Origin of the sequence: Streptomyces sp. B1866 (assembly GCF_031932565.1) — a bacterium.
In the GTDB taxonomy this organism is placed as follows: domain Bacteria; phylum Actinomycetota; class Actinomycetes; order Streptomycetales; family Streptomycetaceae; genus Streptomyces.
Map to the genome: position 1 here is coordinate 1 of NZ_JAVSCF010000002.1, position 57,671 is coordinate 57,671.

At 73.7% G+C, this 57,671-nt stretch carries 42 protein-coding genes, 2 tRNA genes and 4 pseudogenes; 32 read left to right on the top strand and 16 right to left on the bottom strand.

Going from position 1 to position 57,671, the window contains the following annotated elements:
- Nucleotides 1-76 precede the first annotated feature (76 nt).
- Together RKE29_RS00440 and RKE29_RS30745 are read left to right on the top strand one after the other, a co-directional pair.
- On the top strand, nt 77-436 hold the full coding sequence (locus RKE29_RS00440) for a transposase (RefSeq protein ID WP_312002911.1): 360 nt from the start codon (nt 77-79) through the stop codon (nt 434-436).
- Complete coding sequence (locus RKE29_RS30745; RefSeq protein ID WP_369016012.1) at nt 322-861, top strand: transposase; 540 nt, start codon at nt 322-324, stop codon at nt 859-861. Before RKE29_RS00440 ends, RKE29_RS30745 begins: the two co-directional genes overlap by 115 nt.
- A 410-nt stretch (nt 862-1,271) precedes the next feature.
- On the opposite strand, the gene RKE29_RS00445 is transcribed toward RKE29_RS30745, so the two are convergent.
- Nucleotides 1,272-1,345, bottom strand: a tRNA-Pro gene (locus tag RKE29_RS00445).
- A gap of 104 nt (nt 1,346-1,449) precedes the next feature.
- Nucleotides 1,450-2,379, bottom strand: a complete 930-nt coding sequence (locus tag RKE29_RS00450) for a metallophosphoesterase (protein WP_312002912.1) — start codon at nt 2,377-2,379, stop codon at nt 1,450-1,452.
- Between the two features lie 76 nt (nt 2,380-2,455).
- Between RKE29_RS00450 and RKE29_RS00455 the strand changes: the two genes are divergently transcribed.
- Complete coding sequence (locus tag RKE29_RS00455) at nt 2,456-2,923, top strand: GatB/YqeY domain-containing protein (protein ID WP_312002913.1); 468 nt, start codon at nt 2,456-2,458, stop codon at nt 2,921-2,923.
- A 244-nt stretch (nt 2,924-3,167) separates the two neighbouring features.
- On the opposite strand, the gene RKE29_RS00460 is transcribed toward RKE29_RS00455, so the two are convergent.
- On the bottom strand, nt 3,168-5,489 hold the full coding sequence (locus tag RKE29_RS00460) for a transglycosylase domain-containing protein (protein ID WP_312002914.1): 2,322 nt from the start codon (nt 5,487-5,489) through the stop codon (nt 3,168-3,170).
- A gap of 427 nt (nt 5,490-5,916) precedes the next feature.
- Here RKE29_RS00460 and RKE29_RS00465 point away from each other — a divergent pair, with 427 nt between their 5' ends.
- Nucleotides 5,917-6,252 carry a WhiB family transcriptional regulator gene (locus tag RKE29_RS00465; RefSeq protein WP_312002915.1) on the top strand — a complete coding sequence of 112 codons (336 nt, stop codon included), beginning with the start codon at nt 5,917-5,919 and terminating at the stop codon, nt 6,250-6,252.
- 430 nt (nt 6,253-6,682) lie between these two features.
- Here the strand turns inward: RKE29_RS00465 and RKE29_RS00470 are convergent, their stop codons facing one another.
- On the bottom strand, nt 6,683-8,083 hold the full coding sequence (locus RKE29_RS00470) for an ArsA family ATPase (RefSeq protein ID WP_312002916.1): 1,401 nt from the start codon (nt 8,081-8,083) through the stop codon (nt 6,683-6,685).
- Between the two features lie 304 nt (nt 8,084-8,387).
- Complete coding sequence (locus RKE29_RS00475) at nt 8,388-9,491, bottom strand: ArsA-related P-loop ATPase (RefSeq protein ID WP_312002917.1); 1,104 nt, start codon at nt 9,489-9,491, stop codon at nt 8,388-8,390.
- A 71-nt stretch (nt 9,492-9,562) separates the two neighbouring features.
- Here RKE29_RS00475 and RKE29_RS00480 point away from each other — a divergent pair, with 71 nt between their 5' ends.
- The 4 genes and pseudogenes from RKE29_RS00480 (at nt 9,563) to RKE29_RS00495 (ending at nt 12,352) form a co-directional block, all read left to right on the top strand.
- Nucleotides 9,563-9,724: a DUF4177 domain-containing protein gene (locus RKE29_RS00480; RefSeq protein WP_014178397.1), complete on the top strand. Its 162-nt coding sequence runs from the start codon at nt 9,563-9,565 to the stop codon at nt 9,722-9,724.
- Nucleotides 9,721-10,206, top strand: a complete 486-nt coding sequence (locus tag RKE29_RS00485) for a RidA family protein (RefSeq protein WP_312002918.1) — start codon at nt 9,721-9,723, stop codon at nt 10,204-10,206. Before RKE29_RS00480 ends, RKE29_RS00485 begins: the two co-directional genes overlap by 4 nt.
- Nucleotides 10,207-10,451: 245 nt before the next feature.
- Nucleotides 10,452-11,294 (top strand): annotated as a pseudogene (locus tag RKE29_RS00490) (NUDIX hydrolase); the annotation flags it as partial.
- A gap of 227 nt (nt 11,295-11,521) precedes the next feature.
- Nucleotides 11,522-12,352 carry an MBL fold metallo-hydrolase gene (locus RKE29_RS00495; protein ID WP_312002919.1) on the top strand — a complete coding sequence of 277 codons (831 nt, stop codon included), beginning with the start codon at nt 11,522-11,524 and terminating at the stop codon, nt 12,350-12,352.
- Nucleotides 12,353-12,437: 85 nt separating this feature from the next.
- Here the strand turns inward: RKE29_RS00495 and RKE29_RS00500 are convergent, their stop codons facing one another.
- Entirely contained in the window at nt 12,438-13,112 is a 675-nt protein-coding gene (locus RKE29_RS00500) for a Crp/Fnr family transcriptional regulator (RefSeq protein WP_312002920.1), read from the bottom strand.
- Nucleotides 13,113-13,390: 278 nt separating this feature from the next.
- On the opposite strand from RKE29_RS00500, the gene nth reads away from it, so the two are divergent.
- Genes nth through RKE29_RS00515 form a run of 3 tightly spaced genes read left to right on the top strand, consistent with a single transcriptional unit; the run spans nt 13,391 to nt 16,291 of the window.
- Entirely contained in the window at nt 13,391-14,395 is a 1,005-nt protein-coding gene (gene nth / locus RKE29_RS00505; protein ID WP_312002921.1) for an endonuclease III, read from the top strand.
- Nucleotides 14,396-15,079: a CoA pyrophosphatase gene (locus tag RKE29_RS00510; protein ID WP_312002922.1), complete on the top strand. Its 684-nt coding sequence runs from the start codon at nt 14,396-14,398 to the stop codon at nt 15,077-15,079.
- 12 nt (nt 15,080-15,091) lie between these two features.
- A complete protein-coding gene (locus RKE29_RS00515; protein WP_312002923.1) occupies nt 15,092-16,291 on the top strand; it encodes a MarP family serine protease in 1,200 nt (399 codons plus the stop codon).
- A gap of 309 nt (nt 16,292-16,600) precedes the next feature.
- On the opposite strand, the gene RKE29_RS00520 is transcribed toward RKE29_RS00515, so the two are convergent.
- The 6 genes and pseudogenes from RKE29_RS00520 to RKE29_RS00545 form a co-directional block, all read right to left on the bottom strand.
- Entirely contained in the window at nt 16,601-16,804 is a 204-nt protein-coding gene (locus RKE29_RS00520; RefSeq protein WP_312002924.1) for a hypothetical protein, read from the bottom strand.
- A 119-nt stretch (nt 16,805-16,923) separates the two neighbouring features.
- Entirely contained in the window at nt 16,924-17,850 is a 927-nt protein-coding gene (locus tag RKE29_RS00525; RefSeq protein ID WP_312002925.1) for an alpha/beta hydrolase, read from the bottom strand.
- Nucleotides 17,847-18,308: a phage holin family protein gene (locus tag RKE29_RS00530; protein WP_312002926.1), complete on the bottom strand. Its 462-nt coding sequence runs from the start codon at nt 18,306-18,308 to the stop codon at nt 17,847-17,849. The genes RKE29_RS00525 and RKE29_RS00530 overlap by 4 nt, the downstream gene beginning before the upstream one ends.
- Before the next feature lie 227 nt (nt 18,309-18,535).
- Nucleotides 18,536-20,074 (bottom strand): Na+/H+ antiporter NhaA, encoded by a 1,539-nt coding sequence (gene nhaA / locus RKE29_RS00535; RefSeq protein WP_312002927.1) that lies wholly within the window; start codon nt 20,072-20,074, stop codon nt 18,536-18,538.
- Between the two features lie 287 nt (nt 20,075-20,361).
- Nucleotides 20,362-22,323, bottom strand: a complete 1,962-nt coding sequence (acs, locus tag RKE29_RS00540; RefSeq protein ID WP_312002928.1) for an acetate--CoA ligase — start codon at nt 22,321-22,323, stop codon at nt 20,362-20,364.
- A gap of 119 nt (nt 22,324-22,442) precedes the next feature.
- Nucleotides 22,443-23,354: pseudogene (locus tag RKE29_RS00545) on the bottom strand (carbonic anhydrase); the annotation flags it as partial.
- Nucleotides 23,355-24,070: 716 nt separating this feature from the next.
- Between RKE29_RS00545 and RKE29_RS00550 the strand changes: the two are divergent.
- Nucleotides 24,071-25,300 (top strand): hypothetical protein, encoded by a 1,230-nt coding sequence (locus tag RKE29_RS00550; protein ID WP_312002929.1) that lies wholly within the window; start codon nt 24,071-24,073, stop codon nt 25,298-25,300.
- Here RKE29_RS00550 and RKE29_RS00555 read toward each other — a convergent pair.
- Complete coding sequence (locus tag RKE29_RS00555; protein ID WP_312002930.1) at nt 25,297-26,301, bottom strand: ATP-binding protein; 1,005 nt, start codon at nt 26,299-26,301, stop codon at nt 25,297-25,299. The genes RKE29_RS00550 and RKE29_RS00555 overlap by 4 nt on opposite strands.
- Nucleotides 26,302-26,417: 116 nt before the next feature.
- On the opposite strand from RKE29_RS00555, the gene RKE29_RS00560 reads away from it, so the two are divergent.
- On the top strand, nt 26,418-27,362 hold the full coding sequence (locus RKE29_RS00560) for an oxidoreductase (protein ID WP_312002931.1): 945 nt from the start codon (nt 26,418-26,420) through the stop codon (nt 27,360-27,362).
- Nucleotides 27,363-27,931: 569 nt separating this feature from the next.
- Here the strand turns inward: RKE29_RS00560 and RKE29_RS00565 are convergent.
- Nucleotides 27,932-28,771, bottom strand: a complete 840-nt coding sequence (locus RKE29_RS00565) for an HAD family hydrolase (protein ID WP_312002932.1) — start codon at nt 28,769-28,771, stop codon at nt 27,932-27,934.
- Between the two features lie 466 nt (nt 28,772-29,237).
- On the opposite strand from RKE29_RS00565, the gene ssd reads away from it, so the two are divergent.
- From ssd to RKE29_RS00600, 7 genes and pseudogenes are all read left to right on the top strand, one after another.
- The gene (gene ssd / locus RKE29_RS00570) at nt 29,238-30,347 is read left to right on the top strand and encodes a septum site-determining protein Ssd (protein ID WP_312002933.1); all 1,110 of its coding nucleotides are present in this window, start codon (nt 29,238-29,240) and stop codon (nt 30,345-30,347) included.
- Nucleotides 30,344-31,510, top strand: a complete 1,167-nt coding sequence (locus tag RKE29_RS00575; protein ID WP_312002934.1) for a TadA family conjugal transfer-associated ATPase — start codon at nt 30,344-30,346, stop codon at nt 31,508-31,510. The genes ssd and RKE29_RS00575 overlap by 4 nt, the downstream gene beginning before the upstream one ends.
- A 2-nt stretch (nt 31,511-31,512) precedes the next feature.
- Nucleotides 31,513-32,436 carry a type II secretion system F family protein gene (locus tag RKE29_RS00580; RefSeq protein ID WP_312002935.1) on the top strand — a complete coding sequence of 308 codons (924 nt, stop codon included), beginning with the start codon at nt 31,513-31,515 and terminating at the stop codon, nt 32,434-32,436.
- Nucleotides 32,426-33,238, top strand: a complete 813-nt coding sequence (locus RKE29_RS00585) for a type II secretion system F family protein (RefSeq protein ID WP_312002936.1) — start codon at nt 32,426-32,428, stop codon at nt 33,236-33,238. Before RKE29_RS00580 ends, RKE29_RS00585 begins: the two co-directional genes overlap by 11 nt.
- Before the next feature lie 81 nt (nt 33,239-33,319).
- On the top strand, nt 33,320-33,517 hold the full coding sequence (locus RKE29_RS00590) for a DUF4244 domain-containing protein (protein ID WP_312002937.1): 198 nt from the start codon (nt 33,320-33,322) through the stop codon (nt 33,515-33,517).
- Nucleotides 33,518-33,734: 217 nt separating this feature from the next.
- The gene (locus tag RKE29_RS00595; protein WP_312002938.1) at nt 33,735-34,139 is read left to right on the top strand and encodes a TadE family type IV pilus minor pilin; all 405 of its coding nucleotides are present in this window, start codon (nt 33,735-33,737) and stop codon (nt 34,137-34,139) included.
- A 26-nt stretch (nt 34,140-34,165) separates the two neighbouring features.
- Nucleotides 34,166-34,549, top strand: a pseudogene (locus RKE29_RS00600) (Rv3654c family TadE-like protein); the annotation flags it as partial.
- Between the two features lie 306 nt (nt 34,550-34,855).
- Here RKE29_RS00600 and RKE29_RS00605 read toward each other — a convergent pair.
- Nucleotides 34,856-37,399, bottom strand: a complete 2,544-nt coding sequence (locus RKE29_RS00605; RefSeq protein ID WP_312002939.1) for a DEAD/DEAH box helicase — start codon at nt 37,397-37,399, stop codon at nt 34,856-34,858.
- 134 nt (nt 37,400-37,533) lie between these two features.
- Between RKE29_RS00605 and bldG the strand changes: the two genes are divergently transcribed.
- From bldG to RKE29_RS00665, 12 genes and pseudogenes are all read left to right on the top strand, one after another.
- A complete protein-coding gene (gene bldG, locus RKE29_RS00610) occupies nt 37,534-37,875 on the top strand; it encodes an anti-sigma factor antagonist BldG (protein ID WP_055472740.1) in 342 nt (113 codons plus the stop codon).
- Nucleotides 37,876-37,962: 87 nt separating this feature from the next.
- On the top strand, nt 37,963-38,397 hold the full coding sequence (locus tag RKE29_RS00615; RefSeq protein ID WP_312002940.1) for an ATP-binding protein: 435 nt from the start codon (nt 37,963-37,965) through the stop codon (nt 38,395-38,397).
- An 826-nt stretch (nt 38,398-39,223) separates the two neighbouring features.
- Nucleotides 39,224-41,741, top strand: a pseudogene (locus RKE29_RS00620) (sodium-translocating pyrophosphatase).
- Nucleotides 41,742-41,931: 190 nt separating this feature from the next.
- Nucleotides 41,932-42,495 (top strand): small secreted protein, encoded by a 564-nt coding sequence (locus tag RKE29_RS00625; protein ID WP_312002941.1) that lies wholly within the window; start codon nt 41,932-41,934, stop codon nt 42,493-42,495.
- A 95-nt stretch (nt 42,496-42,590) separates the two neighbouring features.
- Nucleotides 42,591-44,192: a methyltransferase gene (locus tag RKE29_RS00630; protein WP_312002969.1), complete on the top strand. Its 1,602-nt coding sequence runs from the start codon at nt 42,591-42,593 to the stop codon at nt 44,190-44,192.
- 571 nt (nt 44,193-44,763) lie between these two features.
- Nucleotides 44,764-44,961 (top strand): hypothetical protein, encoded by a 198-nt coding sequence (locus RKE29_RS00635; RefSeq protein ID WP_312002942.1) that lies wholly within the window; start codon nt 44,764-44,766, stop codon nt 44,959-44,961.
- Nucleotides 44,962-45,164: 203 nt separating this feature from the next.
- Nucleotides 45,165-48,116 carry a type I DNA topoisomerase gene (topA, locus tag RKE29_RS00640; RefSeq protein ID WP_312002943.1) on the top strand — a complete coding sequence of 984 codons (2,952 nt, stop codon included), beginning with the start codon at nt 45,165-45,167 and terminating at the stop codon, nt 48,114-48,116.
- Nucleotides 48,117-48,342: 226 nt separating this feature from the next.
- Nucleotides 48,343-51,618 carry a dTMP kinase gene (tmk, locus tag RKE29_RS00645; RefSeq protein WP_312002944.1) on the top strand — a complete coding sequence of 1,092 codons (3,276 nt, stop codon included), beginning with the start codon at nt 48,343-48,345 and terminating at the stop codon, nt 51,616-51,618.
- A gap of 123 nt (nt 51,619-51,741) precedes the next feature.
- Complete coding sequence (locus tag RKE29_RS00650) at nt 51,742-52,980, top strand: DNA polymerase III subunit delta' (protein WP_312002945.1); 1,239 nt, start codon at nt 51,742-51,744, stop codon at nt 52,978-52,980.
- A 235-nt stretch (nt 52,981-53,215) separates the two neighbouring features.
- Nucleotides 53,216-54,739 carry an alpha/beta hydrolase gene (locus RKE29_RS00655; protein ID WP_312002946.1) on the top strand — a complete coding sequence of 508 codons (1,524 nt, stop codon included), beginning with the start codon at nt 53,216-53,218 and terminating at the stop codon, nt 54,737-54,739.
- Between the two features lie 138 nt (nt 54,740-54,877).
- Nucleotides 54,878-54,951, top strand: a tRNA-Thr gene (locus RKE29_RS00660).
- Between the two features lie 419 nt (nt 54,952-55,370).
- Nucleotides 55,371-56,336 carry a DMT family transporter gene (locus tag RKE29_RS00665; RefSeq protein ID WP_312002947.1) on the top strand — a complete coding sequence of 322 codons (966 nt, stop codon included), beginning with the start codon at nt 55,371-55,373 and terminating at the stop codon, nt 56,334-56,336.
- A gap of 186 nt (nt 56,337-56,522) precedes the next feature.
- Here RKE29_RS00665 and RKE29_RS00670 read toward each other — a convergent pair whose 3' ends face one another.
- The gene (locus RKE29_RS00670) at nt 56,523-57,272 is read right to left on the bottom strand and encodes a LuxR C-terminal-related transcriptional regulator (protein ID WP_312002948.1); all 750 of its coding nucleotides are present in this window, start codon (nt 57,270-57,272) and stop codon (nt 56,523-56,525) included.
- Nucleotides 57,273-57,671 lie beyond the last annotated feature (399 nt).

Genomic DNA, 57,671 nt, shown 5'->3' on the forward strand with positions numbered 1-57,671 from the left:
GAGGTCAGACCTTAAAGAACAAGCTTAGACGGTGTCTCACATGGTGTTGGAGTGAGCTGCGGCATCATTGCTCTTCGTGGGTGCTGATCTGTGGCAGCGGCTGGTTCCGGACAGGTTGTGGGGCCTGGTCGCGCCGTTGCTGCCGTCTTTCACGCCGCGTCGCCAGGGCGGTGGTACTGCGCCGCTGTATGAGCGGGCGGTGTTCACCGCCGTGGTGTACGTGCTGACCAGCGGGTGTGCCTGGCGGCTTCTGCCGCCGACATTCGGTGTCTCGCCGGCCACCGCACACCGCCGGTTCTCCGCCTGGACGGAGGCGGGCCTGTGGCGTCGGCTGCACAGGGCGGTGCTGGACGAACTCGGCGCGCGGGGCGAGCTGGACTGGAGGTCGGTGATCGTCGATGCCGCCTTGGTGCGGGCGGAAAGGGGGGCACGCTGACCGGGCCGAACCCGGTCGACCGCGGCAAACCCGGCAGCAAGCTGCACGTGCTGTCCGAGGCCCAGGGCATCCCGCTGGTGGTCGGCGTCTCCGGCGCGAACACCCATGACAGCCTGGGCCTCAAGCCCCTGGTGAAGGGGATACCGGCCGTGCGATCCCGGCGCGGCCCCCGCCGCCGGCGCCCCGGCAAGCTCCGCGCCGACAAGGCGTACCACTCCGCCGACACCCTGCCCTGGCTGCGCAAACGCGGCATCACCATAAGAGATCCCTCCTCCCCGGCCCCTGGCGGGGCCGGGCTTAGAGGTGTCCAGCACCCGGGGACGGGTCCCGTGAGCTCGTCTGCACGGTCTTCCTCCAGCCCACCCCCTCCAGCAGGCGCTACACGGTACGGATCACCTACCGGCACCGACACCGACCGCGCGTGATGGTCATCGACCCGCCCCTGGCTCTGCATCCGCGTGCCACCGCCTTGCCGCATGTCCATGCCGACGGCGACCTGTGCCTGCATCTGCCTGGGGAGTGGAGGACATGCTCCTTTCACACACGATCCTGCCGAGGGCCTCGGAGTGGCTCCTGCACTACGAGGTGTGGCGGGTCGTGGGGCGCTGGACTGGCAGCGGCCACGACTATGCCGTGCCGCCGCCCGCTGAGCCCGGCGATGGGGGGTAGCCGACCGTCGGGCGGCGTGTGCCGACCAGCTCCTGATCTCGAAGAGTGGCCGCCAGGGGAGCCGCATCCCGAAGTCGGTTCCCAAATGGCTCCCAAAATGGCCCCAGGAACCACTCAGGGACCCGACCCGCTGAGCGGATCAGGCCCCTGACCTGGTGCTTCTCAGTCGGGGTGGCGGGATTTGAACCCACGACCTCTTCGTCCCGAACGAAGCGCGCTGCCAAGCTGCGCTACACCCCGAAGCAGCGAGGTCTACTCTAGCGGACCCGCGCCGCTGGGCGAAATCCGGTTTTCGTGCCGTGGCCGGCCGCCGCGCCAGAGCTGTCGCAGGTCGGAGCGCCGGGTCAGGCGGGGGGTTCCGTGAGGGTGAGCAGGGTGGCCTCGGGGGGGCAGGCGAAGCGGACCGGGGTGTAGCGGTTGGTGCCGCAGCCTGCGGAGACGTGCAGGTGGGAGGTGTGGCCGCCGGCCTGGTGGGTGGACAGGCCCTTGACCCGGCGGGTGTCGAGGTCGCAGTTGGTGACCAGGGCGCCGTAGAAGGGGAGGCACAGCTGGCCGCCGTGGGTGTGGCCGGCGAGGATCAGGGGATAGCGGTCGGCGGTGAAGGCGTCGAGGACGCGCAGGTACGGGGCGTGGACCACGGCCAGGGAGAGGTCGGCGCCGGTGTCCGGGCCGCCCGCCACCTTGCCGTACCGGTCGCGGCGGATGTGCGGGTCGTCCAGGCCGGTCAGCGCGATCTCGGCGCCGTCGAGCTTCAGGCGGCCGCGGGCGTTGGACAGGCCGACCCAGCCGGCCGCGTCGAAGGCGTCGCGCAGGTCTTCCCACGGGTTGTGGATGGCGCCGACGGTGGGCGGGTTGCCGTTGAGGCCGTGGCGGCCGCTGGCCTTCTCGATGAGGTAGCGGGCGGGATTGCGCAGCTTGGGGCCGTAGTAGTCGTTCGAGCCGAAGACGTACGCGCCGGGGAACTCCAGCAGCGGGCCGAGCGCGTCCAGCACCTCCGGGACGCCCTCGGGGTCCGAGAGGTTGTCGCCCGTGTTGATCACGAAGTCGGGGCGCAGGCCGGCGAGCGACCGCAGCCAGCGCTGCTTTTTTCGCTGGCCGCGGACCATGTGGATGTCGGACACCTGGAGGACCCGCAGGGGTCGCATCCCCGGGGGCAGGACGGGGACGGTCACTCGTCGTAGCCGGAAGGCGCGGACTTCGTAGCAGGCGGCGTAGGCGAGGCCCGCCGCGCACGCCGCCGTGAATCCCAGGGGTCCTGCGTATCGAGCGCGCATGGCCCCATCGTGGCAGAAGCCGGACAGGGGTGAAATCGACGGGTGATTCTCGGCCACGCCTGGCAGACTCGACGCCATGACCACGCTCAAGTCCAGGCTCCAGGACGACCTCACGGCCGCGATCAAGGCCCGTGACGAGCTGCGCTCGTCCACTCTCCGGCTGACTCTCACCGCGATCCAGCGGGAGGAGGTCGCGGGCAAGAGCGCCCGTGAGCTGTCCGACGCCGAGGTGGAGAAGATCATCACGCGTGAGGCGAAGAAGCGGCGGGAGGCGGCCGAGGCGTTCACGCAGGGCGGGCGCGCCGAGTCGGCCGAGCGGGAGCAGGCCGAGGGCGTGGTGCTCGCCGAGTACCTGCCGAAGCAGCTGACGGACGAGGAGCTGGCCGCGCTGGTCGCCGAGGCGGTCGCGGAGGCCGTGGCCGGCGGGGCCGAGGGGCCGCGGGCCATGGGCGCCGTGATGAAGATCGTGAACCCGAAGGTGGCAGGCCGGGCCGAGGGCGGCCGGGTGGCCGCCGCGGTGAAGCGGCGGCTCGCCGAGGGGTGAGCCCGGGCGGCCGGGTGTCATCCCGGGCGTGCTGTGTGCCGTTGTTCGGACGGTGGGGCTGTCGTCTGTGCGGCTCGTGAGGCGGTCGTCTGTCCGGATGGTGGGGCTGTCGTCTGTCCGGATGGTTGGGCCGTCGGTCCTGCCGCTGGCGCCGTCGGCTGCCGGGAGCGGCCGGGTGTTCCGGTGCGCGGCTTCCGCGCACCGGGGCGCCTGCGTGCTGTCCGGCGGGGGCTTAGGCGCGGGGCTACGGCCACCAGCCGCCGTTGTCGCTCTCCCCGGTCCCGTTGCCGTTGTCCCCGCCGTTGCCGTTGCCGCCGTTTCCGGTCCCGCCCGTCAGCCAGCCGTCGTCGCCGCCCACCACGCCGTCGCTGGGCTGGTCGCTGGGCGGCAGGCTCACGTCCGGCCACGGGCCGTCGTCCTGGCCGCCGTCTCCGCCGTCATCCTGCTTGTCGTCGTCCTTGTGGCGGTCGTCGGGGCGTGGGCGGTGCTGGTCCGCGCGCGGGTCCTTGATCGACACGGTCTGGAAGTTCGGCGCCGGCTTGCCCACCAGCGCGCCGGTCATCGCCTCCTTCCAGATCGAGCCCGGGGTGGCGCCGCCGTACATCTTGTCGTGGTAGACGCCGCCGACGGTGATGTCCACCATCTCGACGCTCTTCGCGCCGGGGCCGCCGAGCCAGACCGCGCCCGCCATGTTCGGCGTGTAACCGACGAACCAGGCGGCCTTCCGCTCGTCCGCGGTGCCGGTCTTGCCCGCGTTCGGCCGGGTCTTCAGGCCCGCCTGGCGGCCGGTGCCGTCCTCGACCACGCCGCGCAGCAGGGTGTTGATCGTGTCGGCGGTCTTCTCCGACATCGCGCGCGTGCAGCTGGACCGCGGGACCTTGAGCGCCTTGCCGCCCGGCCCGGTGATCGACTCGATGAAGACCGGCGAGCAGTACACCCCGCGGTTGGCGAAGGTGGCGTACGCGCCCGCCATCGTCAGCGGGGACATGGTCATGGACCCGAGCGTGATGGACGGGACCTGCTTCAGCTTGGTGCCGTCGGCGGGCCGCATGCCCATCTTCGCGGCCAGGTCCGTCACCGGGCAGACCCCGACCTCGCTGATGAGCTGCACGAAATAGGTGTTGACCGACTTCGCGAGCGCGTCCCTCAGGTTGTACGGGCCGACCTCGCTGCGGTTCTCGTTCCTGACGGTCTCGGGGTCGTACTGGTCGTTGCGCCACATGCCCTGGCACGTGGTCACCGGGCTCGGGTACTCCATCTCGTACGGGGACGGGTACCGCTGGTACGGCTTGGTGCCCCGCTCCAGGGCCGCCGCCGCGGTGATCGGCTTGAAGGTCGAGCCGGTCTGGAAGCCGTAGTTCGAGCCGCCCATGGCCTTGTCGGCGGACAGGTTGATCTGCGTCTGGTGGTCCCCGAAGCCGTACGGCCGGGACTGGCCCATGGCCAGCACCTTCCCGGTGCCCGGCTCCACCAGCGTGACCGCCGCGGCGACCGGGTCGGACTGGTAGACGTACCTGTGGATCGCGGCCTGGACCGACCGCTGGGCCTGCGGGTCCAGGGTCGTGCGGATGGTCAGGCCGCCCTCGTTCCACCGGGTGGCGCGCTCCTCGCGCGTGCGGCCGAAGGCCGGGTCGCTGAGGAATATCTCGCGGACGTAGTCGCAGAAGAAGCCCGCGCCGTCGGAGGCGGCGATGCAGCCGTGCTTGGGCTTGCTGACCTTCAGGCCGAGGGGCTTGCGCTTCGCCGCGTCGGCCTGGGCCTGGGAGATGTCGCCCACGTCGGCCATGCGCTGGAGCACGGTGTCGCGGCGGGCCTTGGCCTCCCCGGCGTTGGCCAGGGGGTCGTAGCGGCTGGGGGACTGGACGATGCCGGCCAGCAGCGCGGACTGCTCCAGGTCCAGGTCCCTGGCGTGCGTGCTGAAGTACCGCTGGGAGGCCGCCTCGACGCCGTACGCCTGCTCGCCGAAGAAGGTGATGTTGAGGTAGTTCTCCAGGATGCGGTCCTTGCCGAGCTCCTTCTCGACCTGGATGGCGTACTTCAGCTCCTTCATCTTGCGGCCTATGGTCTGCCGGGTGGCCTCGGCGAACTTGTCCGCGTCGTCGCCCGCCTCCTCCACGAAGACGTTCTTCACGTACTGCTGGGTCAGGGTCGAGGCGCCCTCGGACACGCCGCCGTTCTGCGCGTTCTCGTTCAGGGCGCGCAGGACGCCCTTGAGGTCGATCGCCCCGTGCTCGTAGAAGCGCGCGTCCTCGATGGCCACAATGGCCTTGCGCATGTACGGCGAGACGTCCTTCAGGCTGACGATGGTGCGGTCGCGCGAGTAGACCTGGGCGATCTCGCCGCCCCGGGCGTCGAGGATCGTGGTCCGCTGGCTCAGCGGCGGCCGCTTGAGGTTGGCCGGGATCGAGTCGAACTCCTCCACGGTCTCCTTGGCCGCGAGGCCGAGGGCTCCGACGGCGGGCAGCACGAGCCCCGCCAGCACGGCCCCGGCCAGAACGCTGACGCCGAGGAACCTCGCGGCCTGCTGCGTGACGGACAGGCTCCCGCCCGAGCGCTTCCTACCCATGACACGAAGCCTACTTTCTCCCTCTGACAACGGAGGCTGCGAGGTGATTCACGGGACAGGGGGCGGCTTGTTCGCCTAGGCTGTTTCCCGCCAGTCACATGTGTGCGGCTCCACACCGGCTTGCTTGTCACTCAAGTGAGTGTTGAGTCATGTCGGGATTAACCGGCGCATGTCATGTGATTTTCGACCCGGCGCGGGTGTTGTGCCCTGGTTCGCCCGAGTATTCGGTATATGCCGCCAGCTCACTCCGTTGGGTGATCTGCCGCGTACCCATAGTCCGTTCGGGCCATTCAAGATTGGGCCCGCAGGGGGTGTTGCGCCCTGGCCGCCTTCCGTAACGTCCTCAACTGGCGACGGTGAATATGCCGTTTGTCGCCGTGGGGGAGCCTCGATTCGGGAGCTCGATTCGGGAGAGGACGGCGCCAGCATGGGCTGGGTAAGCGAGTGGAGCGCGCAGGCGGCCTGCCGTTCCACGGATCCGGATGAACTTTTCGTTCAGGGCGCGGCACAGAACAGGGCCAAAGCGGTCTGCACCGGCTGTCCGGTGCGCACCGAATGTCTTGCCGACGCCCTGGACAACCGCGTCGAGTTCGGCGTGTGGGGAGGGATGACCGAGCGCGAGCGCAGGGCGCTGCTGCGCCGGCGCCCGACGGTGTCCTCCTGGCGGAGGCTGCTGGAGACCGCACGCCTCGAATACGAGCGCAGCGCGGGGATACTGCCCACCGACGACGAAGAATACGAGCGGTACGCGGCCGTCGGTTAGCCGAGCCGTCGCGCCACCGCCGGTCGGCGGCCCGCCCGTGGCCCGCCGCGCGCCGATTCGCCATGCGCCGGTCCGCCGTGCGCTGCTTCGCCGCGTGTCGGCTTCGGCTGGCCGGTCGCGTCGCGCGCGGGATGTGTCCTGGGAGTCGGGGGCGTGTGGGCCGGGGAGTACGGGCGGCCTGTCGGCATCCGGCTGATAGCGGTCTGCCGCAAGAGTCCATGTCTGCCTGACTTCGGGGTTTTTGTCGTTCTCGCGTCGCAACTTCTCCGGTCCAGGTGCGGTGCTTTTTGGCGCGCGCTCTTCTCCGTGCGTCCGCTTCTCGATGCCTCCAGTGGTTCGGCGCCGGGCGCTTCGCCGTCCCCAGCCGGCCCTACGCGGCCCGCAGCGCCGTCCTGGCCGTCGCCGCTCCCGCGTGGCGCCTGACGGCGGCTCAGGCGCTGACCGGCTGGGCCGCGAGCCGGTCGCCGACGGCCCGCAGGCCCGCGAGGTCGTGCACGTCGCCCGGGAGTGCGGTCACCTGGACGAGTGGGACCTCGGGGTGCAGCGCCGTGAAGCGGTCATGCGTGCGCTGCTCGCGCGCGAGCACCTGCATGCGCTCCGCGTGCAGCCGCAGCAGGCCCGCCGCGAGCCGCTCTGCCGACGTGGGGGAGCCGTCGGGGTCGCGACCGGAGTCGGGGTCGGGGGCGTGGTCGGGATCGGGAACCGGCGCCGCTTCAATGTTCCGTTTATCAACATTCCCGGAAAAGTGATCGGCCATGCGGGCCCGGCCAAGATTTTCTTGCTCACTTTCGCCGTTCTCGCCGCTGTCATTGCGGTCGGCCGTGTACCCGCCGCCACCTGAGGCATCGTCGGAGGAGCTGGCGGCGCCTGCCCGGTCCGACCCGCCGGACCCCTCCAGCAGGATCTCCGCCGCCGCCAGCGCCCGCTCCGCCGAGAGCTGCGCCGCGCCGCTGCCGTGCACCCGGTTCAGGACGAGCCCGGCCAGCGGCATGCGCTCCGCGGCCAGCCGCTCCACGAAGTACGCCGCCTCGCGCACCGCGTCCCGCTCCGGCGCGGCCACCACCAGGAAGGCCGTACCGGGCGCCTGGAGCAACCGGTAGGTCGCCTCCGCGCGGGTGCGGAAGCCCCCGAACATCGTGTCCATGGCGGCCGCGAAGGTCCGCACATCGCGCAGCAGTTGCCCGCCGAGGACCTTGCTGACCGTGCCGGTCATCATCGACACGCCCACGTTCAGGAACTTCAGCCCCGCCCGGCCGCCCACCTTCGCCGGGGCCATCAGCACCCGGATGAACCTGCCGTCCAGGAAGGACCCCAGGCGCTTGGGCGCGTCCAGGAAGTCCAGCGCCGACCGGCTCGGCGGGGTGTCGACCACGATCAGGTCCCACTCGTCGCGGGCCCGGAGCTGGCCGAGCTTCTCCATGGCCATGTACTCCTGCGTGCCCGCGAAACCGGCCGAAAGCGACTGGTAGAAGGGGTTCGCCAGGATCGCGCGGGCCCGCTCGGCGTCGGCGTGCGCCTCGACGAACTCGTCGAAGGTCCGCTTCATGTCGAGCATCATGGCGTGCAGCTCACCGCCCGCCGCCGCGTCGATGCCCTCGACGCGGCGCGGGGTGTTGTCGAGCGAGCCTATGCCCATGGACTGGGCGAGCCTGCGCGCCGGGTCGATGGTCAGCACCACGACCTTCCGGCCGCGCTCCGCCGCCCGTACGCCCAGGGCGGCGGCCGTCGTGGTCTTGCCCACGCCTCCGGCGCCGCAGCAGACGACGATGCGGGTCGCCGGGTCGTCCAGCAGCGCGTCGACCTCCAGCCGGGGTGCCACGTCCATGGTCATGCCGTCTCCCGCGATGCGCTCGTGCCCTTCGTGCCCCGTACGCCCCTCATGCGGTCATGCTCCCGCCACCGTCCGCGGCACGCGCGTACGGCCGGTTTCCGTGTGGGCACGCGCGGGCCGCCGGTCCGCGCGTGGTCGTCGGCGCGCGCAAGGCGTCGTCGGCACGCGCGGGCGTCGTCGGCACGCGCGTGGTCGTCCGTACTGCCGCGTACGGCGCTCGTCGGCCTTACGGACGTACGACGCACGCGCCCGGGAGCGGCCGCGTGCGGCGGCTCCTGCCGGGCGGTCCCCGCCGCGCCGCCGCTCACGCCGGCCACTGCTTGCGCAGGTCCGCCGCCAGCCGGTACAGCCCGGCCAGGTCGACGCCGTCCGTCAGCTGCTCCAGCTCGTGGGTGGGCAGTCCCAGGCGGGCCAGCTCGGCCCGCTGCGCGCGCTCCAGGGTGACGCGCTCCGCGTGCTCCCTTGCCTGCTCCAGCAGCGGGTCGACCAGGCGTTCGGCCAGCCCGCCGCGGCGCGCGCCGCCCAGGCCCGCCTGCGACAGGGCCTTGGCGAGGGCGGTGCGCTCCTCGGCGGTCCACCGCGCGGCCCCGGCGCCCAAGCCGTCCCCGGTGGTCTTCCCGGAGCCGTTCCCCGCGGTCTTCCCGGAGCCGTTCCCGGCGGCCTTGCCGCGCCCGCGCCGCGTCCCGTTCGCCGCGCTCAGCACGGTCTCTATGGCCGACTGGTCCAGCAGGGCGGGCCGCACCATGTTGATGACGACGGCGCCCGTGGGCAGGCCCTCGGCGCGCAGCTCCGCCACCCCGTCCGCGGTCTCCTGGACCGGCATCTCCTCCAGCAGCGTCACCAGGTGGACCGCCGTCTCGGGAGACTTCAGGACGCGCATGACGGCCTGCGCCTGCTTGTGTATCGGGCCGGTACGGGCCAGGCCCGCCACCTCGTCGTTGACGTTCAGGAAGCGGGTGATCCGGCCGGTGGGCGGGGCGTCCATGACCACCGCGTCGTAGGCGTAGCGGCCGTCCCTGCCGCGGCGGCGCACCGCCTCGCACGCCTTGCCGGTCAGCAGGACGTCCCGCAGGCCGGGCGCGATGGTCGTCGCGAAGTCGATCGCGCCGAGCTTCTTCAGGGCGCGCCCCGCACTGCCCAGCTTGTAGAACATGTGCAGGTAGTCCAGCAGGGCGAACTCGGGGTCGATCGCCAGCGCGTGCACCTCGCCGCCGCCCGGCGCCGTCGCGATCTTCCGCTCCTCGTAGGGCAGCGCCTCGGTCTCGAAGAGCTGGGCGATGCCCTGCCGCCCCTCCACCTCCACCAGAAGGGTGCGCCTGCCGTCTGCGGCGAGGGCCAGCGCGAGGGCGGCGGCGACCGTGGTCTTACCGGTCCCGCCCTTGCCGCTGACGACGTGGAGCCTGCTCACAGCGCGAGCCTAACCAGTTGCCGTACGGGCTACGCAACGGGCCCGCGCGTACAGGCACTACAGTCGGGCCCATGACCAAGTGGGAATACGCGACCGTGCCGCTGCTCGTCCACGCCACGAAGCAGATTCTGGACACCTGGGGAGAGGACGGCTGGGAGCTCGTCCAGGTCGTGCCGGGGCCGAACAACCCCGAGCAGCTGGTGGCCTACCTCAAGCGGGAGAAGGCCGCGTGAGCGGCGGGAGCGCGGTCGAGGCGCGGCTCGCCGGGCTGGGACTCGCCCTGCCGAAGGTTCCGGCGCCCGCCGGCTCGTACGTCCCTGCCGTGCGTACCGGCCGCTACGTCCACACCTCCGGCCAGATTCCGCTGGTCGACGGCGCGCTGGCGGCCAGCGGCAAGGTCGGCGCCGAGGTGACCCCGGAGGAGGGGAACGCGCTGGCGCGCACCTGCGCGCTGAACGCGCTGGCCGCCGTCGGGTCGGTCGTCGGCCTGGACGCCGTCACGCGCGTGGTGAAGATCCTCTGCTTCGTCGCGTCCGCGCCCGGCTTCACCGGCCAGCCCGCGGTCGCCAACGGCGCCAGCGACCTGCTGGTCGCGGCGTTCGGTGACCGGGGCGTGCACGCGCGCAGCGCGGTGGGCGTGGCGGAGCTGCCGCTGGGCGCGCCGGTCGAGGTGGAGATCGTGGTGGAACTGGCGGAGGACGCCGCGGGGGCCTGACGGCCCGAGGAGCCCCGGAGCAGGCGGCCAGGCGTTGTCGCCGTCCCGCGCGTGCCGACGCCTGCCGCTGCCGTCCCGCGCGTGCCGACTGTTCCCGTGCGTGCCGACGCCTGCCCTCGGCCCCGCGCGTGCCGACGCCCGCCTGGAACGCCCACGCGGCATCCGGCCCCCGGACCCGCCCCCGGCCCGGCGCCCCGGCCGGGGGTCCCTGCGGCCACTTCCGCGCGACCGCATACCATCCGGCCATGTCCCCTACGAGCGGCCAGTCGTACCCGCCCGAGTGGTCCGAGCGCGTCAGGCGGCTGTCGTCCGGCGAGCTGACGCCCGTGCCGCCGCACCGGGCGGCCACCGTGCTGCTGCTGCGGGACGGGACCGGCGGGCCCGCCGTGCACATGCTGCGCCGGCGCGCCTCCATGGCCTTCGCCGGAGGCGCGTACGCGTATCCGGGCGGTTCGGTGGACCCCCGCGACGAGCGGGAGGTCGCCTGGGCGGGGCCGTCGCGCCAGGCATGGGCGGACCGGCTCGGTGTCGCGGACCGGACGGCGGCGCAGGCCATCGTGTGCGCGGCGGTCCGCGAGACGTTCGAGGAGGCGGGCGTGCTGCTCGCCGGACCGGCGCCGGACACGGTCGTCGCGGACACCACGGGAGCGGACTGGGAGGCCGACCGGGCCGCGCTCGCCGCGCGTGAGCTGTCCCTGGCCGACCTGCTCCAGCGGCGCGGCCTGGTGCTCCGCTCGGACCTGCTGGGCGGCTGGGCGCGCTGGATCACGCCGGAGTTCGAGCCGCGCCGCTACGACACCTGGTTCTTCGTGGCCGCGCTGCCGGCCGGGCAGCGTACGCGCAACGCCTCGACCGAGGCGGACCGTACCGTCTGGATCCGGCCACGGGACGCGGCCGCCGGCTACGACCGGGGCGAGCTGCTGATGCTGCCGCCGACCATCGCGACGCTGCGCGAGCTGGAGCCGTACGGCACGGTCGCGGCGGCGCTGGCCGCGGCGGGGGAGCGGGACCTGGCGCCGGTGCTGGCCCGCGCGCGGCTCGACGGCGCGGAGATCGTGCTGAGCTGGCCGGGCTACGCGGAGTTCACCGCGCGGTTCGGCGGCGGGGAGGGCGCTTCCGGCGCGCCCGGTGTCGGGGGCGGTGCGGGCGGTGCGGCCGGTGCCGGAGGCATGGACGTTACCGTCGGTACGTCGGAGGCGTGTACCGGGGCCGTCGACCCGGCCCACTCCGACCGCCGACCCGCGGACCAGGACCCGTCCGCCGCGCGCCGGCCCACCGACCCCACGACCACGACCACGACGGGGGACACCACCTCATGACCTACGCAGCCGCTCTGCCCGGGCAGCCGCGCGGGGGCACCGTCAGCGGCCCCGCCACCGACCGCACCATATGCGTGCTCGCCCCGAACCCCTCGATCATGACCCTCGACGGCACCAACACCTGGATCGTCTCCGAGCCGGACTCCGAGCTCGCCGTCGTCATCGACCCCGGACCGCTCGACGAGTCCCACCTCGCCGAGGTCGTCGCCACCGCCGAGCGGGCGGGCAGGCGCGTCGCCCTGACCCTGCTCACCCACGGCCACCCGGACCACGCGGAGGGCGCGGCGCGCTTCGCCGAGCTGACCCGTACGCCCGTACGGGCCCTGGACCCGGCGCTGCGGCTCGGGGACGAGGGCCTGGGCGCGGGCGACGTGGTCACCACCGGCGGCCTGGAGCTGCGGGTGGTCCCCACGCCCGGGCACACCTCCGACTCGCTGTCCTTCCACCTCCCGGCCGACGGCGCGATCCTCACCGGAGACACGGTGCTCGGGCGCGGCACGACGATCGTCGCGCACCCGGACGGCCGGCTGGGCGAGTACCTGGACTCGCTGCGGCGGCTGCGTTCGCTGACAGTGGGCGACGGGGTGAGCACGGTGCTGCCGGGCCACGGGCCCGTACTCGACGACGCGCGCGGGGCGCTGGAGTACTACCTGGCGCACCGCGCCAACCGCCTCGCGCAGGTGGAGACGGCGGTCGAGAACGGCTACCGCACGCCGTCGGAGGTGGTCGCGCACGTCTACGCGGACGTGGACCGGTCGCTGTGGCCGGCCGCCGAGCTGTCCGTACGGGCCCAGCTCGACTACCTGCGCGAGCGTGGCCTGATCTGACCGCGCGGGCGCCCTGCCCCGGTCGGCCGCATGCGGGCTTGCGCCCAGCCGGCCGGGTAGGGGCCGGCCGGAGCGGAAGGGCTGCTCAGCGCGACCGCTTGGCCAGCCGCTCGACGTCCATAAGGATCACGGCCCGCGCCTCCAGGCGCAGCCAGCCGCGGCCCGCGAAGTCGGCGAGCGCCTTGTTGACGGTCTCGCGCGAGGCGCCGACGAGCTGGGCCAGCTCCTCCTGGGTCAGGTCGTGCACCACGTGGATGCCCTCCTCCGACTGCACGCCGAAGCGGCGCGACAGGTCCAGGAGAGCCCTGGCCACCCGGCCGGGAACGTCGGAGAAGACCAGGTCGGACATCTGGTCGTTGGTCTTGCGCAGGCGGCGGGCGACGGCGCGCAGCAGCGCGCTGGCCACCTCGGGGCGCGCGTTGAGCCAGGGCTGGAGGTCGCCGTGGCCGAGGCCGAGCAGCTTGACCTCGGTGAGAGCGGTGGCGGTGGCGGTGCGCGGACCCGGGTCGAACAGCGACAGCTCGCCGATCAGCTCGCCGGGGCCGAGCACGGCCAGCATGTTCTCGCGGCCGTCCGGAGAAGTGCGGTGGAGCTTCACCTTGCCCTCGGTGACCACGTACAGGCGGTCGCCGGGGTCCCCCTCGTGGAAGAGCGCGTCACCCCGGGCCAGGGTGACGTCATTCATCGAGGCGCGCAGCTCAGCGGCCTGCTCGTCATCGAGCGCCGCGAAGAGCGGGGCGCGCCGCAGAACGTCGTCCACAAGAACTCTCCTTGTCGACCTGCACAGGGGACCGTGGATCCCCATCATGCCGGACGGTTATGCAGTGCGATCAATCACAAGTCTGACGCACCCGCCCCCGGGTCCGTACGCCAGGGGTCGGATTGGATCGGCGATTTCCGGCGGCCGGGGCGGATGTCGGTGGCGGGGCTTAGGCTTGCCGGGTGTCCAATAGGCCGGTGAGAGCACAGGGCAAGGGGGCCGGACGGGTGAGCGTACCTCGGGATTCTGCTGTGGGCGAACAGAGCCCCGCGGCTGCCGTGAAAGCGGCAAAGGCGGGTAAAAGGAGCAGTGCTGCCCGGCAGGCCCCAGCGGCTCCACCATGCGGACCGGCCGGGGCCTGCGAGGACGTCGCGGCCGGTGCCGCCGAGGTCCCCGAGGGTGCCGCCGTACGGGCCGCCGCCGCGGACGGCGTCCCCCGCGCGCGTACCGGTGCCTCCCGGGCGCGCGTCGCGGCGGCCCAGGCGGCAGACCGGGTCGCCGTCACCCGGCCCGTCGCGCGGGCCGAGTCGCGGCTGGCCCTGGTCCGCCGCGCCCGGCGGATCAACCGCGAGCTGGCCGAGCTGTACCCGTACGCCCACCCCGAGCTGGACTTCGACAACCCCTTCCAGCTCCTGGTGGCCACCGTCCTGTCCGCCCAGACCACCGACCTGCGCGTCAACCAGACCACCCCCGCCCTCTTCGCCGCCTACCCCACGCCCGAGGACATGGCCGCGGCCGATCCCGAGACGCTGGAGCAGCTGATCCGGCCGACCGGCTTCTTCCGCGCCAAGGCCAGGTCCCTGATCGGCCTGTCCACCGCGCTGCGCGACCGGTTCGGGGGCGAGGTGCCCGGCCGCCTCGCCGACCTGGTGACGCTGCCCGGTGTCGGCCGTAAGACGGCCAATGTTGTGTTGGGGAACGCGTTCGGCGTACCCGGTTTGACCGTTGACACCCATTTCGGGCGGCTGGTGCGGCGCTGGAAGTGGACAGCGCAGGAGGACCCGGACAAGGTCGAGGCGGAGGTGGCCGAGCTGTTCCCCAAGAGCGAGTGGACGATGCTCTCGCACCGGATCATCTTCCACGGCCGCCGCACGTGCCACTCGCGCCGGCCCGCCTGCGGCGCCTGCCCGATCGCGCCGCTGTGCCCGTCGTACGGCGAGGGGGAGACCGACCCGGAGAAGGCCGGGAAGCTGCTGAAGTACGAGCTGGGCGGCCAGCCCGGGCAGCGGCTGCGGCCGCCGGCCGACTACCCGGGTAGGCCCGCCGCCCCGCTGGGGGCCTGAGTGACGAGCACGTTCGGCGAAGAGGCCGCCATCAGCGCACACGGGCTGCCGCAGTGGCTGGAGCCGGTGGCGCGGGCGGTGGAGACGATCGAGGGCCGGCAGCTCAGCCGGTTCCTGCCGCCGGAGGAGGGCGGCCGCCCGTCCGCGGTGCTGGTCCTGTTCGGGCACGGCGCGTACGGGCCTGAGCTGCTGCTGCTGGAGCGGGCCGGCTCGCTGCGCTCCCATGCGGGCCAGCCGTCCTTCCCCGGCGGCGCGCTCGACCCGGAGGACGGCGACCCGGACGGCCCCGGCCCGGTGCGCGCGGCGCTGCGGGAGGCGGCCGAGGAGACCGGCCTGGACCCGGCGGGAGTGCAGGTCTTCGGCGTGCTGCCGCGGCTGTACATCCCGGTGAGCGGCTTCGTCGTCACGCCCGTCCTGGGCTGGTGGCGCGAGCCGAGCCCGGTGGCGCCGGTGGACCCGGGCGAGACGGCCCGGGTGTTCACCGTGCCCGTCGCGGACCTCACCGACCCCGCCAACCGGGCAGTCACCGTGCACCCGAGCGGCTACCAGGGCCCGTCGTTCTCGGTCGGCGGAGCCCTGGTGTGGGGGTTCACGGCCGGTGTCATCGACCGGATCCTGCACTTCGCGGGGTGGGAGCGGCCCTGGGACCGGTCCCGGCGCGTCCCGCTCGGCCGCCGTGCGTGAGACGGTGTGCCGGTGAACGTGCTGGACGTGTTGCTGCTGCTCGCCGCGGTGTGGTTCGCGGTCGTCGGCTACCGCCAGGGGTTCGTCGTCGGCGTGCTGTCGGTGATCGGGTTCCTCGGCGGCGGCCTGCTCGCCGTCTACCTGCTGCCCGTCATCTGGGACGAGGCCTCGGACAACGCCTCGCCGGGCACGGTCGCCTCGATCGTGCTGGTCATGCTGGTGATCGTGTGCGCCTCGATCGGCCAGGCCGCCACCACCCACCTGGGCGGCAAGCTGCGCCGGCACATCACCTGGTCGCCCGCGCGCGCCCTGGACGCCACCGGTGGCGCGCTGGTGAACGTCGTCGCGATGCTGCTGGTCGCCTGGCTGCTGGGCACCGCGCTGTCCTTCTCCACGCTGCCCACCCTGGGCCGCGAGGTGCGCTCCTCGAAGGTGCTGCAGGGCGTGTCCCGGGTGATGCCGCAGGAGGCCGACACCTGGTTCAACGACTTCTCCTCGGCCCTCGCGCAGAACGGCTTCCCGCAGGTCTTCTCCCCCTTCGCCAACGAGCACATCACCGACGTTCCGCCGCCCGACCCGGCGCTCGCGGGCAGCCCGGTGGTCGCCCGCGCGCGGCAGAGCGTGGTGAAGGTGGTCGGCACCGCGCCCGGCTGCGGCAAGGTGCTGGAGGGCAGCGGCTTCGTGTTCGCGCCGGACCGGGTCATGACCAACGCCCACGTGGTCGGCGGCGTGGACGAGCCGACCGTGCAGATAGGCGGTGAGGGCCGGCTCTACGACGGCAGGGTGGTGCTCTACGACTGGAAGCGCGACATCGCCGTCCTGGACGTGCCGTCGCTGCCCGCGCCCGCGCTGCGGTTCGCCCAGGGCGACGCGCGCAGCGGCGACAGCGCCATCGTCGTCGGCTACCCGGAGAACGGCGGCTTCGATGTGCGCTCTGCCCGCGTCCGCGACCGTATCCAGGCCAACGGCCCGGACATCTACCGGCGCGGCACCGTGCACCGCGACGTGTACTCGCTGTACGCGACGGTGCGGCAGGGCAACTCGGGCGGGCCGCTGATCACCCCGCAGGGGCGGGTGTACGGGGTGGTCTTCGCCAAGTCCCTGGACGACGCGAACACCGGCTACGCGCTGACCGCGGACGAGGTGCGCGAAGACGCCGTCGAGGGGCGCGCCGCGCACCGGCGGGTCGACACGCAGGGGTGCGCGATGTAGCGGACCGGCGCGTGCGCGTGCGGGCGCGGCGTACGCACCGGGCGTGTCGAGGCGCGCGGTACGGGGAGGCCGGCGCGTGAGGGCGCGGGGCGGCGCGCGGGCGCCGGTGTGCGCTCCGGCGGCGGGCGGGCCGTACCGTGCCGCGGGCCGGTGGGTCCGGCGTGCCCGTACGTAGGGGCGCACGGGCGCGTACAGGAGCGCGCGCACCGCTTACCGGGCGTGTCCCGGGCGTACGGCGGCGTGCCCCGGACGGCGCGCGGCATGGTCACGCCGCGGGGGTGGCGGCGTGTCGGTCTTGGTCAGATGTGATCAGCGACCGCGAGGGTGGCGCAGCCGCGCCGACACCCAGCGGGCGCGGCGGCGGATGATGCGCGGAATGCCGATGTCGGTGCTGCGGCCTCCGGGACGGTCCGAGGAACGGCCCCGGTCGGACACGCTCAGCGCGGCGTCGGCAGCGGCGGCGTCGGGGCCGCGGTCGCTTGGTGCGTCACGGTAGTCGTGCGTCCAGCCCATACCCCGGACTGTGCCCGGGGTCCGCGATCCGTAATCGCCGGGCCGTGAGGCAATTGGCCTATGCGCGGGGCAAGTGGCAGAGCGGTGAAACGCGTGTTCGGACGGGGCCCCGTACAGGGTCAGCGGTCCGGCTCGGGGTCACGGAGCCAGTTGATCAGCTCGGTGGTGAAGGCGGCCGGGTCCTCCTCGTGGGGGAAGTGCCCGAGGCCGTCGAACAGCCGCCAGCGGTAGGGCGCCTCCACGTACTCCCCGGAGCCCGCGGCGCTGCGCACCCGCATCACCGGATCCAGCGACCCGTGCAGGTGCAGCGTCGGCACCCGCACCGGCCGCTTCATGCGGCGGTTGAACTGGATGCCGTCCGGCCGCGCCAGCGACCGCACCATCCAGCGGTACGGCTCGATCGAGCAGTGCGCCGTCGACGGGATCGTCATCGCCCGCCGGTAGACCTCCACGGCCGCGTCCTCCAGCGCCCGGGGGCCCGACCAGTCCCGGATCAGCCGGCCCACGGCGGCCGCGTCGTCCGCGACCAGCCGCCGCTCGGGCAGCCACGGCCGCTGGAACCCCCAGATGTGCGAGCTCGCCGCGGTCTGCCGCACGTCCGCGAGCATCGCCGACCGCCAGCGCCGCGGGTGGGGCATGGACGACACCGCCAGCCGCCGCACCAGCTTCGGCCGCATCACCGCGGCCGTCCACGCCAGATATCCGCCCAGGTCGTGGCCGACGAGCGCGGCGTCGGGCTCGCCGAGCGAGCGGATCACACCGGTGATGTCGAGGGCGAGGTTGGCCGGGTCGTACCCCCGGGGCGTACGGTCGCTGCCGCCGACTCCGCGCAGGTCCATCGCGACCGCGCGGTAGCCGGCGGCGGCGAGAGCGCCGAGCTGGTGCCGCCAGCACCACCAGAACTGCGGGAACCCGTGCAGCAGCAGCACCAGTGGGCCGTCACCCAGCTCGGCGATGTGGAAGCGGGCGCCGTTGGCCGCCACGTCCCGGTGGGTCCACGGTCCGGGCGGGCGTACGACCGGATCGAAGCTGTCGAGGGCCGTCATGCGGACGAGCGTGTCACATCCCGGGGGGCCGGGCCGCCATTCAGGGCCGCGCGCGGGTGCGGTTTGACGTTTCCGAGCACCGCGGCCGTCTCCTTCGCCTCCCTGATGGACTTCCGCGGCGGCCGCACCTTGCGGATCTTGGCGTACGCGAGGCCGCCCAGCGCTCCGGCCAGCAGCCAGTACAGGACGCCGACGATCAGGAAGCACCAGCCCAGGTGCAGGTCGGTCCAGGCGTGGAAGCCGTACGCGAGCGCGAAGCTCAGCACCGGCAGGGAGAAGAGGACCAGCACCCCGGCCACGATCCCGGCGCTGCTGCCGATGGCGGCGCGCTTGGCGCCGTCCCGCAGCTCGGCCTTGGCCAGGGCGATCTCGTCGTGCACCAGGGCGGACAGTTCGGTGGTCGCCGTGGCCACCAGCTGGCCGAGGGTGCGGTTGCCGCCCTCGTCGGCTGCGCTCATCACCATCTCCTCACGTTCTTGCTGCTCTTGGCTCTGCTGCGTTCGTGCTCTTCTGTTCTCGTGCTCTCGTGCCGAGCTGTCATGCCTGGCTGTCGCGCCGGAGCTACTCCTCTCCGGCGCGGTCCGGTGCCCTGCCGGGTGCCGGGGATGTCCCTCGGGGATATCCCGCCGGGTGTCCGTCGTCAGGCGCCTGCCGGGGTGTCCGTCGGGCGGTCAAGCCTCTCAGATCATGCCGGACCATCCTCACCGGAGTGCCGCGACCCTGCTGCCTCGGCAAGCCGGCGGTGCTCGGCGGCCTTCTCCTCGTAGATGGCGGCCATCCGCAGGTGGTACTCCGGGTTGTGCAGCTCGTAGACGTCCGGGATGCCGTCGTGGTCCTCGTCGCGCTCCTCCTCGTCGCACAGCCTGCGGTACCTGTTGTTACGCAGCTTCAGCAGCACTCCCGCGAGGACGGCCGCGATCAGCGAGCCGAGCAGCACGGCCGTCTTCACCTCGTCGGCCAGCGCCGGCTCGCCGGGGAAGGCCAGCTCGCCGATGAGGAGCGAGACGGTGAAGCCGATCCCGGCGAGGGAGGCGACGGCGAACACGTCGGCCCAGGCCAGGTCCTCGTTCAGCTCGGCCCGGGTGAAGCGGGCCGCCAGCCAGGAGCCGCCGAAGACGCCGACGGTCTTGCCCGCGACGAGGCCGAGGACCACGCCCAGCGTCTCCGGCCGGGAGAACACCTCCGCGACGGAGTCCCCCGAGACCGACACCCCGGCGGCGAACACGGCGAACACCGGCACGGCCAGGCCCGCCGACAGCGGCCGCACCCGGTGCTCGATGCGCTCGGCGGGGGAGCGCTGCTCGCCCTCGCGCACGGTGCAGCGCAGCATCAGGCCCATGGCCACGCCCGCCACGGTGGCGTGCACGCCGCTGGCGTGCATCAGCGACCAGATGACCAGGGCCAGCGGCACGTACACGTACCAGCCGCGCACGCCCCTGCGGTGCAGCAGCCAGAAGACGGCCAGACCCACGGCGGACAGGCCCAGGGCCGCGAAGTCGATGTCCGTCGTGTAGAAGATCGCGATGATCAGGATGGCGAAGAGGTCGTCGACGACGGCCAGGGTGAGCAGGAAGGCGCGCAGGGCGGCGGGCAGCGCCGTGCCCAGGACGGCGAGCACGGCGAGCGCGAAGGCGATGTCGGTGGCGGTGGGCACGGCCCAGCCCTTGAGAGAGCCGCCGCCCGCGGTGTTGACGACCGTATAGACGACGGCCGGCACGGCCATACCGCAGATCGCGGCGATCACCGGCAGGGCGGCCGCCCGCGGGTCGCGCAGCTCTCCCGCGACCAGCTCGCGCTTCAGCTCGATCCCCGCGACGAAGAAGAACAGCGTCAGCAGACCGTCCGTGGCCCAGGCCCCGACCGTCAGCCGCAGGTGCAGCGCCTCCGGGCCGAGCGTGAAGTCCCTGAGGTCGTGGTATCCGCCGGACAGCGGCGTGTTGGCGAAGATCAGCGCGGCGATCGCGGCGACGAGGAGGATCACACCGCCGACCGTCTCCGTGCGCAACGCGTCGGTGACGAACGTCCGCTCGGGCAGCGACTGCCGGGCGAGGAACTTCCGGGCCCCGGAGCGCAGGCCGGAAACCGCTCCGGACGTCTCGGCCGCCTTGGCTGTCCGGGCCGTCTCGGGAGTGTCCGGCCGGGGGCGGTCGGCGCGAGGGCGGTCGGCGCGGGAAGCGGGACGGCCGCCGGACCGGTTTTCGGAGCGGTTCTCGGGCGCGGCCATGGTGAGGCCTCCTGGGGTCGGCGGACGGACGTACGTACGGGTGTACGCACGGTGTGTGCCGACCAGACTTCCCGGCGCGCCAACGAGCTGTTGTCACGGACTCACGCAAGCGCGTCGCGGATTTTTGTCGTGTCCTTGACGCGAGCAGACCCCACTGTAGTCCGGAAGACGTACGGGCGCCTCCGCTGCCCGGCGCCCGTACCCCCTTTCCTGGCCTGGTCCCGGACGGCTGGCCCGCCGGCCGCTACCTCTGCCCGCCCGAGTGGCTGATCAGTCCGGGCGGCTGATCAGTCCTCGCTGGCGGCAGAGGGCAGCTTCTTCTGGATGAGCTCCATGACGGAGGAGTCGGTGAGCGTGGTGACGTCGCCCAGCGCGCGGTTCTCTGCGACATCGCGCAGCAGGCGGCGCATGATCTTGCCGGAGCGGGTCTTGGGCAGCTCGGCCACCGGCAGGATGCGCTTCGGCTTGGCGATCGGGCCGAGCTGCTTGGCGACATGGGCGCGCAGCTCCTCCACCAGCCCGTCGTCCTCGGCCGCCCCGCCGCGCAGGATCACGAAAGCGCAGATGGCCTGGGTGGTCTGCGGATCGGTCGCCCCGACGACCGCCGCCTCGGCGACCTTCGGATGGGACACCAGGGCCGACTCGACCTCGGTCGTAGAGATGTTGTGCCCGGACACCAGCATCACGTCGTCCACCCGGCCGAGCAGCCAGATGTCGCCGTCCTCGTCCTTCTTGGCGCCGTCGCCCGCGAAGTATCGCCCCTCGAACCGGGACCAGTAGGTCTCGACGTAACGCTGGTCGTCGCCCCAGATGGTGCGCAGCATGGAGGGCCACGGCTCGGTGAGGACCAGGTACCCGCCGGAGCCGTTGGGCACCTCCACGCCCTGGTCGTCGACGACCGTCGCGGAGATGCCGGGCAGCGGCACCTGGGCGGAACCCGGCTTGGTCGCGGTGACCCCGGGCAGCGGGGTGATCATCATGCCGCCGGTCTCCGTCTGCCACCAGGTGTCGACCACGGGCGTCCGGTCCGCGCCGATGTGCTTGCGGTACCAGATCCACGCCTCCGGGTTGATCGGCTCCCCCACCGAGCCGAGGATGCGCAGCGAGGACAGGTCGAACTTGGCCGGGATGTCGTCGCCCCACTTCATGCAGGCGCGGATCGCGGTGGGGGCGGCGTAGAAGATCGTCACGCCGTACTTCTGGACGATCTCCCACCAGCGGCCCTGGTGCGGGGAGTCGGGCGTGCCCTCGTAGAGCACCTCGGTCGCCCCGTTCGACAGCGGGCCGTAGACGATGTAGGAGTGGCCGGTCACCCAGCCGATATCCGCCGTGCACCAGTACACGTCGGACTCGGGCTTGAGGTCGAAGACGGCGTGGTGGGTGTAGGAGATCTGCGTCAGGTAGCCGCCGCTGGTGTGCAGGATGCCCTTGGGCTTACCGGTCGTGCCGGAGGTGTAGAGGATGAACAGCGGGTGCTCGGCGTCGAAGGCCTCGGGCGTGTGCTGGTCCGGCTGCCGGCCGACCAGGTCGTGCCACCACACGTCGCGGCCCTCGGCCCAGGCCGTCTCCTGCCCGGTACGGCGGATCACCAGCACGCTGCGCACGTTCTCCGTACCGGGGCGGGTCAGGGCCTCGTCGACCGCGGGCTTCAGGGCGGTCGGCTTGCCGCGGCGGTAGCCGCCGTCCGCGGTGATGACCACTCGGGCGTCGGCGTCCTGGATGCGGGTGGCCAGGGCGTCCGCCGAGAAGCCGCCGAACACCACGGAGTGCGGCGCGCCGATGCGGGCGCAGGCCAGCATCGCGATGACGGCCTCCGGGATCATCGGCAGGTAGAGGGCCACCCGGTCCCCGCTGCGCACGCCCAACTCGGTCAGGGCGTGCGCGGCCCGGGAGACCTCGCGCTGCAACTCGGCGTAGGTCAGGGAGCGGCTGTCGCCCGGCTCTCCCTCGAAGTGCAGGGCAACCCGGTCGCCCAGCCCGTTCTCCACGTGCCGGTCCACGCAGTTGTACGCCACGTTGAGCTTGCCGTCGGCGAACCACTTCGCGAAGGGAGGCTTGGACCAGTCGAGCGTCTGGGCCGGCTCGCTGGACCAGGTCAGCCGACGAGCCTGCGCCGCCCAGAAGCCCAGGCGATCGGTCTTCGCCTGCTCGTACGCCTCCGCGGTGACGTTGGCGTGCGCGGCCAGGTCGGCGGGCGGCGCGAAGCGACGCTCCTCCCGAAGCAGGTTGGCCAGGCTTTGGTTGCTCACGACTTCTCCCATTCGCAGGGTGCCTGATGTGTCCCAGGCGATAGCTCATCAGCCTCCGCGCGGTGTGACAAGGGCGGTGGCCCGAAGGTGGTCTAGACCTGTGGTGGGTGATCGCTATCTCATACCGCATCCAGCACGTCCGGCGTACGGCGCCCGGTGGGGTCGCTGCCGCGCGGGTCCGGCTGGCGGGCGCGGCGGCGCGGTCCTGGGCGCACGGCTGCGAACCGGCCCGAGCCAGGGTCCAGCATGTATGTCTGTGCCTCGCCCACGTGGAAGTACATGCCGTGCAGCTGCAGTCCGCCCTCCGCCAGCCGACGCGCCACGCTCGGGTGCTGCCTGAGGTGGTCGAGCTGCTGGATCACGTTGACCAGCGCCAGCCGCTCGGTCTCGTCGGCCACCGGCCGGTTGGCCAGGGCGACCTCACCGCGGCCCAGCCGCCCGATGCGCTGCATGCGGGCCAGGCTCGGACGGCCGTGGAGCAGCCAGCGCGAGAGCGGCGTCGGCGTGGCGGGCGCGTCCGGAGAGGCGGCGGGAGAGGCAGCGGAAAAGGCAGCGGAAGAGGCGGTCGGCGAGTCCGGAGGAGCGGTGGACCCGGCAGGTGTGCCCGCCGACGCAGGAGACCCGGCGGGCGTCGTGCCGGTGAACGGGACTGCGCCAGGCACGGCCGCCTTCGGCGCCGCTGTCCTCGGGCCGGGCGCGGCGGAGTCGAGCAGCGCCTGCATGGCGCCGCATCCGGAGTGCCCGCACACCGTGATGCCGCTGACCCGCAGCACCTCCACCGCGTATTCGATCGCCGCCCCCACCGAGTCGCACCCTCCTTCAGAGCCGGGCGGCGGGATCAGGTTGCCCACGTTGCGCACGGTGAAGAGGTCTCCCGGACCGCTCGCCGTGATCATGCTGGTGACCAGGCGGGAGTCGGCGCAGGTCAGAAAGAGGTGGGTGGGGCGCTGACCCTCGCGCGCGAGCCGTGCCAGCTCCTCGCGCACGAGCGGAGCGGTGTCCCGCTGGAAGGCGCTCACACCGCCCAGCAGATGGCCCTCGCCGTGCGTGGTCGTCGGTTCGGCCTGGTCCTCCTCTCCCTCCTGGCGCTCGCGCCACGGTGTCCACGGGCGATCTGCCTGCGCGGCTGATGCCGCCTGGCAGCGGGCGCGGGTGCGGCGGCGTCCGAACGCCCCGGCCCGGGCGCGCCGGGAGCCGTCCCCCGCGCCGTCGTCAGCGGTGCTGTCGCCAGGGGTGGTGCGGGGAGTGCCCGCCGTGCGGGCGCGCGGCGCGGCGAGCAGGGCGAGCCAGCACCCTGCCACCGCGACCCCCGTCAGCCCGGCCCAGGCTGCGGTGTCGGTGGCCAGGCCGATGCCGAGGGCCGAGGTCATGGTGATCCCGAGGACGGCGATCGAGACGGAGAGGCGACGGCGGCCTAACGCCTGGCTGGTCCGGTCCAAGAGCTGCGGCATTCCCGTCTCCTCCGGGGCTGCGCGGCCGCGAGCCGACAAGGGTGCGGCCGTGGGTCACGGCGTACTGCGGTAGTTGGCCTTCGAGGCGGTCACCCTCAAGGCTTAGTAAATGAATAGTAATGCCAAGTAAAGTCATGGGGAAGATTTTTTGAGCCAATGAGGGGGGCATTCATTCGATCGAGTGAATAGTCATTTTAAATGGCTTATCATGTTCTGCCTTTTTCCAGAGTCATGTCAGGTTGGCACTGATTCGCTCGGAGCTCCCGGGCTGTGCGCGAGAAGGACGAGGTGCTGGCATGGCGGCGGGAAGAAACGTCACTGCGGGGTTCGTCATCGCGGCGATACTGGCCATGGCGGCCACCTGCACAGGAGGCCAGGGAGCTGACAGCGGACGGGGATGGGGCGGCCCGGGATACCCCGCGGGCCCGGTCCGGCTCATCGGCGACGGCTCCACCGCCTACACCGGTCGGCAGCCGCGGCAGCCCAGAGCCGAGCGGCTGAAACCCGGCGACACGCCACCCCAGTTCGTTGTCTTCTCCTGGGACGGCGCGGGAGAGGACGGTCAGCGGCTGTTCTCCCACTTCCGGGCGGTCGGCAGAGCGTACGGCGCCTCCATGACGTACTTCCTCAGCGGTGTCTACCTGCTGCCCGCGGAGAAGCGTGCCCTGTACGCCCCGCCGCGCCACCAGCGTGGAGCGTCGGAGATCGGTTTCAACGACATCGACGGTATCCGTAACACCCTCGAACAGCTGCGCGGTGCCTGGCTGGAGGGCAGCGAGGTCGGCACCCACTTCAACGGGCACTTCTGCGGGCCCGACGGCGGCGTCGGCACCTGGACCACAGAAGAGTGGATCAGCGAGACCCGGCAGGCCCGGTACTTCGTCCAGCACTGGAAGACCACCACGGGGCTGGCCGACGAGCCTCCGCTGCCCTTCGACTACGCCAGGGAACTCGTCGGAGGCCGGGCCCCCTGCCTGGAGGGACAGCGGAACCTCCTCCTTGCGGCCAAGGCGATGGGCTTCCGCTACGACGCCAGCTCGTCCGGGGGCCTGCAGGTCTGGCCGGACAAGACCGACGGGATCTGGAACTTCCCGCTCCAGCAAGTCCCGATGCCCGGCCACTCCTACGAGACGCTGTCCATGGACTACAACTTTCTCGCCAACCAGTCGGGGACGACCAGGGGCGACCCGGCGCGGCACGCCGCCTGGGGAGAGCAGATGCGCCGAGGCCTGCTCGCCGCCTTCTACCGGGCCTACCAGGGCAATCGCGCCCCGCTGTTCGTCGGCAACCACTTCGAGTCCTGGAACGGCGGTACCTACATGCGCGCCGTCGAGGACACCATCAAGACCGTCTGCCCCATGCCCGACGTCCGCTGCGTCTCCTTCAAACAGCTCGCCGACTGGCTGGACGCGCAGGAGCCGGCGGTCCTGGCCCGGCTGCGCGCGCTGGGGGTGGGCAGGGCGCCGGAGGGCGGCTGGCCGGGCTATCTCGCCGCAGGGCCGCCCTCCGTGCGGCGGGCTGCCTAGGCGGGCTGCGGGGCAGGCACCGGCGGCTCACCGGTGGCGAACTCGCCCAGCACGAAGGCGGGATCGACCTGGGCGGCCAAGTCGGCGCCGGTCCGGGCGTTGCCCCAGCTCTGCGCGTTCTTCAGGTGGAAGTGCACCATCTGGCGGGTGTAGCGCGTCCAGTCCCGTCGCTCGTACGAGATGTCCACGGCTTCGTGAAGCACCTCCAGCGCGCGGCGGTTGTGCTCCTCCAACGACGCGAACGGGTGCGGACGACCCTTCTCCATCGCCCGTACCCAGTCGGAGTGGCCGAAGGTGACGAGCAGGTCGTCGCCCACCTCCTCGCGCAGGAAGTCGAGGTCGTCGGGCCCCTGGACCTTGTTGCCGACGACGTGCAGGGTGACGTCGAAGTCGCGCGCGTACTCCTTGTACTGGCGGTAGACGCTGACGCCCTTGCGCGTCGGCTCGGCGACGAGGAACGTCGTGTCGAAGCGGGTGAACAGCCCCGACGCGAACGAGTCGCTGCCCGCCGTCATGTCGACGACGACGTACTCGTCGCGGCCGTCCACGAGGTGGTTGAGGCACAACTCGATCGCTCCCACCTTGGAGTGGTAGCACGCCACGCCCAGGTCGGACTCGGTGAACGGGCCGGTGGCCATCAGGCGCACGCGTCCGCGCTCGAACTCCACGGTGCGGGCGCAGGCGGCGTAGACCGGATTGTCCTCGTCGATCCTGAGCAGCCGCGATCCCGCGCCGGGCGGGGTCGTCTTGATCATGGTGTCGGCGGACGCGATCCGGGGGTTCGTCCCGCGCAGGTACTCCTTGATGAGAGGCAGATGGGCGCCCATCGCGGGCAGTGCGGCGGCCTCCGCCTCATCCAGACCGAGGGCTGCGCCCAGGTGCTGGTTGATGTCGGCGTCGACGGCGACGGTGGGGGCGTCGGTGGCGGCGAGGTGGCGGATGAACAGAGAGGACAGCGTTGTCTTTCCGCTGCCGCCCTTGCCTACGAAAGCGATCTTCATGTTCACCTAGCCTATGCGAGCGATCCCCTTGCGGCTGACACTTGGGTGAAGAAGACCACTCAAACGTGGGGGTGGGTGGCTGGAGTGCGTAGGGTCGTATCCATGAGGATGTACCCATGAGTAGCGCAGCGGAACCGCTCGCGCCCCTCGCCGAACTGCCTGGCGTGGCGGAGTCCGTCGACGCCGTGCGCACGGCGGTGGACCGCGTCTACGGACACCGGGTGATGCGACGGCGCAGCAACGAGATCACCTCCGAGGCGGCGCTGCGCGGCGCTCGCGGCTCCGCGGCGCTCGCGGGCGCCGACTGGGCGCTGGAGGAGGTCCGACGGCGTACCGACTTCGGGGTGTCGGGAGAGCCGCGCACGGTGGGCGCGGCTCTGCGGCTGACCGCCGAGGCGGGACAGCTGCTGAGCGTCTGGCGGCAGTCGCCTTTGCAGGTGCTGGCCCGGCTGCACCTGCTGGCCGGTGGAGGCGCCGAGCCGCACGAGGCGGTGGGACGGCCCCGGCGCCCGGGTGAGGCGGTCGAGGAACCCCTGGTGCAGCTTGCCGTGCCGCACGCGGACGAGGTGGCGGCCCGGCTCGACGGGCTCGCGCGGATCCTGATCGAGTCGGGTGGGGCGCACGGCACGCGGCAGTCCGGGCCGGGCCGGAGCCTGCTGGGGCCGAGCCAGGGCGCGGACGGAGGCCGGGGGGTGCCGGGCCCGGTCGGCGGCGCCGCGCGGGCGGGGGGCCCGGCTGGAACCCCTGCCCTGGTGACAGCCGCGGTGGTGCACGGCGAACTGCTGGCCCTGCGGCCCTTCCGCACCTACAACGGCCTGGTCGCGCGCACGGCCGAGCGCATCGTGCTGGTCGGCAGCGGTCTGGACCCGAAGGCGGTCTGCCCGGCCGAGGCCGGGCACGCGGAGCTGGGCCGCGACGCGTACCTGGCGGCGCTCGAAGGGTACGTGTCGGGGACGCCGGCGGGTGTGGCGGCGTGGATCGCCCACTGCGGGCGGGCGATCCAACTCGGGGCCCGGGAGAGCACGGCCGTCTGCGAGGCCCTCCAGCGCGGGGCGGCCTGACCGCGTCGGCGCGCCCCCTTTTCCATTTTTCCATGTGGGGCCTTGGCGACTCTGGCCGCCCACGCGTGGATGGCGAGGACGCGCCTGTTGTGCTCGGGCCGTGCGTGCCATGGGGGAGAACCGGTCACGCGCGCCCGACCTGTACGCGCTGGCCCGGTCCCCGGCCAGGTGCCCGTACGGGAGCCGTCAGCGTCGGTGGCTGGGGCGTGGCTTAGGCGGCGCCGGGCTTTCGGGCCCACGCGACGTCGGCAGGATCGCGCCAAGCTCGGCACAGATAGCGGCGGCCCCGGTCTGGGATCGGTGCCGCCGCTGGCACGTGCGCCCGGGTTACCAGTGCGTGCACTCGTTTCGCCCATCAGGTCGGGAGCTTCGCCCGTCACCTGATGCGGCTGGCCCGTAATCGACGGGTCGGCGTCGCGTGGGTGCCCGACGTACGTGTCCGGTCCGTGGGGCCTCGGTTCTTCGAGGAATCCTTTCCAGACGCCTCTGGTCTCCGCGGGCCGTTAACTCCTTTCTACTCCTGCCAGGGGTGAAGTGGAACCCCTCACCATAGATCTTTGTTTTTAGCTTCAAATGTGGACATAGGGAACGCGTCGACGGTTCGTGTACCACACCAGGCCGGCGGTGGCGGCGGCCGCTCCCACCGCCGCCGCTGCCGCGGCGAGCACCGGTCGGGACGGCATGGCCAGCGACGGGAGGCGCTGCTTCAGCCGAACCGGGCGGTGGAAGGAGAGGACCGGCCAGCCGCGGGTGGCGGCCTCGCGGCGCAGCGCGCGGTCGGGGTTCACCGCGTGCGGGTGTCCGACCGCTTGGAGCATCGGCAGGTCCGTCACAGAGTCGCTGTACGCGTAGCAGCGGGCCAGGTCGTACCCCTCCGAGGCGGCCAGCTCGGTGATGGCCTCCGCTTTGGTCGGGCCGTAGGCGTAGTACTCCACCTCGCCGGTGAACACGCCGTCCGCCACCACCATGCGGGTGGCCACTACCCGGTCCGCGCCGAGGAGTTCGCCGATCGGCTCCACCACCTCGGCACCGGACGTGCTGACGATCACCACGTCCCGCCCCGTGGCGTGATGTTCCTCGATGAGCGAGGCGGCCTCGTCGTAGATGATCGGGTCGATGAGGTCGTGCAGGGTCTCCGCGACGATCTCCCGGACCTGCTGGACGTTCCACCCGCGGCAGAGCGCGGAAAGGTACTCTCGCATGCGCTCCATCTGGTCGTGATCGGCTCCGCCGGCGAGGAAGACGAACTGCGCGTAGGCGGTACGCAGTACTGCGCGACGGTTGATCAGTCCGCCGTGGTAGAAGGACTTGCTGAAGGCGAGGGTGCTCGACTTCGCAATGACCGTCTTGTCCAGGTCGAAGAAGGCGGCTGTGCGGGGCAAGGAGTGGTTTTCCACGAGGCTGAGCATAGGGGCCCGCCATTCGGCGTAAGCTCAGGCGCGTGGGTTTGCTTGCGAAGGCTCTCGGGTACACCATGGAAGTCACGGATCGTTCGCGACCGTGCTAACCCGGTCCGACTCCTCCCCCCCCGAGTCGGCCGTGGAGACGACCCCCGCTCTCCCCCCCGGCGGGGGTCGTCGCATGTCCGGGTGCCTTTTCGGTGTGCTCATCGGATCATGATCCCCCCGTCCGGGTCTGGCGCCCGCCTCGTCATCCGAGTGTGGACTGTAACTGTGAGTCACCGCCAGACTGCTCTCTGGAAGTCACCTGTATAGGTGACGGAGTTATTCACAACCTATGGGTTGTCCCCAGTTTCGGACCAAGATCCCCAAGATTTCCCAGATCGCCGCACGGTGATTTCTCCGCGAGGTTCGCGGAACTGCGCGCTTGATGTTCGCGGAAGTGAGAGCGCGTAACAAAGACGGGAGGGGATCCGTGGCTGGACCCATCACACCGGAGCGGTTGACGACAGGTCAGGAGCAGCGGAGCAAGCCGCTGATCGTGACCGAGGACGAGGACCTTCTGGACGACCTGCTGCGGCTGTGCGCCGCGGCCGGCGCCGAGCCTGAGGTGGCCCATGGCGCGGCCGCCCAGCCGGGAAGCTGGGAGAGCGCACCTTTGGTGATCGTCGGTGACGACTGCGCGGCCCGGTTGCAAGGCCGTGGCCGCAGGGCGGGGGTGCTGCTCGTCGGGCGAGACCTCGATGACCACGGCATCTGGCGCCGGGCCATGGCCATCGGCGCGGACAACGTGGCGATCCTGCCCGACGCCGAGACATGGCTGGTGGACCGCATCGCGGACGCCGCGGAGGGCGCGGGAGAACAGGCCCTGACCGTAGGGGTCGTCGGCGGCCGGGGAGGCGCTGGTGCGAGCACGCTGGCCTGCGCGCTCGCGGTCAGCGCGGCCCGGGCGGGCCGTCGCACCATGCTCGTCGACGGCGACCCGCTCGGCGGCGGCCTCGACGTGCTGCTCGGAGGGGAGAGCGCGGACGGACTCAGGTGGCCCGCCTTCGCCGCATCCCGTGGGCGGGTCGCTGGGAGCGCACTGGAGGAGTCCCTGCCGTGGCTGCACTCCCTTCGGGTGCTCAGCTGGGACCGCGGTGACTGCGTCACCATCGCGCCGTCGGCGATGCGGGCGGTGCTGGCCGCGGCGCGGCGCCGCGGCGGCGTCGTGGTCGTGGACCTGCCGCGGCGGGTGGACGACGCGACGGCGGAAGCCCTCGCGCAGACGGACCTCGGCCTGCTCGTCGTGCCCGCCGAGCTGCGCGCCGTCGCGGCCGCCGACCGGGTGGCGTCGACGGTCGGCATGGTCCTGCGTGACCTGCGCGTCGTGGTGCGCGGGCCGTTCGGCGCCGGGCTGGAGGACGAGGAGGTCGCGCGGCTGCTGCGGCTGCCGCTGGCCGGCGAGCTGCCGTACGAGCCGGGCCTGCTGGAAGCCCTCGACAGAGGAGACCCGCCGGGAGCCGGCGCGCGCGGCCCGCTGGCCCGGTTCTGCGCGGAGTTCTGGTCCCGGGTACTGCCCAGCACGGGAGGGGTGCCGGCATGAGCGGTGTGTCTCCCACCCTGCTGGACGCGGTGCGTCGGCGGCTGGCCCTGAGCGGTGCGGAGCCGACGCCCGCGCGGGTGGCGGCGGCGCTGCGGGAGGAGGGGCGGCTGCTCGGCGACACGGAGGTGCTGGGCGTCGTCGAGGCCTTGCGTTCGGAGCTGGTCGGCACCGGTCCCCTCGAGCCGCTGCTCGCCGCACCTGACGTCACCGACGTGCTGGTCACCGGGCCGCGACAGGTCTGGGTGGACCGGGGCTCGGGCCTTGAGCGGGCGGACGTCCGCTTCCCCGACGCCGCCGCGGTGCGCCGCCTCGCGCAGCGGCTGGCCTCGGTGGCCGGTCGGCGGCTGGACGACGCCCGGCCGTGGGTGGACGCCCGGCTGCCCGACGGGGCGCGGCTACACGCGGTGCTGCCACCGGTGGCGGTCGGTTCGACCTGCCTGTCGTTGCGCGTCGTGCGGCCGCGAGCGTTCTCCCTGACGGAGCTGACCGGCGCGGGGACGGTTCCGCCCGGCGGCGCGAAGCTGCTGCGGTCGGTGCTGGACGCGCGGCTGTCCTACCTCGTCAGCGGCGGCACGGGATCCGGCAAGACGACGCTGCTGAGCACCCTGCTCGGCCTGGTGCCCGCCGACGAGCGGATCGTGCTCGCCGAGGACTCGGCAGAGCTCAGGCCCGACCACCCGCACGTGGTGCGGCTGGAGACGCGGCCGGCCAACCAGGAGGGCATGGGCCTGGTCACCCTGCGGGACCTGGTGCGGCAGGCGCTGCGCATGCGCCCGGACAGGCTCGTGATCGGCGAGGTGCGGGGCCCGGAGTGCGCCGACCTCCTCGCCGCCTTGAACACCGGCCACGAGGGCGGCTGCGGGACGGTGCACGCCAACGCGGCCGGGGACGTACCGGCCCGGCTGGAAGCCCTCGGTTCCATGGCCGGGCTCGACCGGGCGGCACTGCACAGTCAGCTCGCGGCGGCGGTGTCCGTGGTGGTCCACATGGTGCGGGACCGGGGCGGGCGGCGCCGGGTGGCCGAGCTGCACGTCCTCGACCGGGAGCGGACGGGAATCGTCACGACCGTGCCCGCGGCGGTGTGGGGCCCGGAGGGCTTCGAGCGGGCGGTCGGCTGGCAGCGGCTCCAACGGCTGTGCGCGCGGGGCGGAGGTGCGGCGTGACGATGGGCGAGACGGCCGGCCAGGGACTGCCGCTGGGAGCGGCCCTGTGCGCGGGAGCAGCGGCCTGGGTGCTCGCCGGGCGAGGGCACGATCCGCGACGGGCCAGGCTGCTGCTCGCGGGCGGCGCAGGCGTGGAGCCGCCCGGGTCGGCCCGGTTACGGCGGCTGGCCGAGGCGGTCCTGGCGGTGCGGGAGCGGTGGCGGGTGCGCTACGGCGGGCGGCTGGGCCGTGAGCTGTTGTGCCTGCCGGCCGGGTTGGTGGTCGCGCTGCTGGGCGCGTCACCGCTGCCACTGCTCGCGGCGGCGGTCGCCGTGCCGCTGGTCGGCCGTCGGCTGCGTACCCGCCACGCCGCACGGGAGCGTGCCCGGCGCGCTGCCGCGGTGATCGAGTTGTGCGGCGCGGTGGCCGGGGAGCTGCGGGCCGGGCGGCAGCCGGGAGAGGCGCTGCTGGCCGCGCCCTCGGGAGACCTGGGGGAGCGATGGGGGCTGGTGTCCGCGGCGGCGCGGTTCGGCGGGGACGTGCCGGACGCGTTGCGCCGCGCGGCCCGGGTGCCGGGAGTGGAAGGGCTGACCGGCGTGGCGGCCTGCTGGCAGGTGGCGGTCGACGAGGGTGCCGGACTGGCGGTGGGTCTCGACCGGGTGGCCGCGGCCCTGCGTGCCGAACGGGACCGCGAGGAGGACTTGCGAGCCCAGCTGGCGACGCCGCGCGTCACGGCCGCCGTGCTGCTCGTGCTGCCCGTCTTCGGACTGCTCATGGGTGGCGCGCTGGGCGCCGGGCCGCTCCGGGTCCTGCTGCACACGCCGGCCGGGCTGGCTTGCCTGCTGGTCGGCGGTTCGCTGGCGTGGGCGGGGTTCGCCTGGACGACGCGCGTGGTGCGGGCGGCGGTCCGGCCGGGCGGAAAGGAGGGCAGGCCCGATGAGCGCTGACGTTGTCCACAGGCTGGGGATCACGGTCTCGGTGGCGGCCGCCGCCCTGTGTGCCGCGCTGGTGGCGGCCGAGGTCCGGCGCGGTCGTACGGGCCGTCGGCGGCTCGTCGCGCTACTGGGCGGGCAACGCGAGCCGGAGCGGCGGGGCGGCCGGGTGCGTCGGCCCTGGCTCGGTGCCGCGGCCGCCGGTGTGAAGGCCTGGCTTCCCGCCGCCGGTGCCGTGCTCTGCGGCTTGGTGCTGGTCGGCGGGCCGCTGGGCTGCGCGGCCGGACTGGCGGCGGGGTACGCCGCTGTGCGGTGGCGGCGCTCGCGCACGTCCGGCGGGCAGGCCGGGCCCGGCCGCGACGGGGATGGCGGGCGCGCGGCCCGGCAGTTGCCGCTGGCCGCGGACCTGCTGGCCGCCTGTCTGGCGGCGGGTGCCGGCCCCCAACAGGCCGCCGAGGCCGTGGGCAGGTCGCTCGGCGGACCGGTGGGCGAGCGGCTGGCCCTCGCCGCGGCGGAGTTGCGGCTCGGCGGCGATCCCGCGAAAGCGTGGGGGCGTGTGGGCGAGCTGCCCGGAGCGCGCGCACTGGCGACCTGTCTGGAGCGAGCCGGGACCACGGGCGTGCCGGCTGTGGAGTCGGTGTCCATGGTGGCGGTCGGCTGCCGAGCCGAGCAGGCGCGGGCGGCGGCGGAGCGGGCCCGGCGGGCCGGTGTGCTGGCCACCGTGCCGTTGGGGCTGTGCTTCCTGCCCGCGTTCCTTCTGCTCGGCGTGGCGCCGGTGCTGATCGGCCTGGCGGACGGCCTGGCGTCCGGGGGATGACCCGTCGTCCGCCCGCGCGGTCGGACCCGCGCGGGCAAGGCGCCGGGAAAAACAGTGAGAAGCGAGATCAGGGAGGTCGTGATGGTGAAGCGATGGTGGGCCCGGAGGCGCGCGGCACTGCGCGCGAGGGCCGAGGCGGGCATGGCCACAGCCGAGTACGCGATCGGGACGATCGCGGCGTGCGCCTTCGCCGCCGTTCTCTACAAGGTGGTGACCAGCGGCACCGTCAGCGCGGCGCTGCACAAGGTGATCGAGAAGGCGCTCGATGCGCAGTTTTGACGCTTTAGACGGGCGGGACGGGCGGGACGAGTCCCCCGGCGGCTGTGGCGGGCCCGGCACGGCCCCTGGGCTGGGCGGGCACGGTAAGCGCGGCGTGCCAGGCGGGCCCGCTCCCGTAGGGCACTCTCTCAGAAAAGGGTGCGGTGGGCCGGTAGGCAGGGCCGGGCGTGGCGTCGGCCGCGGTGTCGCGAGGGCGGGCCGCTCCCGGAGGCGCGCGGTGTTCGGGAGCGGCCGCGTCCTGATCGGCGGCGGGACGTCCACCGGAGGTGACCGGGGGTTCGTCACGGCGGAGGCGGCGGTCGCCCTGCCCGTGCTCGCGCTGTTCGGGGTGGCCCTGATGTGGGGGCTGATGGCCGTGACCGCGCAGTTGCAGTGCGTCGACGCGGCGCGGGCCGGGGCACGCGCCGCCGCGCGGTCGGAGCCGGAGGCGGCCGCGCTGGCCGCCGCCCGGTCGGCCGGGCCGCGCGGTGCCCAGGTCGAGCTGTGGCGCCAGGGAGACCTGGTACGAGTCCGGGTCGAGACCCGGGCGGTCGGGCCGGGCCCGCTGGCCCTGCGCCTGAAGGCCGAGGCGGCGGCGCTCTCCGAGGACGCCGTCGGCGCGAACGGCGAGGCGGTGCCGTGAGGACGGATACGCCCGTCGGCGGACGCGTGCTCACGGCCGCGTCCGCCCGAGGGCGCGGACCGGCGTGGCCCAGGACCTGGTACAGGGAGAGGGGTCGAGGGCGAGAGGGAGACCGCGGGTCGGCGACGGTGTGGACCGCGGCCGTGGCCGTGGCCCTGTGCGCCGTCTTCGCTGCCGCCCTGGCGGCCGGTCAGATCATGGCGGCGCGCCACCGGGCAGGTGCCGCGGCCGACATGGCGGCGCTGGCCGCGGCGGACCACGCTCTGCAGGGCGAGGAGACGGCGTGTGCCCTGGCCCGGCGGGTGGCGGCCGCCCAGGGAGTTCGAGTGGTGCGCTGCGGGGTCCAGGGAGAGACAGCTGAGGTGGTTGCCCGGGCGCGGGCCGGTCCGTTCACCCCGCAGGCGCGGTCGCGAGCGGGGCCGGCGATCGGGCCGTTGCCTCTGGGTGTGGGCCGTGTCCCCCAGTCGGCGTTCGCCTGGTCAGCCGGCGGCCGACCAGGCCCCGGGCGGGCCCGCGCCGCCGGGCAGGCGCCTGGCACCCGTGTGGCCGGGCATACGGCCGGCGCCCGTGCTGACGGGCTGGGGGCAGAAAGGCCGGAGGCCTCGGCTGTGGACGGCGCGGAGCGCCGAGGCCGGGACCGGCGGCCGATTCGGGCGCCGCTCGGTCGGTGCGGCAGGCCCGGCGTCCCGGCACGGCCGTCCGGTCCGGCCGGGCTGTCAGGTCCGCTCCGGGGCGTCCGGTACGCCGGGAGCCTCCGCCAGGAGGGTGGTCAGCAGCCGGATGGCTGCCTTCTTGTCGAGCGGGTCGTTGCCGTTGCCGCACTTGGGGGACTGGATGCACGACGGGCAGCCGGAATCGCACTCGCAGGCGGCGATCGCCTCCCGAGTGGCCGACAGCCAGCGCTCGGCGGTGCGGTAGGCGCGTTCGGCGAAGCCCGCGCCACCCGGATGGCCGTCGTAGACGAAGACGGTCGGGAGCCCCGTGTCGGGATGCAGCGGCACCGACACGCCGCCGATATCCCAGCGGTCGCAGGTGGCGAACAGCGGCAGCATGCCGATGGAGGCGTGCTCGGCGGCGTGCAGGGCGCCGCCGAGGGCCTCCGGCGTCACGTGCGCGGCGGTGAGCTGGTCCTCGGTGACCGTCCACCACACGGCACGGGTGCGCAGGGTGCGCGGCGGCAGGTCGAGCCTGGACTCGCCCAGGACCTCGCCGGTCACCAGCCTGCGGCGCAGGAAGGAGACGACCTGGTTGGTGACCTCCACCGAGCCGAAGCACAGCCGCGCGTCTCCCCACGGCACCTCGGTGTCCGTCTCCAGTATCGAGATCGCCGTGGAGTCCCGGGCCGTGGTCGAATACGGCGGATCGGCCTCCGCTACGAGAGCGACCGCGTCCTCCAAGTCGAGCTGTCCGACCAGGTACGTCCGGCCCTGGTGCAGGTGCACGGCGCCTTCGTGGACCGTGGTGTGCGCGGCCGACGCGTCCACGGTGCCCAGCAGCCGCCCGGTCTCCGCCTCCACGACCTGCACGGGTCGGCCGCCCTCCCCGCGGATGTCGGTCAGATCGGCGGCCCGCTCGCGCCGGGTCCAGTGCCAGGAGGCGGCGCGGCGGCGGAGCACCTTCCGCTCCTCCAGCCGCCGCAGCACCTCCCCGGCGGCCGGGCCGAACGACTCCAGATCCGCTTCGGTGAGCGGCAGCTCAGCGGCGGCGGCGCACAGGTGGGGCGCCAAAACGTACGGGTTGTCCGGGTCGAGGACGGTGGACTCCACCGGTTGCCGGAAGAGGGCTTCCGGATGGTGGACAAGATAGGTGTCCAGCGGGTCGTCCCGGGCGACCAGGATCGCGAGGGCTCCCTCTCCGGCGCGGCCGGCCCGCCCCGCCTGCTGCCACAGGGAGGCCCGGGTACCGGGATAGCCGGCCAGGACGACGGCGTCGAGTCCGGCGATGTCCACCCCCAGCTCCAGCGCGGTGGTGGCGGCCAGGCCCAGCAGCTCGCCGGAGTGCAGGGCGCGCTCCAGAGCCCGGCGCTCCTCCGGGAGGTAGCCCCCGCGGTATGCCGCGACCCTCCCCGGCAGCGCCCGGCGGCCGGGCGGACCGGCCGCGGGGTCGACAGCGGCCAGCCGTTCCTGGGCGATCAGGGCGACGAGTTCGGCGCCGCGCCGGGAGCGTACGAAGGTGAGGGTGCGCACTCCCTGCACCGCCAGGTCGGTGAGCAGGTCGGCCGCCTCGGCGGTGGCGGTGCGGCGGACCGGCGCGCCCTGCTCGCCGTGGAGGTCGGTCAGGGGCGGCTCCCACAGGGCGAAGACCAGCTCGCCGCGCGGCGAGGCGTCCTCGGTGATCTCCACGACGGGCACGCCGGTCAGCCGGGTGGCCGCGACGGCCGGGTCGGCCGCGGTCGCGGAGGCCAGCAGGAAGACCGGACGCGAGCCGTAGCGTGCGCAGACCCGGCGGAGCCTGCGCAGCACCTGGGCTACATGGGAGCCGAAGACCCCCCGGTAGGTGTGGCACTCGTCGATGACGACGTACCGCAGCGCGCGCAGGAAGGAGGACCAGCGAGGGTGCGCGGGCAGGATGCCGCGGTGCAGCATGTCGGGATTGGTCAGCACATAGTTCGCGTGCCGGCGGGCCCACTCGCGCTCCTCCGGCGGAGTGTCCCCGTCGTACGACGCCGGGCGGACCCCGGCGCCCAGCGGTGCGGCCAGACGGGCGAGGGCGCGGCGCTGGTCGGCGGCCAGTGCCTTGGTGGGGGACAGGTACAGGGCGGTCGCTCCCCGGCCGCTCGCCTGCCGCCCGTCGGCGGGACCCGCACGTCGCTCCCCACTCGGGCCCGCCCGCCGCCCGTCGGCGGGACCCGCGGCGGTGCCGGCCGCGCCCCGCGCCGCGCTCTCCGCCGCGGGCGCCGCGCGCGGCGTCGGCTGCCCGGCCTCGACGCCGTCCAGCAGGGCGCTGAGAACCGGGACCAGGTAGGCCAGCGACTTGCCCGACGCCGTTCCGGTGGCCACGACGACCGACTCGCCGCGCACCGCGTGTTCCGCCGTACGCGCCTGGTGGACCCACGGGCGCTCGATCCCCGCGGCGCGCACGGCTTCCACCACTTCCGGGCGGATCAGCGCGGGCCAGTCGGCATGGCGGCCGATACGCGGGGGCAAGTGCTCCGTATGAGTGATGCGCGATGCACGGTCCGTACCGGTGGCCAGCCGGTCGAGGACGGTCCGGGGCGGAAGGCGCGTGCCCGTGCGGCGCGGGAGTTGGTTGTGGGCCATCGAACCGAGTGTGTCACCGGCGTGACGGACAATAGGCTCAGGGCGTCGTGTACGCCTGCCCGTAAGTGATTGAATGCCATGGCGGTTGCCGATCCATGGGGGGCGACCGCCCAATGCAAGGTGCTGGAGGATCCGTGGACCTGTCCCTGTCGACCCGGACCGTTGGCGACCGCACGGTCGTCGAGGTCGGTGGCGAGATCGATGTATACACCGCGCCCAAGCTGCGGGAGCAGCTGGTCGAGCTTGTCAACGACGGCAGCTACCACTTGGTCGTTGACATGGAGGGCGTCGACTTCCTGGACTCCACGGGACTCGGCGTTCTCGTCGGCGGGCTGAAGCGGGTGCGCGCTCACGAAGGCTCGCTCCGCCTCGTCTGCAACCAGGAGCGCATTCTCAAGATTTTCCGCATCACCGGCCTGACCAAGGTGTTCCCGATTCACACCTCGGTCGACGACGCCGTCGCGGCGACCGACTGAGTCGGGCCGGGCCGGAAGACCGCGGGGGGCACCGGGCGACCCGCCCGGCCCCCTGAGATGCACGTCCATTCATCCGAGGGGGATGGCATGGCCACCGTCGAACTCCGCTTCAGCGCTCTGCCCGAGCACGTCAGGACCGCCCGCCTCGTGGCGGCGGCCGTGGCCCGCAGGGCAGGCGTCGATGAGGCCGTGCTCGACGAGGTGCGCCTCGCCGTCGGCGAGGCGTGCACGCGCGCCGTCGGCCTGCACGTGATGAACGGCCTGAACGCGCCGGTCCGGGTGGTGCTGACCGAGGAGGAGAAGAAGTTCTCCATCGCGGTCGGCGACGAGGCGCCGACCGCCGCCGGCCAGCGGTCCGGCTCGCACCCCGACGTGGACGAGGAGGCCGCGGCCGACGAAGAGGACGAGATGGGGCTCGCGGTCATCAGCGGGCTCGTCGACGACGTGGAGGTGACCACGAGCGACACCGGGGGCCTGATCCGGATGAGCTGGCCGACGTCTCCGCCGCCCGTCCTGCCATAGCCCACGCGGTCCGGAGCAGCGATCGCCCGGTCGCCGGGCCCCGGTCCCGGTCGTCGGACGCCTTCCGGCGGACGACGTCCGCGTGAGGACGTCTGCGGTGGGCGTTCACCGGCGCCGACGCCCCTGGCCACGGCGGCTTCCGTGGCCCGACCGGCGCGGCCCGTGCCGTCCGTCGTGGCGGTGCCGCCCGGTTGGGCGTTCCCCTGGGCTCCCTGCGCCTCCGTACGTTCCGCACGGCTGCGTCCCGTACGTTCGTTCCGCCCGGCCGTCCCGTACGTTCGTTCCGCCCGGCGGCGAGCACGGGCCGGCCGTCCTCTCGATCGTGCCGCGTGCCCGCGGTACCGCGTCCGGCCGTGCTCGCCGCCGTCCCAGGGTGCTGTGCCGCATCCGAGGGAATTCCCGAGGGTCTGGCCCTGGACCCGCGCCCTGGTGGGAATGCCGCGTGTGACCCTGGTGCCCGCGGGAAACGACGTCCCGCTTGCTGACCCGGCCCCCGGCGGGTGTCGTCCGTCCGCGCTGTCTCCGTGCCCCGGGGGCCGGGTCGTGCGTCCGTTCGGCGCGGCGCCGTCCGGCCACGGCGTACGGGCCCGCGATGTCCGGTGCGGGGCGCTCCCCGCGGTGGCCGGGGAGTGCGTGGGCGCCAGGCGTGAGGGGCGGGCGGCGCTCGGCGCCGCCCGCGGTCGACGTGCCGCCCGGCGCGTGCGCGCCGGTCCGCGCCGGGGCCCGGGCCGCGCCCCGCGTCCGGGGCCGCGCGTGTCCGGTCCGCGGCGCCACCGCGCGGCCCGTGCCTTGGCGCGCTCCCGAGGACCGTCGCAAAGGAGGACACATGGCGGGACCCGTCCCACCCGGAGCGCCGTTCCCGCCGCTGGCGGCCGAGCTGGCCCACGGCGACCGCGTGATCGTCCTGGCGGTCGCGGCCGTCGCGCTCGCCGCGCTGGCCGTCGCGGCGGCCCTGGCCCGGCACGTGCTCGCGGCCGACGAGGGCACCGACGCCATGAAGCAGATCGCCGCCGCCGTCCAGGAAGGGGCCCGGGCCTACCTGGCTCGCCAGCTGAGCACGGTCGGGGGTTTCGCCGCCGTCGTGTTCCTCCTGCTCGTACCGCTGCCGGCGCACGACTGGGAGCAGCGCGTCGGCCGTTCGGTGTTCTTCCTGGTCGGCGCGGCGTTCTCGGCGGCCACCGGGTACGCGGGGATGCGGCTGGCGGTGCGCAGCAACGTACGGGTCGCGGCCGCGGCCCGCGCGGCGTCCCTGACCGGGCCGCCGGCCCCGGCCCCCGGCCCGTCCGGCCCGCCGCCGTCCGAACCGGGCGGGCCCGCCGCTCCGGGCGGCCTCACCGCCGCCCAGGCCGCCGCCGCGCGCCGTGCCATGACGCTCGCCTTCCGTACCGGCGGCGCGGTCGGCATGTGCACGGTGGGCCTGGGCCTGCTGGGCGCCTCCTGCGTCGTCCTGGTGTACGCCGCCGACGCGCCCAGGGTGCTGGAGGGCTTCGGGCTCGGCGCGGCGCTCATCGCGATGTTCATGCGCGTGGGAGGCGGCATCTTCACCAAGGCCGCCGACGTCGGGGCCGACCTCGTCGGCAAGGTCGAGCAGGGCATCCCCGAGGACGACCCGCGCAACGCCGCCACCATCGCGGACAACGTGGGCGACAACGTCGGCGACTGCGCGGGCATGGCGGCGGACCTCTTCGAGTCCTACGCCGTGACGCTGGTGGCCGCCCTGATCCTCGGCAGGGCCGCCTTCGGCGACGCCGGCCTGGCCTTCCCGCTGCTCGTACCGGCCGTCGGCGTGGTCACCGCCGTGATCGGCATCCTCGTCGTGGCACCGCGCCGGGCCGACCGCGGCGGCCTGGCCGCGGTGGGCCGCGGCTTCCTCGTCTCCGCCGCCGTCTCCCTGGCGCTGGTCGCGGGCGCCGTCCTCGCGTACCTGCCCTCCCACTACGCCGACCTGCGCGGCGTCACGGACGCGGGCGTCCGCGCGCACCACGGCGACCCGCGCGTGCTGGCTCTCGTAGCCGTCGCCGTCGGCATCCTGCTCGCCGCGCTCATCCTCCAGCTCACCGGCTACTTCACCGGGACCGGCCGGCGGCCCGTCCGCGACGTCGGCCGGGCCTCGCTGACCGGGCCGGCCACCGTCGTCCTCTCGGGCGTGTCGCTGGGCCTTGAGTCGGCGGTCTACTCGGCGGTGCTGATCGGGCTCGCCGTCTACGGCGCGTTCCTGCTGGGCGGCGGCTCGGTGACGCTGGCGCTGTTCGCGGTCGCGCTGGCCGGTACGGGCCTGCTGACGACCGTCGGCGTCATCGTCGCGATGGACACCTTCGGACCGGTCTGCGACAACGCCCAGGGCATCGCCGAGATGTCCGGCGACGTCACGGGGGCCGGCGCGCGGGTGCTGACCGACCTCGACGCCGTCGGCAACACCACCAAGGCCGTCACCAAGGGCATCGCCATCGCCACGGCCGTCCTCGCCGCCGCCGCGCTCTTCGGCTCGTACCGCGACGCCATCGCCGAGGCCGTGGCCGACACGGGCGTGCGCGCGGCCGGGCGGCTCACCCTGAGCCTGGACATCTCCCAGCCCAACAACCTCGTCGGGCTGCTGCTCGGCGCCGCCGTCGTGTTCCTCTTCGCGAGCCTGGCGATCAGCGCGGTGTCCCGGTCGGCGGGCGCGGTGGTGCTGGAGGTGCGGCGGCAGTTCCGCGAGCGGCCCGGGATCATGGACCGTACGGAGCGGCCCGAGTACGGACGGGTCGTGGACCTGTGCACCCGGGACGCCCAGCGCGAGCTGGCCACACCGGGCCTGCTCGCCGTCATGGCGCCGGTCGCCGTCGGCTTCGGGCTCGGCGTCGGGGCGCTCGGCGCGTTCCTGGCGGGCGCCATCGGCGCGGGGACGCTGATGGCGGTCTTCCTGGCCAACTCCGGAGGGGCCTGGGACAACGCGAAGAAGCTGGTCGAGGACGGGCGGCACGGCGGCAAGGGCGGGCCGGCGCACGCGGCGACGGTGATCGGCGACACGGTCGGCGACCCGTTCAAGGACACCGCGGGGCCCGCCATCAACCCGCTGCTGAAGGTGATGAACCTGGTGGCACTGCTCATCGCGCCCGCGGTGGTGCGATTCAGCCACGGCGCCGACGCGAGCCCGGGCGGGCGGGCGGGCGGGCGGGCGGGCGGGCGGGCGGGCGGGCGGGCGGGCGGGCGTGGCGGCGCTGGCTGTCGCGGTCATCGCCGGGGCGGTGTGGGCCGCCAAGCGCCGCGGCACCACGCCCGGCGGGGCCGCGCCCGACGAGGTCCCGCCCGACGCCGCGCCCGGCGGCGCCACATCGGCCGGTGACGGGGCCATCGACAGGTGACAGGGCCACCGGCCGGTGACGGGTCTGGCGGTCGCGCGGGCCCGTCCGCGTGGTGAACCGCACGCGTGACCGAGCCTGATCGTCCGCGGTGCGAATAGCCGCAAAGCGTGTGATCGGGACGCCGGGCCGGCGGCCCGCGCGGGGCGGGCGTGTATGTTCCGGGGCCGAGAGCCATGGAAGGGACGACCCGGTGAACAAGAAGCTCGTGGCCGCGCTGTCCGGCGGCGCGGCCGTCCTGCTGACCCTGACCGGCTGCGACGGCGGCGATGGCGACAAGAAGGCCGACGACTGGGCCAAGCAGGTCTGCGACGTGGTCCAGCCGCAGTCGGAGAAGATCCGCGGCGCCAGCGACTCCATCCGGCGCGCCGCCAACGAGCAGGACTCCGAGAAGCTCCAGCAGACGGACTCGGCGGCCTTCCAGCAGTTCTCCGAGGCGTACGCGGCGCTGGCCGCGGCGGTGGAGCAGGCCGGCCCGCCGCCGGTGAAGGACGGCGAGAAGGTCCGGCGCGAGGTGGCGGCGCAGCTCAGCCAGGCGTCCAACGGCTACAAGGGCCTGAAGACCACCGTCGACGGGCTCGACACCGGGAACAAGGCGCGGTTCGCCTCGGGGCTGAAGGGCATCGCCGACGACCTGCGCGAGCTGACCAAGACCGCCGACCAGGCTCTGCGGCGGTTGCAGCGGGGCGAGGCCGGCGAGGCCATGCGCAAGCAGCCCGGCTGCCAGGCGAAGAGTCCGGCCGCCGCGGGCACCTGACGGGTCGCACCGTCCTGGTCGGCACGCCGCGGCGGACAGGACGGCGCCAGGCTGGAAACCGCGGCCCGTCGCCGTTGTCAGTGGCAGCCTCGACAATGGTCCTCGTGAGTACGCACCCGCTCCCGGCCCGCCTGCCCACCGCGACCCCGGACCGCGTCGCCCGCCTGCGGGAGGCGCTGCTGGCCGCCTCCTTCACCGTCGACGGCCTGCTCGCCCTGCTCGGCGCCTCCGCCCACGCCGCCCTGGCCCGCGGCGAGGCCGTGCCCGCGCTGCGGGCCACCCGGGGCGGCAGCGCGCGGGAGACGCTGGTGCGGCTGTTCCTGCTCCAGCGGCCCGTGGCGTACGGGCGGGCCGCCGCGGCCCTGCCGGTCGAGGACTGCCTCGCCGACGGCTGGCTGGTGCCCGCCGACGGCGTTCCGGACCCCGCCGGCCACACCCCGGCGGACGGCCTCCCGGAGGCCGCCGTGCGCGCGAGCGTGGACATACGGCCGTACGCCGGCCCCTCGGGCGAGGAGTGGTGGATCGTCTCCGACCCGGGCTGCGCGACCGGCGGCGCGGCCGGGGCCGGACAGCCGCCGACCGGCGTGGACCGTGCGCAGCTCGTCCTCGGCGTGGGCGGCGCCTCCACAACCCTCGCCGGCCTCACCGTCCGTACGCCCGTGGCCAGGGCGCTCGACCTCGGCACCGGGTCGGGTGTCCAGGCGCTGCACGCCTCACGGCATGCCGCCCAGGTCACCGCCACCGACAGCAACCCGCGCGCGCTGCGGTTCGCCCGGCTCACCCTCGCCCTGTCCGGCGCGCGCCCGGCCGACCTGCGGGAGGGGTCGCTGTTCGAACCGGTCGCCGGGGAGACGTTCGACCTCATCGTCTCCAACCCGCCCTTCGTGATCTCCCCCGCGGGCCCGGAGGGACAGCGGCTGGTCTACCGGGACGGCGGCATGGGCGGGGACGACCTGTGCCGCACCCTTGTCCAGCGGTCCGCCGGACACCTCGCCGACGGCGGCTGGTGCCAGCTGCTGGCCAACTGGCAGCACGTCGAGGGCGAGGACTGGCGGGAGCGGGTCGCCGCCTGGGTGCCGCCCGGCTGCGACGCGTGGATCGTGCAGCGCGAGGCGCAGGACGTCGCGCGGTACGCCGAGCTGTGGCTGCGGGACGCCGGCCTGCACCTGGCCGGTCCCGGTGTGTACGCGGCGCGGTACGACGCGTGGCTGGAGGAGTTCGAGGCGCGGAAGACCAGGGCCGTCGGCTTCGGCTGGATCGCGCTGCGCAGGTCCGGCGCCGAGCGGCCCTCGGTGACCGTGGAGGAGTGGCCGCATCCGGTCGAGCAGCCGCTGGGGGACACCGTCGCGGACCACTTCGCCCGGCAGGACTTCCTGCGGGCGCACGACGACGCCGCGCTGCTCACCCGCAGGTTCCGGCTGGCCGCGGAGGTCACACAGGAGCAGGTGGGGCTGCCGGGCGCGGAGGATCCCGAGCATGTGATCCTCCGCCAGCAGCGCGGCATGCGGCGGGCCACGACGGTGGACACGGTCGGCGCGGGCTTCGCGGGCGCGTGCGACGGCACACTCGGCGCGGGCCGCATCCTCGACGCCATCGCGCAGCTCCTCGGCGAGGAGCCGGTGCTGCTGCGGGACCGCGCCCCGGAGTCGATCCGGCTGCTGGTGGAGCAGGGTTTCCTGGAGCCCGCCGATGCGTGACCGGCCCGTACCGCGCGCCCGGGGCGTCCCTCCTCAGCCCCGGGGTGCCTCTTCTCAGCCTCTGGGCGTCCCCCGCTCTCAGCCTCTGGGCGTCCCCCGCGCGGCCCCGGGCGTCCCCCTTCGGCCTGGGGCGTCCCTTCTCGGCGCGGGCGCCCCTCCTCGGCCCCGGGCGTCCGCCCGGCCTCCGCGCCACCGCCGCCGGGGCGTCCCCGCGGCTCTCGGGCGTCTCCTCGGCCAGGCGCGTTTCCGGCCTTACGCGCCGTCCGTCCGCGCACGCGAGCCCCTGGGTCCCCGAATACGCGGTCTGGCCCGACCGGCACGGCCCGAACTCGCCCCGCACGGCCGGAGCGCCCCCGTCCCCTCCGGCCTGGTCCGCACCTGGCTCCGGCCTGTTCCGCACCCCGCGCGACGAGCCGGTACGCCTGGCGTACAGCCGGTACGGCCCGTACGCCTCCGGGTGATCCGGACCGCGCCGCGCCCTCCCGGACGTGGAGATTCCGGGGCCGGGCGGCCCGTGGGCCGTTCACCAGGGATTCGCCCGCATGCCCCTTTCGCGTGCCAGTCTCCCGCCATGGAGAGCGGACCCGCGGCCTTCGCCGGCACGGCATTCCTGCTGTGCGGCGCCGCGCTGCTGTCGTGGACGGCGGTGCGGCTGCGGCACCGGGCCCCCGTCGCCCACGGTGTGAATTCCGTCGCCGCGGCGACCCTCTCCCTTCTGTTCGGCGCCGCCGCCTTCGGTGGCGGGATCTGGTGTCTGAGCCACCTCTGACCGCGCTTTTGGATCCGCGGTCTCCGGGTCCGGGCGGCAGACAGGACGCTTGTCGGGTTACCGTTCGAGTGGCGTCGCGGGCTTTTTCCGTTTGACACGGGGGCGGGATGTACCGTCACACTCCGCAGCGTCACCCTTGTGATGCCCCTGACTCCAAGAAGTAAGGGCCTGTTCACCGAGCGCCGACGGAGAGAAGAGTCAAGTTGTCCCCGACCAGCGAGACCGCGAACGGCGGCCGCCGACTCGTCATCGTCGAGTCGCCCGCCAAGGCCAAGACGATCAAGGGCTATCTCGGCCCTGGCTTCGTGGTCGAGGCCAGCGTCGGGCACATCCGCGACCTGCCGAACGGCGCGGCCGAGGTCCCCGAGAAGTACACGGGCGAGGTGCGCCGCCTCGGCGTGGACGTGGAGCACGACTTCCAGCCGATCTACGTCGTCAACGCCGACAAGAAAAGCCAGGTCAGAAAGCTGAAGGAGCTGCTGGCCGACTCCGACGAGCTCTTCCTCGCCACCGACGAGGACCGGGAGGGCGAGGCCATCGCCTGGCACCTCCAGCAGGTGCTCAAGCCGAAGGTCCCGGTCCGCCGCATGGTGTTCCACGAGATCACCCGGGACGCGATCCGGGCGGCCGTCGCCAATCCGCGCGAGCTGAACCAGCGCCTCGTGGACGCCCAGGAGACCCGCCGCATCCTGGACCGCCTCTACGGCTACGAGGTCTCGCCGGTCCTGTGGAAGAAGGTCATGCGCGGGCTGTCCGCGGGCCGCGTGCAGTCGGTGGCCACCCGGCTCGTGGTCGAGCGCGAGCGCGAGCGCATCGCCTTCCGCTCCGCCGAGTACTGGGACCTGACCGGCACCTTCGCCACCGGCCGCCCCGGGGACGCGAGCGACCCGGGCAGCTTCGGCGCCCGGCTGGCCTCCGTCGACGGCCGCCGCGTCGCCCAGGGCCGCGACTTCGGCCCGGACGGGCTGCTCAAGCAGGGCGCGCAGGTCCTGCACCTGGACGAGGCGGGCGCGCGCTCGCTGGCCGCGGCGCTGGCGGACACCGCGTTCGCGGTGCGGTCGGTGGAGTCCAAGCCGTACCGCCGCTCGCCGTACGCGCCGTTCCGTACGACCACGATGCAGCAGGAGGCCAGCCGCAAGCTGGGGTTCGGCGCCAAGGCCACCATGCAGGTCGCGCAGAAGCTGTACGAGAACGGCTTCATCACCTATATGCGGACCGACTCCACCACCCTGTCGGACACGGCCGTGGCCGCGGCCCGCGCGCAGGTCACGCAGCTCTACGGCGCCGACTACCTGCCCGACCGCCCCCGCACGTACGCGGGCAAGGTCAAGAACGCGCAGGAGGCGCACGAGGCGATCCGCCCCTCCGGGGACCGCTTCCGCACCCCGGCGGAGACCGGCCTGACCGGCGACCAGTTCCGGCTGTACGAGCTGATCTGGAAGCGGACCGTCGCCTCCCAGATGAAGGACGCGGTGGGCGACTCGGTCACCGTCCGGATCGGCGGCCTGGCGAGCGACGGCCGGGACGCCGAGTTCTCCGCCTCCGGCAAGACCATCACCTTCCACGGCTTCATGAAGGCGTACGTGGAGGGCGCCGACGACCCGAACGCGGAGCTGGACGACCGCGAGCGGCGCCTGCCGCAGGTCGCCGAGGGCGACCGCCTCACCGCGGAGGAGATCACCGCCGACGGCCACGCCACCAAGCCCCCGGCCCGCTACACCGAGGCGTCGCTGGTCAAAGAGCTGGAGGACCGCGAGATCGGCCGCCCGTCGACGTACGCGTCGATCATCGGCACCATTCTGGACCGCGGGTACGTCTTCAAGAAGGGCACCGCGCTCGTCCCGTCCTTCCTCAGCTTCGCCGTGGTCAACCTGCTGGAGAAGCATTTCGGCCGGCTCGTCGACTACGACTTCACCGCCCGGATGGAGGACGACCTCGACCGCATCGCGCGCGGCGAGGCCCAGGCCGTGCCGTGGCTGAAGCGCTTCTACTTCGGCGAGGCGGCCGACGCGGCCGAGGGCACCGCGGGCACCGCCGCCGACGCGGGGAACGGCGACGGCGACCACCTCGGCGGTCTGAAAGAGCTGGTCACCGACCTCGGCGCCATCGACGCCCGGGAGATCTCCTCCTTCCCGGTCGGCGAGGGCATCGTGCTGCGCGTCGGCCGCTACGGCCCGTACGTGGAGCGGGTCCGCTCCGCGGAGGACGAGGCCGCCGCCGCGGGCGAGCCGGGCCACCGCGCCGACGTCCCCGCCGACCTGCCGCCCGACGAGCTGACCGTGGAGTACGCGGAGGAGCTGCTCGCCAAGCCGAGCGGCGACTTCGAGCTGGGTACGGACCCGGAGACCGGCCGGCAGATCGTCGCCAAGGACGGCCGGTACGGCCCGTACGTCACCGAGGTGCTGCCCGACGACGTGCCCAAGACCGGCAAGAACGCGGTCAAGCCGCGCACCGCCTCGCTCTTCAAGTCGATGTCCCTGGACACCGTGACCCTGGAGGACGCGCTGCGGCTGATGTCCCTGCCGCGCGTGGTCGGCGTGGACCCCGACGGCGTCGAGATCACCGCCCAGAACGGCCGCTACGGCCCGTACCTGAAGCGGGGCACCGACTCCCGCTCCCTCGCCGACGAGGACCAGCTCTTCTCGATCACCCTGGACGAGGCGCTGGCGATCTACGCGCAGCCCAAGCAGCGCGGGCGGGCCGCGGCCAAGCCGCCGCTGAAGGAGCTGGGCACCGACCCCGTCAGCGAGCGGCCGGTGGTGGTCAAGGACGGCCGCTTCGGCCCGTACGTGACGGACGGCGAGACCAACGCGACGCTGCGCCGCGACGACGACGTCGAGACGATCACGCCGGAGCGCGGCTACGAGCTGCTGGCGGAGAAGCGCGCCAAGGGGCCGGCCAAGAAGACCGCGAAGAAGGCGGCCAAGAAGGCCCCGGCGAAGAAGGCGGCCGCGAAGACCACCGCGGCGAAGACGGCGAGCGGGAAGACGGCGGCGGCGAAGACGGCGGCGGCGAAGACGACGGCCAAGAAGACCGCCTCGAAGACCGCCGCCAAGAAGACCGCCAAGACCGCGGCCAAGAAGACGACGGCGGCCAGGAAGGCCCCGGCCGAGCGGGCCACGGCGGGGAAGGGCGCGGCGCCGGGCGGCGAGTGACCTCCCGCGGCGGGCGGCGCCCGGCCGGGGCCCTCCTGGCCGGCCCGCCCCGACGGACCCCGGCTCCGGGCTCCCGGGCGCGGGCCCCTTCCCCGCCGTGGCCCGCTCGGCCGGCCCCGGACCCGGCCGTGCCGGCCCCCTGTCCGTCCGGCCCCGGCCCTCCCGGCCTCCGCCTGCCGCCTCCCGGGAGGCGTGGTCCGCGCGGGCGTCCCTATAGGCTGGCGGGGTGACGCGAGCCAAGCAGCCTACGGACGTGCCCCCCACATCCGGCGCCCTTGCCGCGGATTCCCGCGAGCGGGCCGTACGAGCACTGCTGCGCCATCCGCCGCTGCGGCGGTTGTGGAGCGCGCGGTTGGTCGGCGGCGCCGGGGACGCGCTCGCGGTGCTGGTGCTGGTGCTGCTGGCGTTCCAGGCCGCCGTCGGCGCGGGCTCCTTCGGCGGCGGCTACCGCGGCGCGGCGTTCGCCGTGGCCGCCGTCCTGGGCGCGCGGCTGCTGGCCACGCTGCTGTTCGGGGCGGTGCTGCTCGGCCCGCTCGCCTCCCTGGTCGCGCCCTCCGGCCCGCTCGACCGGCGCTGGACCATGATCGGCGCGGACGGGGTGCGCCTCGCGCTGCTCATCGTCGCGCCCCTGTGGATCGACTGGACCCCGGACGACGCCCTCGCCTGGCTGCTGGTCACCGCCTTCGTCACCGGCGTCGCCGAGCGGTGCTGGGCGGTGGCCATGGACGGCGTGGCACCCGCCCTGCTGCCCGCGCCGCCGCCCGAGGGCGCCGCCGTCCGCCCGCTGCCCGACCACCTCGACGCGCTGCGGCGGCTGTGGCTGCGGACGACCGCCGTGTCGCTGCCGCTGGCCGCCGCCGCGCTGCTGGCCATCACGCTCGTGGGCAACCTGCTGGGCACCGGCGTGGAGTGGTTCCACACCCACCAGGCGGCCCTCGGCTCGTACCTGGCGGCCGGACTGCTCGCCGCCTCGGTCTCGGTCCTGCTTCCGGTCGAGCTGCCCGGCGCGCAGACCTCCCGCGCGCGCTCCCCGATGGAGGGTCTGCGCCGCCCCCGCGCCTCTGCCGCTCCCGGGCCGGACAAGGGCCGCACCGGCGCGCTGCCGGTGCTCGTGCCGGCCTGCGCCGCCGTGGCCGCGGCGGTCGCGGCCGCCGTGGGCGTCGCCGCGCTGGAGGCCGTGGACCTCGGCGGCGGCCCGGTCGGCTTCTCGCTGCTCGTACTGGCGCTCGGCGGCGGCCCGCTGGCCGGCGTCCGCTGGGCACCGAAGGTGCTGCCGGGCCTGTCGCGCCGCCGCCTGCTCGCGCTGGCGACCGCGCTGTCCGGCCTCGCGCTGCTGGTCGCCGGCCTCGTCCACGACGCGACGACCGTACTGCTGATCGTGCTGGTGGCGGCCGTGTCGGCGGGCGTCGCGGCGAACACCGGCCACACCCTCCTGGACCAGGAGACCGAGGAGCCGCGCCGGGCCCGTACGACCGAGCACCTGCACGCCGTCGTCCGCGTCGCCGTCGCGCTCGGCGCGGTCGCGGCCCCGCTGCTGGCCGCCGCCATCGGGCCGCACCGGCTGGGCAGCGGCGACTTCGTCTTCGCACACGGCGGCGCGGCCTTCACCCTCATGCTCGTCGGCGCGCTGCTGCTGCCCGTCGCCGCGTTCGTGCTCGGACGGACCGACGACCGGCAGGGCGTGCCGCTGCGGCGCGACCTGCGCGAGGCGCTGCGCGGCGGCGAGCCCGCCCAGGCCCCGGCGGCCACCGGTTTCTTCATCGCCCTGGAGGGCGGCGACGGCGCGGGCAAGTCCACGCAGACCGAGGCGGTCGCCGACTGGATCCGGGCCAAGGGCCACGAAGTCGTCGTCACGCGCGAGCCGGGCGCGACCGCGATCGGCAAGCGGCTCCGGTCGATCCTGCTGGACGTGTCCTCGGCGGGCCTGTCGCCCCGCGCGGAGGCGCTGCTGTACGCGGCGGACCGGGCCGAGCACGTCGACTCGGTGGTCCGCCCGGCGCTCGCGCGCGGCGCCGTCGTGATCTCCGACCGCTACCTCGACTCGTCCGTCGCCTACCAGGGCGCCGGCCGCGACCTGGCCCCCACCGAGATCGCCCGCATCTCCCGCTGGGCCACCGACGGGCTCGTACCGCACCTGACGGTGCTGCTGGACATCGCGCCGGAGGCCGCGCGCGAGCGCTTCACCGAGGCGCCGGACCGGCTGGAGTCGGAGCCCGCCGAGTTCCACGAGCGGGTGCGCGCCGGGTTCCTCGCGCTGGCGGCCGCCGACCCGGGCCGCTACCTGGTGGTGGACGCCGGGCAGGAGCCCGAGGCCGTCACCGCGACCGTACGCCACCGGCTCGACCAGGTGCTGCCGCTGTCGGCGGCCGAGGTGGCGGCCCAGGAGGAGGCGCGCAGGGCGGCCGCCGAGGAGGCCCGGCGCAGGGCCGAGGAGGAGGCCCGCCGGAAGGCCGAGGAGGAGCGGCTGGAGCGCGAGCGCGAGGAGACGCTGGCCAGGCTGCGCGCCGAGGAGGAGGAGCGCAAGCGGCGCGAGCAGGAGGAGGCCAGGCAGCGGGAGGCCGAGCGGCAGGCCGAGGCCGCCCGGCAGCGGGCCGAGGAGGCCAGGCGGCGCGTCGAGGAGGAGCGCCGCCGCATCGAGGCCGAGGACCGGGCGCGGGCGGCCGAGGAGGAGCGGCGGCGGCGCCAGGCCGAGGAGGAGGCCCGGCTGCGGCAGGAGGCCGAGGAGCGGCGGCTGGAGCGGCAGCGCCTGGCCGAGGAGTCACTGCTGCGGGCGGAGCAGGCGCGCCTGGCCGGGCCGCCGCCCGAGTCGCCGCCTGTCGTCGCCCCGCGCGAGCTGGCGGTTTCTCCCGAGGCGCCGACGGTCGAGACCGCGTACCCGGGCGGCGGGGACGCCGAGGCTCCCGGGGCGGTGTCCGCGGAGGCGCCGACGGTCGAGACCCCGTACGTGGCGCCGCCGGCCGCCGCCGACGACCGTACGGCGGTGCTGCGGCCCGTACGCCCCGAAGCCGGCCCGCGGCCGCCCGCCGGACCCGCCGCCGACGAGACCACGACGCTGCCGCGGGCGGCCGCCGACGAGACGCCGCCGCCGCGGGCAGCCGCTGACGAGACGGCGACGCTGCCGCGGCCCGCCGCGCCGGAGGCGGGTGACGCGGAGGAGACGGCCGTCCTGCCGCCGGTGCGCGAGAACGGGCCCGTACGCGGCAACACGCCGGTACGGGACGAGCGGCCCGCCGACCCGGCGGAACGGGTGCCCGCGTGGCTGTTCCGGCCCGAGCCGGACCCCGAGCCCGAGCCGTCCGAGCGGGAGAACGAGCGCACCCGCGAACTGCCGCAGGTCGCCGAGCCGGAGCCCGGGCCCGGGGCGCACGGGACCGGGAGCGGCCGCTGGCGGCAGCGGCGGCGGCCGGAGTGGGCCGAGGAGACCCCGCTGGACGACCTGCCGTCGCTGGCCGACGAGCTTCTCGGGCCGCACGACGAGGAGGACGGCAGGCGCCGCCGCTGACCGCTGACCTGGCTGGCCGCCCGTCGGCCGGGGTCGCTGTCAGCGGCCTGCCCCACAATGAAAGCCGGCTGAAGGTCATCAGCGAGTACGGGGAGTACGGCGAGCACGTCGGAGGAGGCGGCCGTGGCGGTGTGGGACGACCTGGTCGGGCAGGACCGCGTGGCGGCCCAGCTCGCCGCGGCCGCGCGCGACGCGGACGCGCTGGTCACCGCGGCGGCGGCCGGGTCGGGCGGCTCGGCGGCGGCCGACGCGGCGAGCGCTCCGGGCGCGTCGAAGATGACGCACGCGTGGCTGTTCACCGGCCCGCCCGGCTCGGGCCGCGCCACCGCCGCGCGCGCGTTCGCGGCGGCCCTCCAGTGCGTCAGCCCGGACCGCGCCCTCGGCGGCGCGCCCGGCTGCGGCTTCTGCGACGGCTGCCACACCTCCCTCACCGGCGCGCACGCCGACGTCGAGGTGGTGCGTACGGACCTGCTCACCATCGGCGTCAAGGAGACCCGCGAGCTGGTGCGCCGCGCCCAGCTGTCGCCCGCGGGCGGCCGCTGGCAGGTGATCGTCCTGGAGGACGCCGACCGGCTGACCGAAGGCGCGGGAAACGTCCTGCTCAAGGCCGTCGAGGAGCCCGCGCCCCGCACGGTCTGGCTGCTGTGCGCCCCCTCCCTGGAGGACGTGCTGCCCACCATCCGCTCCCGCTGCCGCCTGCTCACCCTCCGCACGCCGCCGGTGGACGCCGTCGCGGACGTCCTGGTGCGCCGGGACGGCATCGACCCGGCGGTGGCCGCCGCCGCCGCCCGCGCCACCCAGGGCCACATCGGGCGGGCCCGCCGGCTGGCCACGGACGAGCGCGCGCGCGAGCGCCGGGCGGCGGTGCTGCGCCTGCCGCTGCGCGTCGACGACGTGGGGGGGTGTCTGAAGGCGGCCCAGGAGCTGATCGACGCGGCGGCCGAGGACGCCAAGCAGGTCGCCGAGGAGGTCGATGCGAAGGAGACCGAGGAGCTGCGGGCCGCGCTGGGCGCCGGTTCGGGCCCCGGCAGCCGGCTGCCGCGCGGCACGGCCGGTGTCATGAAGGACCTCCAGGACCGCCAGAAGCGCCGCGCGACCCGCACCCAGCGCGACAGTCTCGACCTCGCGCTGACGGACCTGATGGGCTTCTACCGCGACGTGCTGGCGCTCCAGCTCGGATCGCGGACCGCCCTGGCCAACACGGAGGTCCGCGAGGCCCTGGAGCGGGTGGCGGCTGGCTCCCGGCCGGAGAACACGCTGCGCCGGATAGAGGCGGTGGGCGCCTGCCGCACCGCCCTGGACCGCAACGTGGCACCGCTGCTGGCGGTGGAGGCGCTGACGATGGCGCTGCGCGCAGGCTGAGGCCGCGAGTCCGACGCCGCCGTACGGGCGGTACGTACGGCCCGGCCACGGCCCACACCCCTCCCACGGAGCGCCAGGGGCGGAGCCGACCTCCACATGGATACGCTCCGCACAGGAATGGACCGCTTCAGTGACGAAGGTGCCGGCTCCCGCAGCCGACCACCCGCCCCCCACCACAGCCCCGGCCGCCGACCGCCCCCGGGGCCCGGCCGACACGAAGGACCGAGGACCGCCCATGCAGACAGGCCGCACGCTCCGGATCGTCAGCGCCTTCCTCGCGGCCGCCGTCCTGCCCCTGACCGGGTGCTCGACCGACGACCCGCCGTCCCGCGCGGCGGCCACGACGGCACCGGCCGCCCTCAGGCCGTACTACGGGCAGAAGATCCGCTGGCACGCCTGCGGCGGCGGCCTGGAGTGCGGCACACTCAGAGCGCCGCTGGACTACGCCAGGCCCCGCGTGGCCGGTGACCTCACGCTCGCGGTGGCCCGCAAGAAGGCGCTTGGCCCGGGCAGGCGGCTCGGCTCCCTGCTGGTCAACCCGGGCGGGCCAGGCGGTTCCGCCCTCGCCTACCTGCGCGGGTACGCGGCGTCCGGCTACCCGCGGCCGGTCCGCGAGCGCTACGACATGGTGGCGATGGACCCGCGCGGCGTCGGCCGCAGCGCACCCGTCACCTGCCTGTCCGGTCCGCAGATGGACGCCTTCACGCAGACCGACCAGACCCCCGACAGCACCGCCGAGACCGGCGGCCTGACCCGCGCCTACCGCCGGTTCGCGGCCGGCTGCGCGGCCCGCGCGGGCCGGCTGCTGGGGCACGTCTCGACGGTGGAGGCGGCGCGCGACATGGACGTGCTGCGCGCGGTGCTCGGCGACCGGCGGCTGGCCTACGTCGGCGCCTCCTACGGCACGTTCCTCGGCGCGACCTACGCCGACCTCTTCCCCGCACGCGTCGGCCGCCTGGTCCTCGACGGCGCCATGGACCCGGCGCTGTCCACCGAACGGGTGAACCGCGAGCAGACGGCCGGCTTCGAGACCGCCTTCACCGCCTTCGCCCGGGACTGCGTGCGCCGCGCCCGCTGCCCGCTGGGTACCGCCGGCGTGCCCGCCGCCCGGTCCCGCCTCATCGCCTTCCTCACCCGCCTGGACTCCCGCCCGCTGCCCACCGGCCAGCCCCGCCGGCTGGGCGAGTCGCTGGCCACCACGGGCGTGCTCTCCGCGCTGTACGACGACGGCGCCTGGCCCCAACTGCGCACGGCCCTGCGCACCGCGATGGACGGCGACGGCAGCGGCCTGCTCGCCCTCGCCGACGTGTACTACGAGCGCGGCCCCGACGGCGGGTACGCCAACCTGATGTACGCCAACGCGGCCGTGAACTGCCTCGACCTCCCGCCCGCCTTCCGCACCCCGGCCGACGTCCGCCGCGCCCTCCCGGCCTTCGAGAAGGCGTCCCCCGCCTTCGGCCGCACCCTCGCCTGGTCCGCCCTGAACTGCGCGTACTGGCCCGTCCACCCCACCGGCACCCCGCACCCCCTGCACGCCCGCGGCGCGGCCCCCATCATCGTCGCCGGCACTACCCGCGACCCGGCCACCCCCTACCGCTGGGCCCGCTCACTGGCCGCCCAGCTCTCCTCCGGCACCCTGCTCACCTACGACGGCGACGGCCACACGGCGTACGGCCGCGGCAGCGCCTGCGTCGACTCGGCCATCAACGCCTACCTCCTCCACGGCACACCCCCACCCCCCGGCACCCGCTGCACCTGACCCCGAGCCGCCCTTACGGACACCACCTGACCTGGGCCGACGGCTCGTGCCCGGCTCGCGCCCGGACCCGTACGGAGCACCCCTGGAAACTGTGTAAACTTGGCGGAGCCGCCGCTGCCACGCTGGCCCCGGCGGCACGCCTCCTTAGCTCAGTCGGCCAGAGCGACGCACTCGTAATGCGTAGGTCGTCGGTTCGATTCCGACAGGAGGCTCCGGCAAGGCCCAGGCCAGTCACCCGCTGACCTGGGCCTTCTCTCTTTTCGTGATCTCTTGCAGCGACGTTGCCGGGCCTTGCGTACGGCTTTCGCGGGCTCCGGTGGACGACCGGTGGACAAGCGTGCAACGCGCGTGCGCGAGCGGTGGAGCGTGGTCCTGTCTGGGGCAGCCTGTCCGGCGGTGTGCCGTTGATCAGGGCACGACCGGCGCGTCGACGGGCGTCTGGGAGGGAGGGGAGGGAGACGCCGTAGCGGCCGGAGTAGTGGGAGGCGAAGGGTAGGTGAGTACCCCGGTGTTCGCATACCTCCGCTCGGAGGAGCACGTGGAAGAGGCGGATGCACAGGGCGTGGCCGGAATCCGTGCCCCCTCCATTTAGTTCCGTCTTCACTTCTCGCCCGCTCGGTGCGATGCCGCCATGGATTACGAGATCGGTACTTCCAGAACCGACCGTCGTGCCGTCGCGGCAGCCTCTGCGACCGTGGTGCTGTGGGCGTCGGCGTTCGTCTCGATCCGCGCGGCAACGGAACACTTCCACCCAGGAGTGCTGGCTCTGGGACGGCTGCTGACCGCCTCCACCGTCCTCGGCATCGTCTTCCTGCTCAAGGGCGGCACCTTGCCTGACCGCAGAGCGTGGCCCGGGATCCTAGTCTCGGGCGTGTTGTGGTTCGGCACCTACATGGTCGCCCTGAACTGGGGTGAGCAGCAGGTGGACGCGGGGACTGCCGCGATGGTCGTCAACGTCGGCCCCGTGCTGATCGCGCTCCTCAGCGGCTGGCTATTGAAGGAGGGTTTTCCTCCGTTGCTGCTCGTGGGTATGGGCGTGTCCTTCCTGGGCGCCGCCGTGGTGGGCTGGTCGATGTCGGGCCACGGGTCGTCGTCCGTGCGGGGCGTACTGCTGTGCCTGCTCGCGGCGGTCACCTATGCGGGTGGGGTCGTGGCGCAGAAGCCCGCACTACGGTATGCGAATCCTCTGCAAGTGACGATATTTGGCTGTTTCACGGGCACGATCGCGTGTCTGCCGTTCAGCGGTCTGCTGCTGGAGGAGCTGCCGAAGGCCCCGTTGTCGGCGACGCTGAACCTGGTCTATCTGGGCCTGTTCCCGACGGCGTTGGCGTTCAGCACCTGGGCGTACGCGCTGGCCCGGACCAGCGCGGGGAAGCTGGGCGCGACGACGTACGCGGTGCCGGCCGTGGTGGTGCTGATCTCCTGGGTAGCGCTGGCCGAGGTGCCGGGGTGGCTGACGCTGCTCGGCGGAGTGGTGTGCCTGGCGGGCGTGGCCGTATCCCGGCTCCCAGGGCGGCGCAAGGCCGCACCAGAGGGCACCCCGGGGGTGGTGATCGGGGACAGCGCGCCGGTGTCGTCGAGTACCGCGGCGGACTGACGGCGCGGGGCCGCGCCCGCCGGGCGCGGCCGCCGGGCTCCGGCGTCTTCAGGCCGACCGCTCACCACCGGCCGCTGATCGGGCCCGGTTGACGCACCATGTCGTTGTCACCTCCGTTACCGGCACTCGGAGTTCGTGGGGCCGTTCCATGACGGTCGGCCCCACGAACTCCGAGTGCCGGTTCGCTCAGAAAATGTACGTGGTGTCGCTCCGCCCGAGCAGATAGCCGAGCTGAAGACGGTTATGCGCGCCCAGTTCCTGTTTCATGGCGGCGATGTGGGCCTGGAGCGACCGCTCGCTGATGCCCATGCGGCGTGTGATGCGCTTGTCTGAGTGGCCTTCGACGAGGAGTCTGCCGATCGACTCCCGTATGGCCGGCATGACCTCACCTGCGGCCTTGGCCGCATGGACGGGCACGAAAGGGAAGGGGCTCGCCCGGTCCCAGGCTCGCTCGAAGGTGTCCTTGAGGAATCGGACGACGGCGGGTTCGGTTATCGCGACAGCCGTCGTGCGGTCCTCGTTCGCGGAAATGAAGGCGACCGACGTGTCAATGATGATGAGCCGGTCGAAGAATTCATCCAGGGTGCGGACCTTCGCTCCGCGGTCTGTGACGGCGCGCACGTATTCCTTGGTTGCCTCGTCAAAGCGCGTGGTGTGCTGATGGAGCGTGCGCATCGCGATGCCGGCCGATATCTGGCGGCGCACGGCCTCCAGCGCGCTTTTCAGCACCGGACCTGGCCGCGGGCCGTCAGGCTGAGCGGTGAGGATCTCCTCGCGAGCGCGGTCGAGCTTCTCGTCGATAGTCTCCGAGATCGCCGTCAACCCGTGGATATAGCGAACCGCGGAAGGGTCGGAAGCTACTTCCCCGACGGGATCGTCGGCTGGCCCTACCTGTCTCTCCGCCAGCCGGGCCAGCTCGTCGAGGTGCTCCGCCATCCACTGCAGAAACCGCCTGGATGCGCAGACGGCACCAAGGGTTCAGAATTTTCGGGCAATCCACCCCTTCTGGTGTGAAGTAAATCATTCACTTATCTCTCCGCTGGCCTGTCTTATCTGCTTTGGATTGCTTTGCGCCTTGTGGTTCACTGCACTGCGAAAACCCGAGCCATCGTAGATCTTTTCCATCTGCAAGTACATGCGCAAGATTGGAATGAGTCAGGCGGTCTTCGGGGTCAATCGCTGAGTGGCGAGCGGCATCCGGAAGTCCGGCAGCTCTCGATCGCTCCACCGGATCGGTTTGCTGAAATCTGGAATTATTCCCTCCGTTTACTCCTGTTTCCTTCTCGGAAGAGTGCGGGTGCCCATGAAGAAGAGCGTTGCTGAATCTCGTGCAAA

Bases quoted from the DNA above. Each gene is read 5' to 3' on its own strand.
- nhaA (WP_312002927.1), bottom strand. From the start codon at position 20,074: ATGGCCGCGCCCGAGAACCGCTCCGAAAACCGGTCCGGCGGCCGTCCC.
- RKE29_RS00480 (WP_014178397.1), top strand. From the start codon at position 9,563: ATGACCAAGTGGGAATACGCGACCGTGCCGCTGCTCGTCCACGCCACG.
- RKE29_RS00525 (WP_312002925.1), bottom strand. From the start codon at position 17,850: ATGACGGCCCTCGACAGCTTCGATCCGGTCGTACGCCCGCCCGGACCG.
- RKE29_RS00605 (WP_312002939.1), bottom strand. From the start codon at position 37,399: ATGGCCCACAACCAACTCCCGCGCCGCACGGGCACGCGCCTTCCGCCC.
- RKE29_RS00520 (WP_312002924.1), bottom strand. From the start codon at position 16,804: ATGGGCTGGACGCACGACTACCGTGACGCACCAAGCGACCGCGGCCCC.
- RKE29_RS00630 (WP_312002969.1), top strand. From the start codon at position 42,591: ATGGTCCTCGTGAGTACGCACCCGCTCCCGGCCCGCCTGCCCACCGCG.
- RKE29_RS00615 (WP_312002940.1), top strand. From the start codon at position 37,963: ATGGCCACCGTCGAACTCCGCTTCAGCGCTCTGCCCGAGCACGTCAGG.
- RKE29_RS00580 (WP_312002935.1), top strand. From the start codon at position 31,513: ATGGGCGAGACGGCCGGCCAGGGACTGCCGCTGGGAGCGGCCCTGTGC.
- RKE29_RS00470 (WP_312002916.1), bottom strand. From the start codon at position 8,083: ATGACCATGGACGTGGCACCCCGGCTGGAGGTCGACGCGCTGCTGGAC.
- RKE29_RS00565 (WP_312002932.1), bottom strand. From the start codon at position 28,771: ATGCTCAGCCTCGTGGAAAACCACTCCTTGCCCCGCACAGCCGCCTTC.
- RKE29_RS00550 (WP_312002929.1), top strand. From the start codon at position 24,071: ATGGCGGCGGGAAGAAACGTCACTGCGGGGTTCGTCATCGCGGCGATA.
- RKE29_RS00575 (WP_312002934.1), top strand. From the start codon at position 30,344: ATGAGCGGTGTGTCTCCCACCCTGCTGGACGCGGTGCGTCGGCGGCTG.
- RKE29_RS00465 (WP_312002915.1), top strand. From the start codon at position 5,917: ATGGGCTGGGTAAGCGAGTGGAGCGCGCAGGCGGCCTGCCGTTCCACG.
- RKE29_RS00530 (WP_312002926.1), bottom strand. From the start codon at position 18,308: ATGAGCGCAGCCGACGAGGGCGGCAACCGCACCCTCGGCCAGCTGGTG.
- RKE29_RS00585 (WP_312002936.1), top strand. From the start codon at position 32,426: ATGAGCGCTGACGTTGTCCACAGGCTGGGGATCACGGTCTCGGTGGCG.
- RKE29_RS00655 (WP_312002946.1), top strand. From the start codon at position 53,216: ATGCAGACAGGCCGCACGCTCCGGATCGTCAGCGCCTTCCTCGCGGCC.
- RKE29_RS00460 (WP_312002914.1), bottom strand. From the start codon at position 5,489: ATGGGTAGGAAGCGCTCGGGCGGGAGCCTGTCCGTCACGCAGCAGGCC.
- RKE29_RS00665 (WP_312002947.1), top strand. From the start codon at position 55,371: ATGGATTACGAGATCGGTACTTCCAGAACCGACCGTCGTGCCGTCGCG.
- RKE29_RS00590 (WP_312002937.1), top strand. From the start codon at position 33,320: ATGGTGAAGCGATGGTGGGCCCGGAGGCGCGCGGCACTGCGCGCGAGG.
- RKE29_RS00450 (WP_312002912.1), bottom strand. From the start codon at position 2,379: ATGCGCGCTCGATACGCAGGACCCCTGGGATTCACGGCGGCGTGCGCG.
- RKE29_RS00495 (WP_312002919.1), top strand. From the start codon at position 11,522: ATGACCTACGCAGCCGCTCTGCCCGGGCAGCCGCGCGGGGGCACCGTC.
- RKE29_RS00635 (WP_312002942.1), top strand. From the start codon at position 44,764: ATGGAGAGCGGACCCGCGGCCTTCGCCGGCACGGCATTCCTGCTGTGC.
- RKE29_RS00555 (WP_312002930.1), bottom strand. From the start codon at position 26,301: ATGAAGATCGCTTTCGTAGGCAAGGGCGGCAGCGGAAAGACAACGCTG.
- RKE29_RS00560 (WP_312002931.1), top strand. From the start codon at position 26,418: ATGAGTAGCGCAGCGGAACCGCTCGCGCCCCTCGCCGAACTGCCTGGC.
- RKE29_RS00455 (WP_312002913.1), top strand. From the start codon at position 2,456: ATGACCACGCTCAAGTCCAGGCTCCAGGACGACCTCACGGCCGCGATC.
- RKE29_RS00670 (WP_312002948.1), bottom strand. From the start codon at position 57,272: ATGGCGGAGCACCTCGACGAGCTGGCCCGGCTGGCGGAGAGACAGGTA.